The sequence below is a fragment of the Lonepinella koalarum genome, assembly GCF_004565475.1.
In the GTDB taxonomy this organism is placed as follows: domain Bacteria; phylum Pseudomonadota; class Gammaproteobacteria; order Enterobacterales; family Pasteurellaceae; genus Lonepinella; species Lonepinella koalarum.
This window is the reverse complement of sequence record NZ_SRHX01000005.1, coordinates 1-57,671: the sequence shown is the minus strand read 5'-3', so window position 1 is coordinate 57,671 and position 57,671 is coordinate 1. Positions and strand designations below refer to the sequence as shown.

Genomic DNA, 57,671 nt, shown 5'->3' with positions numbered 1-57,671 from the left:
TAGCAACATTCTTGTTCAATAATCTGGTTTGCCTGATCGGCCGCTTTTTCACGTTGATCCATATTGTGCTGAATAATATTCTGCAAGTCGTCCACACTATAATGATAAACGCTATCCATCTCTCCTACACTTTCTTCCACATCTCGCGGAACAGCAATATCTACTACTAACATCGGTGCATTGCGGCGTTGTTTTTGTGCAATTTTAACCATTTGCTGAGTAATTAAAATCTGTTCTGCCGCCGTAGAAGAAATCACAATATCCGCTTGATTTAAGCCATCTTGTAATTGATCCAGCGGAATCACTTGAATCTGATTCCCCTGATCCAAACGACTAAGCAAGGCTTCTGCACGAGATAAAGTGCGGTTAGAAATAATGATTTTTTTCACGCCGTGGCGTAGCAAATGACGACTAACCAATTCAATGGTTTCACCTGCACCGACTAACAACACGGTTAAAGATTTTAGATGTTCAAAAATCTGCCGAGCCAAACTACAAGCTGCATAAGCCACCGATACTGCATGTTCACCAATATTCGTTTCACTTCTTACCCGTTTTGCCACGGAAAATGTTTTTTGGAACAAACGAGAAATTTCGCTGGTTAAAGCATAATCTGCTTGTGATTGATAATATTCTTCCGTTAATTGATAGGCTTGTTTCACTTGTCCTAAAATTTGCGGTTCACCTAAAATCAAGGAGTCCAATCCACAAGCCACCGACATCAAATGTTTCACCGCATTTTTATCTTGATGCAGATACAAACAGGCTTTTAATTCGATTAAATCAATTTGGTGAATTTGAGCAAACCAAGCCACTATCTGATCAAGAAAATCTTGTGTTTCCTTGGTTTCAGTCGGCGAAAGATTTTTATTATGTAGATAAATTTCAGTTCGATTACAAGTAGATAAAATCACCGCACTTTGAGCCAATTCTAAGCACTGAATTTGTTGCAAAGCAAGCTGGCATTTCTCTGGCGAAAACGCTACTTTCTCACGCAATCCCACCGTTGCGGTTTTATGATTAATGCCTAGAACCAAAATTGTCATATAAAAATATTAATTAATACCTAAAAAGTGGTATAACCCTCTAAATTCAACCAGTTATACCTTATAATAGAATGTATTTTAACGGAAAAAAACATAAAATATACAACAATTGTTTTTATTTCAAATAAAAATCTAATTAAATGCTCAACTTCTACGCTTACCATAAATAAGATGGATTAACAATATCCTCCAATTGCTGCCAATACACTTGCAAGGTAATTTCACCTTCGGCAAAAGAACCTATAGCATAAGGGGGATAAACAAAGCTCACGCCCTCAGGGGTAAAATAGAATTCTGTTGAAACATAGAAATCCTGTTTATTCGTGTAAAATGAACTTTCATCCGAAGTTTGATTATGCTCAATATAACTTTCCCATAGTAATTCTTGTAGTTTAGCTTGATGTTGTTTAGCCACTAAATCATCTAAACTAATCATTGATTTTTTGTTGCTATCAATATTAATATAATGCGTCCAGCCATTACCATGCGCACCACCGCTAAAAAAATAAGTGGTTTGATAAAATGTTAATATATTTTGTCGTTGTCCCACATAATTCATACTAATTGACAATTCATTACCAATGCTTTCAAAAGATTGACTGGAAATTAATCCCTCTTGATAATAACTATCAAATAATTTCAATAAACGTTGTTTTGCTGATGAAATGGCATTAATTTCCTGTAATTTTTGTTGATCTTCTAATTCAGGTTGACCAATCATTTCATTGTAAAGCAAATCGTCTAACCAAACATAACCCGTTTCTACGGTACTTAGATGATAATCTATATAGCTATCCGTAATATCGTATTCTTCTTTGACGGTTTTAGGATCGCGTTTAAATTCTTGTTTTTTTTCAAACAGTGTGACTGGTTTAACATTTAATGTCGGAATTTCCGTTTGATATTTATTTGCCCCCTCTTGAATCGCCTTTAATTCCGACTGTGATTTCTCCAAATCAGCATTAAGTTGACTAATCGTTTGTTCAGCAGCCTGCAATTTTGTTTGCATGTCTTTATCTTCACAGGCAGAAAGCATCAATGTTGATACAATAATTAAAGTAATTAATGATTTTTTCATCCCATTTTTCCTTTTAAAAAAGCGAAACCAGAGATTTCGCCTTATATTCATTACATTTTTTCCACCGTTTTTATGCCAAGCAAATCTAAACCTTGCTTTAAAATACGTTCAGTTAATTGAGCTAGTTTTAAACGGCTAAATTTAATCTCTTGTGGTGCATTTAAAATTGGGCAATGTTCGTAGAAACTAGAGAATATGCCGGCTAATTCGTATAAATAAGCACACAGAACATGTGGTGTGCCATCTTTAGTCACAATTTGTACGGCTTCTTCAAATTGTAATAATTTTATCGCCAACGCTCGTTCTTTATCTTCCGTTAAAACAATATGAACATTGGCAAGTGCGGTGGAATCTGTATCCGTTTTATTAAAAATAGAACGAATACGCGTATAAGCATATTGCATATACGGTGCCGTATTTCCTTCAAAACTAAGCATATTATTCCAATCAAAGACATAGTCTGTAGTGCGGTTTTTCGATAAATCAGCATATTTCACCGAACCAATCGCCACCGCTTCAATTACTGCGGCTTTTTCTTGCTCCGAAAGTGCGGTGGATTTTTCGTTAATTAATTTACTCGCACGTTCAACGGCTTCATCTAATAAATCGGCTAATTTTACTGTTCCGCCTGAACGTGTTTTAAATGGCTTGCCATCTTTGCCTAACATCATACCGAAATTTTCATGTTCAAGACTAAAACTATCTGGTACGTAACCTGCTTTGCGAGTAATTAACCAAGCCTGTTGTAAATGTTGACTTTGGCGAGTATCAGTGAATACTAAAGCACGATCTGCTTGCAAGGTTTCATAACGATATTTAGCCGCAGCGATGTCCGTCGTGGTATAAAGAAAACCGCCATCTTTTTTCTGCACGATAACGCCCATTGGTTCGCCATCTTTGTTTTTAAATTCGTCCAAGTAAACGACCAAAGCACCATCATCTTCTACGGCAAGTCCCTTAGCTTTTAAATCCGCCACAATTTCTGGCAACATGGGATTATATAAGCTCTCCCCCATGACATCTTGTTCGCTCAAGGTAACATTTAAGCGATTATAATTTAATTGGTTTTGCGACATCGTCATATCCACCAATTTTTTCCACATGGTTAAGCAATAGTGATCGCCACTTTGCAATTTCACCACATATTGACGTGCTTTTTCTGCAAACACTTCATCACTATCATAATTCTCTTTGGCGGCACGATAAAAAGCCTCTAAATCGCTTAATTCCATTTCACTCGCCTGTTCATTTTCCATTTTTTCTAGGTAAGCAATCAACATACCAAATTGGGTACCCCAATCGCCAACGTGATTAGCCCGAATCACTTTATTACCCATAAATTCTAAGGCGCGAGCCACTGCATCGCCAATAATAGTTGAACGTAAATGTCCAACGTGCATTTCTTTGGCTACATTTGGCGAAGAATAATCCAGCACAACAGTTTGTGGATTGTTTGTTTTTATCCCAAAATTCACCGCACTTAATGCTTTTTCTACGTTGTCGGCTAACCATTCTTTGGCTAAGAAAATATTAATAAATCCCGGACCTGCAATTTCTAATTTTTCTGCAATACCATTTAATTCCACCCGTTCTAATACTTTTTGTGCAAATTCACGGGGATTTAACCCTAATTTTTTTGCCACTCCCATAATACCATTCGCTTGATAATCACCGAACTGTGGTTTACCCGATTGGCGTACGGCTGGCTCTGGATTATTTTCAGCCCCAGCCAGAATCATTGCGTGTTGAATTTTGTCGGATAAAAGAGTTTGAATATTCACGTTTTTATACCTATAAAATAAATTAATATAATTAATCGGTTATGATACCGTTGTTTACAGTTTTAGAAAAGAAGCATTATAAATTAAAAGTCAATTGGTTGTATATTGATCACTAAAAAATGGTTTAAAGCCCTATATTAATTGACTTTAAACCACTCCTGGTATGTCACTTTTATCTACTACGCCCAGCAAATTTAGCTGCTAACGTTCACAAATCTCACTCTCCACAAAGAAATAGGCAATTTCTCTGGCGGCACTTTCTAGACTATCCGAACCATGTACTGAATTGCGCGTTTTACTCTCGGCAAAATCACGACGAATTGTTCCCTCTTCCTGCATCTCGGGATTGGTCGCCCCAATTAAAGTGCGGTAATCTTGAATGGCATTTTGCTTTTCTAAAACAGAAACCACCACTGGCGCTGAAATCATATATTCCACTAATTCCGCAAAAAAAGCTTTGCCTTGATGTTCAGCATAAAACCCCTCCGCCTGTGGCTGAGTTAAGTGTAACATTTTAGTTGCTACTACTTGAAAACCAGCCTCTTCAAAGCGGCTTAAAATCTTACCGATTAAATTACGCTCTACTGCATCTGGTTTAATAATGGATAAAGTACGTTCCAATGCCATTTTATACTCCCTGTTTTGCTCTGGTTAACAATAAATTTGCTAAGGTTTGCACACCGATACCTGTTGCACCTGTTGCCCAAAGTTCATTTGATGATTTACGATAAGTGGCTGAACAATCAAGATGTAACCAATGTTGCTGATAATTTTTAACAAAATAAGATAAAAATGCTGTCGCCGTGCTTGCCCCCGGAGATGTGTCAGGATAACCACTGTTACCAATATCTGCAAAAGCGGATGTCACTAAAGGGCGGTGAAATGATGCAAAAGGTAAACGCCAAAACAATTCCTGCGTTTGTTCCGCTTGCTGTAATAAATCTGCCACTAACTGCTCATCCATAGATAGAACAGAATGATAGTCATTCCCCACAGCTCTTTTCGCTGCACCAGTCAGCGTTGCGGCATCAATAATAAATTGTGGATTTTGTGCATCTGCTTCAATTAAGCCATCAGCTAACACTAAACGCCCTTCCGCATCGGTATTTAGCACTTCCACCGTTACACCATTTTTATAGGTAATAATATCATTGAGTTTAAACGCATGACTGCTAATCATGTTTTCAGCACAGCATAAATATAATTTAACCCGAGCATTTAAGCCTTGAGCAATCGCCAACCCCAATGCCCCCGTTAATAAAGCCGCACCGCCCATATCGGCTTTCATGCTATCCATACTGTTGCTTGGTTTTAAGCTATATCCCCCCGTATCAAAGGTAATGCCTTTGCCTACTAAACAAGCTAAAACTGGTGCATTCTTATCTCCAGTTGGATTAAAGTCTAATTGCAGCATAACAGGTGCGTTGGCAGAGCCTTTTCCTACTGTCCAAATGCCATGATAGCCTTTCGCTTGTAAATCTTGCCCTTTGATAATTTGATAATTTAATTCACCCTCTTGCCAATCTTCAGCTTGTTGTTGAATAAATTGTACCGCACGATTTACCAACACTTCTGGAGTTAATACATCTGATGGTAAATTAATGATTTCACGAACAAAATCACCACTTTCGATCAGTTCAAGCAGTTTCTCATTTTCCGTTTCATCTAACTCAGGAAAATCTACCTCAAAATCTTGTTTAGCGGTATAAAACCCTTGATAAAACGCCCAACAACTGTCTGCATTCCAATGTTCACCGACTAATTCCGCTTGCTTAATACCTTGACCACGTAATTTACGTGCGGCTTTTTGGATTAAAGTGCGGTCAAAATTTTCAGAGAAATGAATAATGGCTTGATTTTGTTGAAAGGTTAAAAAGGTATTTTTGCCCCATACATTATCGGGGGCTTGAGAAGAAAGTAAAATTTGCATCGCTTATTATCCTTGTTATATAAAATAAAAAACTGATATAAACAATATACCAGTTTTTTTGGAAAATGTGATAAATTAGTGAAACAAATTTACAAAATTTCGTTTATATTTACGATGGCTTTGAATATTACGTTCCGCATCTTTACGATCCCAAATCTGCAGTTCCCATGGATAATAAAAATTACTCGAATTTTTGAAATAAATATGAATCCCCACATACTCATCTTTATCTCGTAAATACCAGTTTTTTAATCCATATTTTTCTTTCCATTCATCTAATTTATTCATGACTTGGGTAATATCTTCCGTACTGACAATCATTCTTGCCCCAAAAATATCATTCATAATACTATTGACTGGAAAGCCTTCACTACGTTGTTGAAACCGTTCAATTTTATGTAAAATAGATTCCGATGTTTTGACACGATAAAAATAGGAAATATCCGTTAAATCTGCACGATACAAATAATCATTAATGGCTTCGTGCAAATTTAAACGATAGGCTAATATATGCTCTACAGGCACTTTCTCTAGTGTATGTTTTAAATTCACCTTTTGAATTTTCCCTGTTTCAAAATAGTCTTGTGAAAAAGCTAAATGCACCTTATTAATTTCATCAATTAAACGTTCTATTTTTTCGAGCATATATTTTCCCTACCTAACTACTCGCCCCAAACTTCTTGCACAATATCACGAATAAATGCTAACTTCGCCCATTGTTGCTGTTCAGTCAGAATATTGCCTTCTTCCGTTGATGCAAAACCACATTGCGGACTTAAACATAGTTGATTGATGTCCACATATTGCGTGGCTTCTTTGATGCGAGCAATAATATCATCACGATTTTCAAGTGTACCGTCTTTAGACGTAATTAACCCTAACACCACTTGTTGATCTTTGATAAAACGTAACGGACGGAAATCTCCCGCACGATCGCTATCATACTCAAGGAAGAAACCATCTACACGGCAAGTACCAAACAAGGTTTCTGCGACAGGTTCATAACCACCAGCCGAGAACCAAGTGGAACGGAAATTGCCACGACAAATGTGCATGGTAATTGCAATATCATCAGCAGGTTTCGCATCTACAATTTTATTTAACATATAAACATAATCTTTGGCAATTTGGTCTAAATCAAAACCACGCTGTTTATAGGCGGCTCGTTTATCTTCCGCACAAAATTCGCCCCAGCTAGTGTCATCTAATTGTAAATTGCGGCAACCTAATTGGTAGAAAATCTGCATAGCTTTAATATAAGCGTTAGCAATATCGTCTAGTAAAAGTGGGTTGTTGTTTTCATAACGTGGAATTGCCACATAATCGGTCGCACGTACATTGGTGATTAAATGCAGCATTGACGGTGATGGAATGGTAAATTTCACTTCTTGACCGTTAGCAATTTGATTAACAGAACGGAAATGTTCGACAAAAGGGTGGCTTTCAGAAAAATCGACTTTATCCACAATTTTTAAGGTTTTCGGGCGAACATTATCATGTTTAAATTGTACCGAAAATTTTTCAGCATCAACTTCTTCCACACCGTCTAAACCTGCTAAAAAATCTAAATGCCAGAAAGTACGGCGAAATTCACCGTCTGTTACTGCATGTAATCCCACGCTTTTTTGATGTTCCACTAATTTAGCAATTTCTTTATCTTCAACCTTAGTTAACTCCGCACAAGAAATATCACCACAACTACATTGTTGGCGAGCTTGCTTAATTTCATCAGAACGCAAAAAACTGCCGACAATATCAAAACGATAAGGGGCTTTGCTACGTAAGGTGGCTGTTGGGAATAATTTACTCATCTGTTTTCCTTTCTTTTTATGATTATTTAAATTTAACAAAAAATACACCGCACTTTTGCTGGCTTATTCTTCTAATATCACTTTACCGATAAAACTTAAATTACGATAACGTTGAGCATAGTCAATACCATAACCGATAACAAACTCATTAGGAATGGCAAATCCCACCCATTCTACTGGCACTTCTACTTCACGACGTGATGGTTTATCTAATAAAGTACAAATGGCAAGACTGGCTGGGTCGCGGAGTGCTAGGATTTTACGGACTTTTTCGAGCGTGTAACCTGAATCAATAATATCTTCCACAATTAACACGTGTTCGCCCTTAATATCACCATTTAAATCTTGGGTAATCTTTACATCATGATTGGTACTCATGCCGATACCATAACTTGATGTGGTCATAAATTCGACTTCAAGCGGTAAGTCAATTTTACGTACTAAATCTGCCATAAACATAAATGAGCCACGTAATAAACCGACTACAATCAATTTATCCACTTTCTTTTGTTGATAAAAAGCGGTGATTTCCGCACCGAGCTGATCAATTTTAGCAAGCACATCTTGCTCTGAAATCAGGACTTCAACATGATGTTTTTTCATAAGGGTCTCTCTATATAAAAATCTGGAAATGACTATATCATAATCGGGGAAAATACAAAATAAAAAAGACGGAAAAGAGCCTAGCACTTGCGTACTAGGCTACGCATAGTCACGCCACTCCGTGGCTTTTTTCAGATGCGGAGCATCGTTACCATACTTAACCCTGTACGCCAGTGCAGGGATAAAAAAAGACCGAAGTGACAACACTTCGGTCTTAAACCCTAACGAATTTACTTTCTACTCTACCTGTTTAGCTACCTATGTCTTAACAGATGTGTGTATATTAATAGATAAAATAATCTCTGTCAATAAGAATTATTATCATTTTTAATTAATTTCCAGAAATTTTCATTTCTTCCAATAAAATTGAGCCAGTTTGAATGTTTGAACGGGTTTCAATGTCGTCACCCACCGCCACCAAATGATCAAACATCTGTTTTAAATTGCCCGCAATGGTGATTTCTGAAACGGGATATTGAATTTCACCATTTTCCACCCAAAAGCCCGATGCACCACGAGAATAATCCCCCGTTACCATATTCACACTCTGCCCCATTAAATCAGTCACTAACAAGCCTGTTCCCATTTGGTTTAAAAGTGCGGTTAATTTTCCTTGAGAATTTGGTTTAACCAACCAATTATGAATACCGCCTGCATGTCCCGTGCTTTGCATGCCTAATTTTTTACCGCTGTAACTGGTTAATAAATAAGTTTGCAAAATACCGTCTTGAATAATCTCCAAATCTTGCGTTCTCACGCCCTCGCTATCAAACGGTGTAGAAGCTAAACCGCTTAACAAATGCGGACGTTCGCTAATTTGAAACCAATCAGGCAACACTTTTTGTCCAAGTTTATCTAACAAAAAGCTGTTCTTGCGATATAGACTGCCCCCACTAATAGCCGTCGCTAAATGCCCGATTAACCCTGTTGCGACATAATTAAGAAAAATCACCGGTGCCGTTTGGGTTGCAATTTTTTGTGGATTTAAGCGAGCAATGGCTTTCTTCGCTGCATTTTCGCCCACCCAGTGCGGATCGGCTAATTTGTTGGCTTGACGAGAAATTGTGTATTCGTAATCACTTTCTAATAAATCATCAACACCCCCCAATACTGAACAAGACAACGAATAACGGCTCGATAAATGACTTTGCAACATACCATGGCTATTCCCATACACACGAATCCCTGTATGAGAATTAAATGACGCACCATTACTGTTAACAATCCGCTGATCATATTGCAAAGCAGCGGTTTCCGCTTGTAAAGCTAATTCTACTGCCCGATCGACATCAATGTCAGTGGGGTGATATAAATCTAAATCAGGTGCATTAAATGCCATTAAGGCTTTATCGGCTAAACCCGCACAATCATCGGGAGACGTATATTTGGCAATGGCTAATGCCGCATCAACGGCGGATTTAATTGCTGGCTGGCTTAAATCCGATGTGGATGCGTTGCCTTTTTGTTGCCCTAAATACACCGAAATGCCCAACGCTCCGTCATTATTAAATTCTACGTTTTCGACTTCCTGCAACCGAGTAGAAACCGAAAGCCCACTGACTTTGGTCACCGCCACTTCCGCTGTTGCCCCTGCTTTTTGAGCCAACTCCACCGCATAACTCACCGCCGCACGTAATTCTTGTTCTTGCTGTTTTAAAAGTGCGGTGGAATTTTCCGTATTTTTTTCTAGCATGCTGCTATTTTCCTTATTATTTATAAATTTGTCGCATTTTAGCTTATTTGCTACAATGTAGCAAAATATCAATAAGAAAGGATAAGAAATGAAAAAACGGGGCAAAAAGCCAGAGTTAGATTGGACAGACGAGCAAGAAGAAATTATCTGGGTCAGCAAAAGTGAAATTAAACGTGATGCGGAAGATTTAAAAAAATTAGGCTCCAAATTGGTGGAATTAACCCCCGCGAATTTGGAAAAAATTCCCCTTGATGAGACCTTGCTTGATGCCATTCATTTGGCTCGCCGTTCAGTCAAGGAAGCTAAACGCCGTCAATTACAATTTATCGGCAAATTATTACGCTCAATAGACACCGATCCTATTCAGGAAGCCTTAGATAAAATCGAGAATAAACACAATCAACAGCAAGCCATGCTACATAAAATAGAATATTTACGTGATGATTTGGTAGAAAAAGGTGATGATGAACTGGCACAATTCTTTGACCAACACCCCGATGCCGATCGTCAACATTTACGCAATCTTATCCGTTCCGCTCAAAAAGAAAAAGAACAAAATAAACCGCCCAAAGCGTATCGAGAAATTTATCAATATTTAAAAGAATTGATGTTGGAAAATTAAAAAATACAAGGCACTTAATCCAGTGCCTTTCATCGCTAATTCGGAGCAGAATGCTCTTGAAAATCCTTACGCAACGACACTAATAACTGATCGATTTTAAAGTTTTCCGTATCAATAATTTCAAATTTATATTTGTCATATAATACAGAATCCGTTTTCTTCGGGATTTTCCGCAACATATACATCATAAACCCACCAATTGTTTCATAATTTTCATCTGCGGGAAATGACGCTATATCCAATGCTCGCATCACATCTTCTAACGGCGTAATGCCATCAATTAACCAAGAATGTTCATCTCGCTGTACAATTTGCTCTTCTTCGCTAGAAACTAATTCCCCCATCACAATGCTCATCACATCATTAAGGGTGACAATCCCCACCACTAAGGCATATTCATTCACGATTACAGCAAAATCTTCACCGGTAGATTTAAATAATTCCAGTACTTCATAGAGGGATAAGGTATCTGGCACAAATAAGGACTTGCGTAATAATTTAGGATCCGTTAATGCCACTTTGCTGTCGGTTAAATATAACGTAAGCAAGGTATGAGATTCTACATAACCTAAAATTTTCTCCAAACCACCATCACAAATCAGCAATTTTGAATGGGAATTTTTGCTCAATGTGTCTAACACTTCTTGTTGATTAAAACTGCGGTCTAAAAAAACAATATTTTCACGGGTTGTCATGGTAGAAGTCACGGTGCGAGCTTGCATATCGAAAATATTTTCAATTAAATATTGCTCTTGTGCTTTTAACACCCCTGATTCAGCTCCCGCTTCCACTAAAGCCACTATATCTTCAGAAGTCATGTTATCTTCACGCACAGTAGAAACTCGTAAAAAACGAAATATACCGTTGGCTAAAGAATCAAAAATCATCACCAAGGGTTTAAAAATAAAAATGCAAAACCGCATCACTCCAACGGTTTTCATGGCTATCTGCTCTGGATAAGTCATGGCAAGGCGTTTTGGAATCAAATCTGCTAACAAAATAAACAAAAATGTCACCATCGTAAAGGCAATCCAAGATGACGCACTTTCTACCCAATTTGACTGAGTATATTGGCTCATCAGTTGCACAAAATAAGGATTTAACGCACTTTCCCCAATCATACCACCTAAAATGGCCACCATATTTAAGCCGATTTGCACCACAGTAATAAAACGTCCCGGTTTTTCTTGTAACTGCAAGACTTGTGTGGCTCTTATATCACCATCATTTGCCAATACTTGCAATTTGATCTTTCTTGCCCCAGCCAGTGAAATTTCTGCCGAAGAAATCACCGCACTGATTATAATCAACAATAAAATGATTAAAATTGCTTCAAATAATTCCATAAAATTCTGTTTTATATTTAACGTTAAACGGAATATTCTATTGTGATTGCCCTGATTCAGCAAGATCTTTTACTTTTGCATATTGCAATAATTACGCAAGTATCTATAATGTAGATACTTAAATCCATTATGGAGAAAAAAATGCAACTACAAATTCGTAAATGGGGAAACAGTGCTGCTGTGCGTTTACCACAAGCGATATTAGCCCAATTTCATCTGAATGAGAATGATTATTTTGATGTGGAAATGCAAAATAATCGTCTTGTACTTCACCCTATTAAACCCCAAAAAATACGTTACGATATTCGTACTTTAATGGCAGAAATGGATGGTAATTTGCCAATGGTTGAGGGCTGGGAGGAAATGCCAGCTATAGGTAAAGAATTAGAATGACTATTCCAAAACGTGGCGATATTATTCACTTGCAATTTGACCCCGCCACAGGTCGAGAAATGCAAGGCAACCATTATGCTTTAGTTATCAGCAACCATTATTTCAACCGACAAGGCTTAGCGGTAGTTTGCCCCATTTCACAAGGTAACGCCAATTTCGCCCGTTCTCATGGTACATTGGTGAGCCTAATGGGAGCAGGAACACATACCCAAGGAGCTATCCATTGTCATCAAATCAAATCCCTTGATTGGAAAGCACGACAAGCCAAACCCAAAGAAAGTGTACCTGATTTTATTATGGACGATATACAAGCTAGACTGGATGCGATGTTTGATGATGTGGATTAGGGGAAATTATTACCTTACTCCACCGTACCTTTACTGATATTCCGCTACAAAATCCAAGAACTGTTGTTCGTCCCAAATTTGAACACCTAATTGTTGGGCTTTGGTCAGTTTTGATCCTGCTGAATCGCCTGCAATCACAATATCGGTTTTTGCTGACACACTGCCACTCACTTTCGCTCCGAAAGATTGTAATAACGCTTTGGCATCATTGCGTCCCATTTGAGTTAAGGTTCCCGTTAATACCACGGTTTTACCGTTTAACGGATTTTCTCCAATGTCTTTTTCTTCCACATCGTCCCAATGGACACCTTGTGCGATTAAATCATTCACTACGTCCAAATTATGTTGTTCACGCCAGAACACATAAATCCGATTTGCCACAACGATGCCCACATCTGGTACGGCTTGTAATTGTTCTAAATCTGCTTGTTGAAGTGCGGTGAGATTTTTGAAATATTTGGCTAAATTCAATGCGGTGGCTTCGCCCACGTCCCGAATACCTAGGGCAAAAATAAAGCGTGCTAAGGTGGTTGACTTGGCTTTTTCTAGGCTATCCAACGCATTTTGAGCGGATTTTTGTCCCATACGTTCTAATCGCATTAAGGTGAAAAGATCCAATTTAAATAAATCTGCTGGCGTATGAATAAACTCTCGATCCACTAACTGCTCAATCAGTTTTGCTCCCACGCCGTCAATATCCATGGCTTTGCGAGAAACAAAATGTTTCAAAGATTCCTTACGTTGTGCATCACAAAATAAGCCACCAGTACAACGAGCGACTGCTTCGCCCTCAATTCGCACCACTTGCGAACCACACACGGGGCATTCGGTTGGAAAAATAATTGATTCTGCATTGGCTGGACGGCGATCATGTACCACACCAATAATCTGTGGAATTACATCACCTGCACGGCGGATAATCACGGTATCACCAATGGCAATATCCAGACGTGCAATTTCATCACCATTATGCAAGGTCGCATTACTCACCGTTACGCCAGCCACGAAAACAGGTTGCAATTTTGCCACTGGGGTAATTGCCCCCGTCCGTCCTACCTGAAATTCTACATCTTTTAGGATCGTCATTTCTTCCTGTGCAGGAAATTTATACGCAATCGCCCAACGTGGTGCTTTAGAAATAAAGCCAAGTTCCTGCTGTAACGCAATATCGTTAATTTTTAACACTGTACCATCAATGTCATAGCCTAAAGTTGGACGTTTTTGTTGAATAGTGCGGTAGAAATTCAACACATTTTCTACCCCATCACAAAGCTGAATTTCCGCATTCACTGGAATACCAATAGATTTCAGCCATTGCAAACGTCCATAATGGGTTTCGGGTAAATCCACCCCTTCGACAATCCCAATACTATAAGCATTCAGCATTAATGGACGTTGGCTAGTAATTTTCGGATCGAGTTGACGCAACGAGCCAGCAGCAGCATTACGTGGATTAGCAAAGGTTTTCTCCCCTTTGGCTAAGGCTAATTCATTTAATTTTTCAAAGCCCGCTTGTGGCATAAACACTTCACCACGTACTTCTAAACGAGCAGGCGGATGGTCAGTTAATAATTGTAAGGGAATATTGCGAATGGTACGAATATTGGCAGTAATATCTTCTCCCGTGCTGCCATCGCCCCTTGTTGCCGCTTGCGTAAGGACACCATTGACATACAAAATACTCACTGCCAAGCCGTCTAATTTCGGTTCACAACAAAATTCAAGGGTTTCTGGCAATAACACCAAACGATCTTGAATACGTTTTACAAAAGCATAAAATTCTTCATCGGAAAACGCATTATCTAGGGATAACATGGGAATTTCATGGATAATTTGGCTAAAGCCTGATAATGGTTTTGCCCCAACACGCTGGGTCGGCGAATTGGCAGTGATGAATTCGGGATATTGTTGTTCTAAGGTTTTTAATTGATGAAATAAACGATCATATTCGCTGTCTGGAATTTTCGGTTCATCAAGCACGTGATATTGATATTCGTGATAACGCAATGTTTCACGCAACTGATTCATTTGTTTGGCTATATCCGTCATTTTATTTTTCTTTTCTAAAATTATTAACAAAATAAACCGCACTTTGAACGCTCAACAGTGCGGTTTTCAATCGACAATTTTCGCTACACGCGATCTAAATAATCTTGTTCTTGCTTGTCATCAAAAATAGCTTGTTGATCGGTCAACACAAAACCATTTAATTCTTCGGCTAAATTTTTTGCGGCTTGAATCATCATTTTTAAATTGGCTTTGTCATTTCCAACCTGTGACGGTACTTGCATAAATAAGGCTAGACCGATAGTGGAAAATTCATTCATGGCATAAGGATTAAATGTACCCGGTTGTTCAATATTGGCTACACTAAACATCACAGGACTTGCCACCGTATCAACATGGCGGTGATATAAATTATCTTTGCCCAAAATAAACCCTAAATTATCCAACGATTGTGCAATAGAAAGTCCTAAAAATTGGCGATTTTCTGGTGCCACCACATATAATAAAATAAAATCTGTTGGCTGCTGTTCTTGTGTAACTGGTTCTTGTACAGCTTGTTCAGTGTTGTTTTCAATCGGCTGTTGTAATTTAGGTTCAGAAATTGGTGAACTCACTTCTTGCAACTGCACTCGCAATTCGGGCGATGACATATCAACTTGAGCATCCGTCCCAGCATAATCTAGCGCATCCGCTAAAGTATATTCTGCCATATTCTCTTTCGGCTGCTTTGGTTCTGGTCGATATTCATAATAGACTTGCTCTGATTCTGGTTGAGCCGTTCCAGATTCAGGTAAGGTAATTTTGATTTGCTCCACTGAATTCGCTTGCACGGGTGCTGCAACTGGAGTATCCGTTTGAATCGGCTCAGGTTGTGGAATATTCATTTTAGTGTTTTTCACTGGCTGACTTGCTATCGGTTGGTGTTTCTGCATTGGTGTAACGGGTGCTTGAGCATAATCAGTCAGGGACTGTTCTGGTTTCCGTTGAATATGCTGACCACGATTAAAGTTATTCGCATGATTAAAATATTGCGATTTTTCACGGCGATTAGACCAAATACCATGAGCGACTAAACCGATTAATGCGAGAATACCTAAAATAATTAAAATTGTATTGAGATCCATTGCAATATGTCCTATTTCAAACAACCAGAAATATTTGTTAGCTTACCATATTTATTCACATTATGGATCTTGAAATTTGCATTTTTTGACCGCACTTTGTATTCTATCCATCGTTTTATACTAAAATTATCCAAGTAGGAAAATAATGATTGAAGGAAAAGAAATCAAGTCAGGGTTTCATTACTTTGTTATGGGTTGGCATTTAATTACGCAAAAAGGATTACGCCGTTTTGTCGTGATGCCAATCTTACTCAATGTAGTATTAATGGTGGGGCTAAGTTGGTTATTTATCAGCCAAATCAACCACATGATTGACTGGGTAATGAGTTTTCTGCCCGCATGGTTAGATTGGCTCAGTTCCGTGATGTTTATCATATCATTAGTGATGATAGTTATCGTTTTTTACTTTTCATTTACCATGCTATCAGGCTTTATTGCCGCCCCTTTTAACGGTTTACTGGCAGAAAAAGTTGAAAAAATGCTGACTGGAGAAAGCCTAACAGATATGACTATCATGGATTTTATTAAAGATATTCCACGTATGTTAGCTCGAGAATGGCAAAAACTGGTATATAGCTTACCGATTTATATCATTTTATTTTTACTCGGTTTTATTCCTATGCTAGGGCAATCGGTAATACCCGTGTTAGCCTATGCGTTTACAGCTTGGATGATGGCAATTCAATATTGTGACTATCCATTTGATAACCACAAAATTTCATTCCACACCATGCGAGTAAAACTCAAAGATAACCGTTGGCAAAGTATCACCTTTGGCGGATTAATCAGCTTATGCATGTTAGTTCCTGTGGTGAACTTAGTGGTGATTCCTGTGGCAGTTTGTGGAGCCACCGCTATGTGGGTAGAAACTTATCGTAATTCCTTGTATGGCAATACAAAAAATCAGAGAAATTCCACCGCAGTTTCAGCGAATGTTCGCCAAACGACAAACACCGATATTGATTTACGCAATAATCAGGATATTGTTTCTAGATAAGTTTAGGGTGAAGAATAGTTATCTTAATTTCTTCGCCCTTTCAGGATCTGCTTTTTCTAACGCTATTTTACTTTGTTGATAAACCGCCTGATTATTTTCCGATAAAGCACACAAGGCTTTATTTTCATAACTATCTGCTTGACGATAATAATTCGGGCTTACCACCGCTAAATCAAATTGCTGATAAGCAGCTTGGAACTCCCCTTGCGAACAAAGAAATGTACCATAATTATTATGCACATCGCCTTGTTTATCATCTAGTTTAATGGCTTTCAAATAGGCTTCTCGTGCTTGCGTAATATTGCCTTGTTGTTGGTAAAAATAAGCAAAGGCGGAATGAACTAAATAGTAATCGGGAGCATAACTCAAGGCTTTATCCAGATTTTGTTTAGCAGGTTCCCAATCTTGTTGGGATAAATAGCCCAGTGCGAGTTCTACTCGAGCTTTGGCGGCTGGCTTTTGATCAAAATCTATTTCAGCATTTTGCGAAACGCAAGCGGTTAAAAAAAGAATAAGAATAAAGTGCGTTATAAATTTCATAAATAATCACCTATTTGAATAAATGTAGGGGCGTATTGCATACGCTCTAATTACGCCGCATTAATCACAAGGGCATATGCAATACGCCCCTACATAAACCTAATGTGATCTCACCTCAATGCCTTGACCAAATTGTTTTTTCATGGCATTAACGGCAGTCCGTTTAGTGCGGTCGATCACATCACCTGCCAACTGTCCGCACGCTGCATCAATATCATCGCCACGGGTTTTGCGTACAATCACCGTGAAACCATATTCCATTAAGGTCTTTTGGAAACGGTCAATACGAGTATTCGAACTTTTCGCATAAGGCGCTTCAGGGAACGGATTCCACGGAATTAAATTAATTTTGCAGGGTGTATTTTTCAATACTTCCGCCAACTGATGAGCGTGTTCTATCCCATCATTGATCTGATTTAACAACACATATTCAATCGTTACTTTGCCGTGATTGGCATTGGACACATTTAAATAACGATGTACGCTATCCATTAACATTTTGATATTGTATTTTTTATTAATCGGCACCAGTACATCACGTAGTTCATCATTGGGAGCATGTAGGGAAATCGCCAATGCCACATCAATCATCTCGCTTAATTTATCCAACGCTGGCACAACACCTGACGTAGAAAGAGTAACTCGACGTTTAGATAAACCATAAGCAAAATCATCTAACATAATTTCCATGGCAGGCACCACATTGGCGACATTTAACAAAGGTTCACCCATTCCCATCATCACCACGTTGGTAATCGGTCGCACCCCTGTTACACCAAAATTACCAATAATTTTAGATGCTCGCCATACCTGTCCGATAATTTCCGCCACATTTAAATTGCGATTAAACCCTTGTTGAGCAGTAGAACAGAACGTACAAGCCAAGGCACACCCTACTTGTGAAGACACACACAACGTTGCCCGATCCGCTTCAGGAATATACACGGTTTCCACCTGCTGATCGCCTACTTGCATCGCCCATTTAATCGTACCATCGGATGAACGTTGTTCTACGGCAACTTCAGGTGCTTTAATTTCAGCCACCGATTTTAACTTTTCCCGTAACTGTTTATTAAGATTGGTCATATTGTCGAAATTATCTTCGCCAAAATGATAAATCCATTTGACTAATTGATCGGCTCGGAATGGCTTTTCGCCCAGCTCTTTGAAAAATTCTCGCATTTGCGGACGAGTTAAATTCATTAAATTGATTTTATCTGACATATCTACCTTATTGTCACGTTATTACACTTACGACATTGTTTATCGACATCGTTTTCGGGCAAATACACAGGTTCTCCCCTACAACAATATTTGAACAATATAAAAGGGCGTCATTCTACCGATTTCCGTCCTATTAATCTATGTGATTTTTAAAAATTATGCGAATTTTCACCGCGGTTTTTGGAATCAAGATCACAAAATTTTCATTTCGTCAGGAAAAACAAATACGCTTGTACAAAAAACAATAACAAAATACTGTTGTTGCAAACAAAATGAACATTTGCCTAGTTATAATCAAATACGTGATAAGTCTTCATCAAGATCTTTTCAACCACAAATCCGCTTAGCACTCCTTTCTACCCCCAGCAAAATAGGTTCCGCAATAAAATCAGGGAGATGATTGTGTTGAATCTGGGTTAAATGTGGAATGATTTTACTGATTTCGTGTAAAATGTCTTCCACATTTTCTTTAGCAAAACCAGCCAGTTTAGCCGTATGAAAAATATGGCGAAGTTGGATTTTGTCCCATAAATAATGTTTATTTTCACCGTGCCATGCCATTGCCATTTTAATTTTTTGCCGGCATAATCCTTTCGGATTCATCAAAGGATAAGCGGACATCACATCATAAAAAGGCGTTAAACGATAGCGGTTGCCTTGTTCAATAAAAATACTAAAGTTTTTTGTATGTCCATCAATTGCACACAAAAGCCAAAACAAAATTTGTGCTTTGAAAAAATGTTTACGGTCATTCAGCGGATCGGCGGAACTGTTTAACAAGCTCATAATGGTGAGAATTCCTGCGCCACCATCGGCTTCATATTTCCGAGCGGGTGCAATATTCAATGCTTGGCAGAGATCTTCTTGTGGTAAACGCACAAGCCAATTTTTTGACACCGACCAACGTCGATCAAAACGTTCTACAATTAATACCTTTGTTTCACCAAAATAACGAATTTCCGCCTTAGGAACATTCAGCCCAAATAAACGCAAAATTTCCAAACAAAGCCACTCATTCTCACAACTCATGGAAAGGTCAAGCTGACCTTGTGCCACCAGTCCGATGGGAAGTTTAAAAATATGGCTCGTTGCTGTGGAATATAATGGACGTTTCCATTGGTTTTCATGATAAAGTAACGCCGTTTTTTCTTGTGCTCCCGCCAGTGAAATCCGAAAATCATCAGTTTGATCCATGCCAAGGGGTAAGGATTGGTAATTTTGTAACAACACTTCAATTTCACGATCATTTAATGGGCTAGCATCAACTCGCCGAACAAAATATGGCACATCACGATAAAGTTGAATTGCACCGACACAATCTTGCCCGATTGCTGAAAGTAAATCGAATGGCGTTTTCGTTTGAGTTTGAAAACGTTGCTGAATACGAGAACGAATCTGATCGTTATCCGGTAATAAGTTATCAAAGAAATTAAAAACTGCATCACCTTTGTAAATTTTATGCGATAACGGCAAGGAAAGTGAAATCGCTCGTGAACGTGGAGAATCTAGCCAATTTAGGCTATATTGAAATTCAGTTGCACCATTATCAAGTTTACACCATTGTCCAACACGAATCCCATTCATTGCGATATTAAGTTTGTTTTCCATTACCAAATCTCATCATCAACGTTATATTTCGCGCCATCCTCAGCGATGGATAGTTCTGTCAATATTTCACTTTGTTTATTCGGCATCATTTGCCCTTTTGTTGGACGGGGTTGTACGATAAGTTCCAATTCTAATGCCATTAAAATTTTAAATAAGGTGTCTAATTTTGTGCTTTCAGGGGTGTTTTCAAATACTGAAATCGTAGCTTGTTTTGTTGCTGCTCGTTTTGCTACGTCCATTTGTGAGAGATTCGCTTGATAACGAAACTCACGAATAATTTGCGAAAGTGCTTTTGCACTGGTAATACTTATTGCCATAACTTACTTCTTATACCGTAAAAAGGATAAATCATATTTTATACCCTTTAAGGGATTATTGCAACATTATCCTTTGTAAAGGTTAAATTATCGCATTTTATTTACCTTGCAGTTCTTCCAACGCATCTCTCGCCGAACGAATAGAACGCTCAAGTAAATCCCGTTTTGGATCATTTTCTGGCATTAATTTCAACATCATCGACCAGCTAACTATTGCCATTTTGTAGTCTTGTTGTTCAAAATAACGAAATGCCAATAAACTCAACGCATCTAAATTGCTATGATCTTGGCGGATTACCTGTTTTAATAAGGTTTCACCTTGATTTTTATCAGTAACGTCATCGGAAAACATTAAGATCCGAGCATAAGCCAATTTATAGTCAATATCATCAGGTTTAATCTGATGTGCTTTGGCATAACTGTCTAACGCCAATTTGCCATCGCCTAATGCCATGCCTAACTGCCCCAATAAAAACCAACGTTGATCATCATTAGGCGTTTGTTGTACTTTTAACCGAAGACCGATGGCAAATTGTTGCATTTCCTGTTCGCTGAGCGGTTTACTTTCTTGTTCTTCGATTCGCTCATAGAAATACGGCAATTTGTCCGCTGTTTTATCTAACATAGTTTGTGCTTGCCACGCTCCTAAATGGAAATAGCTCAGCCCAGCGATGATGCCGAGGACTAAAAAGCCACTCACAAAATATAGTTTGTTATTTTTCAACAGAGGATAAAACCCAATCAAAGCGACCAATAAGGTTAATAAGCCAATAATTAGCCACATCATTTTTCACCTGCCTGTTGTTTTTTTTTGGGGGGACGAAAAACGATAAATAATCCGCCTAAAAACAATAATGCGGGGATCAGCCAAAGCATAATAGTAGCAGGGGTTAATGGTGGATCGTAGGTAACAAAATGACCGTAACGTTGCACCATATAATCCACAATTTCCTGTTTCGTTTTACCTGCTTGCAACAGCTCAAATACTTTAGCCCGCATATCCACCGCAATGGTCGCATTACTGTCAGCAATATTGTTATTTTGACATTGCGGACAGCGGAGCTGTTGGGTCAGTTGATGATAATCCGATTCCTGTTGATCAGATTGAAAATTAAAAGCATCAATAGCAGAAAACGTCGAAATACTGAACAATAACAATAAAAGTGCGGTAATTTTTTTCATTATTTTTGCTCCATTAAACGTTGATAAATCGGCTGAATTTTTTGTTGCCACACTTTTTCATTTAAATCACCGGCGTGACGGTAATGAATAATACCGTTGCCATCAATAATAAAAGTTTCAGGTGCGCCATACACACCTAAATCCAAACCAAATGATCCTTTTTCATCAAATAATACCTGTTGATAAGGGTTATTCAATCGTTGTAACCAATTGATGGCTTTATCACGTTGATCTTTATAATTCACACCAATAATGCTTATTCCTTGCTCGGCTAACTGGTTTAAATATTGATGTTCAGCATAACAAGTAGGACACCAAGTCGCCCACACATTAAGCAAAATCGGCTTACCTTGTTGAAAAATTTGCTGATTAACTTGTTGATTAGTAAATAAATCATATAACCTTGCCGATGGCACGGCTTGACCGACTAAAGCACTTTCTAAGGCTTTAGGGTCATCTCCTTGTCCATTACGTTGTAACTGTACGAAAAAGGTGACAATCAATGCTACAAAGAAAATTAACGGTAAAAAAAGTTTCTTATTCATCATATTTTCACCTTTTTATTGGTACGATAACGACGGTCAAACAGGCAAAGCACGCCCCCGAATGCCATACATAATCCTCCAAACCAAATCCAACGCACAAAAGGCTTGTAATATAAACGTAACGCCCAAGAGCCATCGCCTAAACTTTCGCCAAGTGCCACATAAAGATCTCGAGTAAAGCCCCAGTCAATAGCAGCTTCGGTCATGGTCATTTTGCTGACAGTGTAAAAACGTTTTTCGGCGTACAGTGTCGTTGCTAATTTATCCCCCTGATAGATCGCCACTTCCGCTTTGCCACCCGCATAATTTGGTCCATTGGCATCGCTGATGCCGTTAAACTGAAAACGATAATCGGCAATTTGTACGCTATCGCCCACATTCATTCGCACATCTCGCTCAATGCTGAAATTTTGGCTAAAGGCAATGCCCCAAATGGTCATCGCGACCCCTAAGTGAGCGAATAACATTCCCCAATAGGATCGACTAAATTTTCCTAGTCCAGTCCAAAAACCGGTACGATCCGTAGCTCGTTGATAAAGTTCATAAACCGTTAATAATACAATAATAGCGGACATCATTGAACCAAGTACCGCACTCACGGTTAATTTATTTTGCAACCAATACGGCAAAGCAAACCCCAAAATTGCCATAAAAATCAACGCACTAATCACTGGTTTACGAATCGCAGAAAACTGATCTCGTCGCCATTTAACTAAAGGTCCAATACCCAATAATAGCGCAAATGGTGTGGTAATAATCAAAAACATTTGATCAAAGAATGGGGCGCCAATAGAAATTGTACCTAACCCCAGTTGTTTATGCACCAACGGCAATAATGTACCTAATAACACTACCGAAAGTGCGGTCATTAACAAAATATTATTGAGCAATAACAGACCTTCACGGCTATAACGTTGTGCATTATTGTATGAACGAATTTGGTTGCCTTTAATCGCATACAGGACAAGCGAGCCACCAACTACCACCACCAAATACGCTAAAATATACAAGCCACGAGTAGGATCGGATGCGAAAGCGTGAACGGAGACTAAAATCCCTGAGCGCACTAAAAACGTACCGAGCAGACAAAGGGAAAAGGCTAAAATGGCCAGTAATACCGTCCATGCCTTAAATGAACCTCGTTTTTCGGTAACAGCTAAACTGTGCAGTAATGCCGTTCCCACCAGCCAAGGCATTAAAGAAGCATTTTCTACGGGATCCCAGAACCACCAGCCACCCCAGCCAAGTTCGTAATATGCCCACCATGAACCTAGCACAATGCCTAAGGTTAAAAATAACCACGCAGCAAGCGTCCAAGGTCTGGACCATTTCGCCCACGTAGTATCTAATTTACCGCTCATTAATGCTGCAATGGCGAAAGCAAAGACGACCGAAAAGCCCACATAGCCCATATATAACAAGGGCGGATGAAAAATTAAGCCGACATCTTGCAATAGTGGGTTGAGTTCGCGACCGTCCACCGGGAAATTAGGAAAAGTGCGGTTAAATGGATTGGATGTAAACAGCACAAAAATCAAAAAGCCAATGCTCACAATCCCCATAATACCTAACACTCGAGCCACTGCTTGTTGGGGTAAAGATCGGCTGAACGTTGCCACCGCAGCCGCCCAAAAAGTGAGTAACCAAATCCACAGTAACAATGATCCTTCATGGGATCCCCACACCGCTGATAAACGGTATTGCAAAGGCAAATTGCTATTGGAATTGTTAACCACATATTGTACGGTAAAATCGTTAACCGCAAAGACATAGAATAATGCGCCGAAAGCCAAGGTTAAGCTAAAAAATAGGGCATAAGTAAGTGGGCGTGCCAACGCCATCATCATGCCATTGCCTTTTTCTACTCCCCATAAGGGGAAAATGGCTAATAACACTGATACTGCCAAACTCAAAGCTAAAGCATAATTACCAAGTTCAGGAATCATTATTGTCTCTCTGGTTGAGCCAATTGTTGAACTTTTTCTTGACGATCACGTTCACTTTCGCCGTTCAAATCGCTTTCTGATACGCCCATTGGTTGATGTACTTTTTTCAACTGATCACCAAGTTCAGGCGGTACATAGTTTTCATCATGTTTCGCTAACACTTCTGTCGCTTCTAACACTGTGGGGGCAATAAGTTTACCCTGTGCCACAATGCCCTGCCCTTCACGGAATAAATCAGGCAAAATGCCTTCATATTGCACAGTGATCGCCGGTCCAATATCATTTAAATCAAACCGCACTTTCAGGCTTTTTTCATCTCGTTGCACCGATCCTTCCACCACCATACCACCTACCCGAAGACGTTGTCCCACTGCTGGCTTTAATTCAGGATTATCATTTTTACCATAGACAATTTCAGACGGTGTGTAAAACAGATCAATATTGGAACGCAAGGCATAAGTAATTAAACCTGTGGCAATCGCCATCCCCACCAACACAAATACCACAATGATTAAACGAGATTTACGTCTAGGGTTCATTTATATATCCCCCTTTGCCTTTTCTTGCCGGTGAGCCTTTAAGCCTGCTTCTCTTGCTTGTTCACGACGAATATCAGCAAAAATACGGTGTTTTTCACGATAGCTTTGCACCGCTAAAATCCCTATTGCCAAAAACGAAATACCATAGGAAAGCCATACATAAAAACCATAGCCCCCCATGTTAAAAAAATCCCCCCACGATTGGAAAAACATCACGTCCCCCTATAAAAAATTAAAAAAATAAACACACTCAAAATTATTTTATCGCCAACGCTTTCACCCACGTTCGTTTGCTGTCTTCACGCAACAACGCATTACGATAACGCACCAATCCTAACCAAAGACTCAAGGTCATAAAACCAAAAATACTGAAAATTAACGGAATTAACATGGACGTCGCCATTGATGGTTTATCCAATTTAGTGATGGTCGCGCCTTGATGCAAAGTATTCCACCATTCCACCGAAAAATGGATAATCGGAATATTAATCACCCCTACTACACATAAAATTGCCGCCGCTTTCATTCCCGTATGGCGATCCTGAAATGCAGAATACAATGCCATCACACCTAAATATAAAAACAACAAAATCAAGGATGAGGTTAAACGTGCATCCCACACCCACCAAGTTCCCCACATGGGTTTGCCCCAAATTGCCCCTGTTGCCAACGACAAAAAGGTCAATACCGCCCCGATCGGTGCAATCGCAATAATAGAAAGATGAGCCTGTTTAATTTGCCATACCAAACCAATAAAACCGGCTAACGCCATTGAGACATAAATCCCCATCGACCAAATAGCGGTAGGAACATGAACATAAATAATCCGAAATCCGTTACCCTGTTGATAATCGGCAGGCGCGAATGCCAAGCCCCAAACCATGCCCACCGCGAGTAACACAAGGGTTAGCGCCGCCACAAAGGGAATGCATTTCCCACATAAAGCATATTGAGTTTCAGGTTTTGCATAAGGATGTAACCACGTCCACATAGATAATCTTTCCTTTTTAGTTATTACGCTAAACTAATACGTAACGCTGCTGCTATGGCAAAGGGCGATAAAGTTAGCGTAATTGCCAAAATTGCCCCGAGGATGGCAAGTTGTCCAGCATAAGGCATATTTAAACTTGCCGCATCTAGCACGGAGGTTGAAAAAATCAACACCGGAATAAACAACGGTAATACAATTAAACTTAATAACACACCACCTTTGCGTAACCCCACGGTCAATGCCACGCCAATGGCCCCAAGGCAACTTAATACGGGCGTGCCGATTAACAAAGTCAACACCAACGCCCACCAAATCTCAGGCTCAAGGGATAATAACAATGCCACGATAGGCGATAATAAAATCAACGGTAATCCAGTTAAAAACCAGTGTGCAATGACTTTTGCCAATGCTGTCAATGCCAACGGTTGAGCAAGTAATATCAATTGTTCAAGTGAACCGTCCGCAAAATCATCACGAAATAACCGTTCAAAAGAAAGTAAAGCAGATAACAACGCCGCCACCCAGACTACTGCCGGGGCAATTTTCGCTAATAATTTTGGCTCAGCTCCCATGGCTAACGGAAATAACGTCACCACAATTAAAAAGAACCATAACGGGTTTAGAATTTCTGCCGGTTTGCGCCATGCAATTTTGAGTTCTCGTTGCATAATTTGCATGAAGATCATTCATCTTCTCCGTAAAACGGGTACAAATCTAACCGCACTTTTTGCAACATTTGACTCAGCACATCCTGATGACTGGTAATAATCACGATGCCACCTTGTTGACAATGCTGCTCTAAATGCGCAATGAGCATTTCTACACCATTTTTATCAATGGCATTAAAAGGTTCATCTAAAATCCACAATGGTGCTTGTGAAAGCCACAATCTTGCCAAACCAATACGTTTTTGTTGCCCCGCGGAAAGTTGGCTTGCCACTATATCCTCATAACCCAACAACCCCACTTTGTCTAACGCTTGCCACAACACATCATTCCCTTGCAAACAATGGCTTACTTGTTGATAAAAGCTCAAATTTTCCCAAACCGTTAATTCAGGTTTAATGCCTGATAAATGTCCTAAATACAGCAAATCATATTGATAATCTTCTCGATATTGAGAAATCTCATTTAAATTCCACCGCACTTTGCCACGCAACGGCTGAGCCAACCCAGTTAAAATTCGCAATAAACTGGTTTTACCGATCCCATTACGCCCCTCAATTTGCACAAAATCACCCGGTTGAAAACGCAAACTCAATCCTGCAAACAGAAGATTATCACCACGCTGACAAGTAATTTTTTCAACATCTAGGGTATTTCGCATTATTTAATCCATTCATTTTTAACAGATAAATTTTACCATAAGTCATACACAACGTATAACCAATGGCATAACTCTTTTGGGGAATATTCATTGATGGAGATCAAATATTAAAAAGAAATATTAGGCACTAATAAATAAAAAACTGATTTCAATACAAGATCGAAATCAGTTTACAATATAACAAATTAAAATTAACTATTGGAAAGAATCTTTTAAACGTTCATCTGCTCGACGTGCTTCTCCTTTATGTTGTAGTTTATTTAATTGTCTTGCTAATTTTTCTTCAACATCATTAATCGCTTTGTACATATCATCAGATTCTGCACTTGCAAACAAGTTACCATTTGGTGTACTAATCGTCGCTTCGACCCCAAATCCCTGTGGTAGTTTGCTTAATACAAAATGCGGATTAATTAGCTGGGTTTGCCATTTTTCCAATTTTGCGAGTCTATCCTCAATATGAGCCCGAATTGCCGGTGTAATGTCCATTTGTTTACTTGCAATATTAAGTGTCATAGTTGTCACCTCTTTTTCTTGATGAATAAATCCTTTCGTATTAACTACAAGGTATGTTTTTTAACGAAATTTTTCAAGTCTTTTCTGTTGATTTTTATCAGAAATTATTAAAAATGTGATCTTAATCCCAAAATCTTAGATTAATAAAACATCATTCTTCTTGAACAATGATTTAATCGAATATTATTTAACCCGATCCCCTGCTTTCGCTCCATTATCCACATTAAGCAAAAATAAATCCGTTCCATCAGTACCCGCCGATAAAATCATCCCTTGCGATACACCAAATTTCATTTTACGCGGTGCAAGGTTGGCAACCATAATCACTTGGCGACCAATTAATTCGGCTGGATTATTATATGCCGCTTTAATTCCCGACAATACTTGACGTTGTTCAAAACCTAAATCTAATCGAAATTTCAATAATTTATTGCTTTCAGGTACGGCTTCACAATGTAACACGGTTGCCACTCGTAAATCAATTTTGGCAAAATCATCAATACTGATTTCAGCTTCTACAGGTTCAAATTCGCTATTTTCGGTAGCATTGCCAGTAGAAACTGCGGTGTTTTTTTCCACTGTTTTTGCGGTATTTACTGCTGCATTTTCCGCTTTTGATGCTTCGATCATTGCATCAATTTGTTTCATCTCTAAACGGTTAAATAAGGCTTTAAACGGAGAAATTTGATGGGCTAATAATGGTTGTGCCAGATTATGCCAAGTTAATTCTGTTTGTAAAAAGCCCTCTGCTCGCTCGGCTAATTTTGGTAACACAGGTTTTAAATAACCTATTAACACACGGAATAATTGAATCCCCATGGAACAAACTTCATGTAATTCTTGATCTTTGCCCTCTTGTTTAGCAATCACCCACGGGGCTTTGTCATCCACATATTTATTGGCTTTATCCGCCAATGCCATAATGGCACGAATAGCTTTGCCGTATTCACGGTTTTCATAAAGTTCGGCAATATGGACTGATTGTGCCGTAAATTCGTCAAATAGATGTTGATCTTCTAGTTTATCCGCTAAATTTCCATCAAAGCGTTTTTGGATAAAGCCGGCATTGCGAGAGGCTAAATTGACTAATTTATTAACTAAATCTGCATTCACTCGTTGCACAAAATCTTCTAAGTTTAAATCTAAGTCATCGATCCGACCACTTAATTTTGCCGCATAATAATAACGTAAACATTCAGGATCGAGATGTTTCAAATAGGTCGCGGCTTGAATAAATGTCCCACGCGATTTAGACATTTTCTCGCCATTGACCGTTACATAACCGTGTACAAAAATATTGCTTGGTTTGCGTAAATCCGCTCCCTCTAACATGGCTGGCCAGAACAAACTGTGGAAATACATAATATCTTTGCCGATAAAATGATATAGTTCCGCTTGGCTGTCTTTGTGCCAGAACAGATCAAAATCAATCTGTTCACGTACACAAAGATTTTTAAACGATGCCATATAGCCAATTGGCGCATCCAACCAAACATAAAAATATTTATTTTCGGTATGCGGAATTTTAAAGCCAAAATACGGCGCATCACGAGAAATATCCCATTGTTGCAAGCCCATATCAAACCATTCTTGCATTTTATTCGCCACTTCTGATTGTAACGCCCCCGAACGATTCCATTCTTGCAGCATCATCTCAAAACTTGGCAAATCAAAGAAATAATGCTCACTTTCTTTTAATACCGGCGTTGCCCCTGATACGGTTGAACGTGGATTAATTAATTCTGTCGGACTATAAGTGGCAGAACAAACTTCACAGTTATCGCCATATTGATCTGGCGCTTTACATTTAGGACAAGTCCCTTTGACAAAACGATCGGGCAAAAACATGGCTTTTTCAGGATCGAATAATTGCGAAATGGTACGATTTTTAATAAAACCGTTTTGTTTTAATTTGCTGTAAATCATTTCCGATAATTGACGATTTTCCTCACTATGGGTGGAATGATAATTATCGAAACTAATATTAAAGCCATTGAAATCTGCATAATGGGCGGTATGCACATCAGCAATGAGCTGCTCTGGTGTCATCCCCATTTGCGCTGCTTTCAACATAATCGGTGTACCGTGAGCATCATCGGCGCAAACAAAATAAATCTCATTGCCACGCATACGTTGGAAACGCACCCAAATATCTGCTTGGATATGTTCAAGCATATGACCTAAATGGATCGGACCGTTGGCGTAAGGTAACGCACAAGTGACTAGAATTTGACGTTTTTTGGAAGATGATTGGTTTGACATAAAAAGACCTTTAAATGATTAACAAGCTAAAACTGGCTTGCCATGAAATACAAAATTGTCGTGATTTTACCTGATTTAGCGCTTTTTTTCTAGCTAAAACATAATCTATGCTTAACATCATTTTAATATCGTGGTTAAATAGTCGGGTATTTTACTCTACTTGATTTTAGGAAAGATAATGACGATTCAATTTTCCCATCATTTTACCAATGAACAACAAACTCAATTAATTCAATGTTTAAAAAACTTCTCACACCCTACTTTGCAGAAAGATTTGACTGCCTTAAGTGCGGTGAAAAAAATCGAAAAAATGCAAGAGGTATTGCGGGTAGAAATTCAAATGCCTTTTGCGTGGAATACGGCATTTGAGCTGTTAAAAACCACTGTTACCGATGATTTATTGACCATCGCGGCAGCACAACAAATTAAATGGCAATTACATTACCAAATCGCCACTTTAAAACGTGCTAATAATCATCCTGCCGTCAAAGGGGTGAAAAATATTATTGCGATTACCTCGGGAAAAGGCGGTGTAGGAAAATCTACCACTACAGTCAATTTAGCTTTAGCATTACAAGCTCAAGGAGCTAAAGTCGGTATTTTAGATGCAGATATTTATGGCCCATCTATCCCTCACATGCTTGGTGCAGCCAATCAACGCCCAACATCACCAGATAATAAACACATTAATCCGATACGGGTACATGGCTTACAAAGCAACTCTATTGGTTATTTAATGGATTCAGATAATGCCACGATTTGGCGTGGCCCCATGGCAAGCAGTGCGTTAAATCAGCTATTAAATGAAACCCTATGGCATGAAATAGATTATTTAGTCATTGATATGCCACCGGGAACGGGGGATATTCAGCTCACGTTATCACAACAAATCCCGGTTACAGGGGCGGTTGTTGTCACTACACCACAGGACATTGCTTTACTTGATGCGATTAAGGGCATTGCTATGTTTAACAAAGTTTCCGTGCCAGTGTTAGGCATTGTAGAAAATATGTCCATGCACATCTGCTCAAACTGCGGTCATCACGAAGCTATTTTTGGCACGGGTGGAGCAGAAAAAATTGCGGAAAAATATCATGTACAAGTGCTAGGTCAGTTACCCTTACATATTTGTTTAAGAGAAGATTTAGATCAAGGCACACCAACCGTTATTGCTGACTCTCACCCTGGCATTAAACAAGCCTATCTACAATTAGCCGAAAAAGTGGCGAGCGAGTTATATTGGCAAGGTTCGGTCATTCCGGGTGAAATTATGTTTAGGGAAGTAAAATAGTTTATTCAGCCTGTTGAATAATATTAGCAACGGTATTAATTATTTAACAGGCTAATTTTTTATAAAAAATCCATCTATAAATTTTAAATATTTTCAAAATAAACCCTACTTAAAAGAACACTAAATAGTGTTAAACACTAAATTTCAAAACATTTATAGATTTTTATACAAAAATATTTTTATCCTATTCTATTTTTTGATATTTTTTACTAAAAAACCTTTGACAGAATCATCTAAATCAGTAATATAGGATCTAATTTAATGACTTTCAGGATTTTTATGTTTACCTTTCACGCTCTGCTACTCAACTTACGATTATCACATTCTTTGTGCGGCTAAGTTGTGGATGATAGAAAAATAACATAAAAAACGAATTGACAACCCCGCACTTTGATAAAAAGTTCGGGGTTTTTTTATTAAAAAACATTTAAAAAATACCGCACTTTCAAAGTGAAACCCTAACGAAAAACAGAAGGACAACATTATGGCTACAAACAACATTATTATCTTTGATACCACCTTGCGAGATGGCGAACAGGCGTTAAAGGCAAGTTTAACTGTAAAAGAAAAATTACAAATTGCCCTTGCGTTAGAACGATTAGGGGTGGATGTGATGGAAGTAGGTTTTCCGGTGTCCTCTGAGGGTGATTTTCTTTCCGTACGTACCATTGCGGAAAATATTAAAAATAGCCGTGTTTGTGCCTTATCTCGTGCAATGGATAAGGATATTGACGCGGCTTATGAAGCCTTGAAAGTAGCGGATGCTTATCGGATTCATACCTTTATTGCCAGTTCAGCGTTGCACGTGGAAGCCAAACTTAAACGTTCTTTTGATGAAGTAGTGGAAATGGCAATCCAAGCGGTGAAACGCGCTAGAAATTATACCGATGATGTGGAATTTTCTTGCGAAGATGCAGGGCGGACGGGCATTGACAATATTTGTCGTATCGTCGAAGCGGCGATTTCCGCAGGGGCAACCACCGTCAATATTCCTGATACAGTAGGATTTTGCTTGCCAACGGAATACGGTAGCATTATGGCAAATGTGCGAAATCGTGTGCCAAATATTGATAAAGCGATTATTTCCGTGCATTGCCATAATGATTTAGGTATGGCAACGGCGAACTCATTAACCGCAGTATTAAACGGGGCAAGACAAATTGAATGTACCATTAATGGTATCGGCGAACGAGCAGGCAATACCGCACTTGAAGAAGTGGTGATGGCGATTAAAACCCGTCAGGATATGTTTAACGGTTTAGACACCCGCATTAATACCCAAGAAATTCACCGTGTCAGCCAAATGGTAAGCCAACTTTGTAATATGCCAATTCAACCGAATAAAGCCATTGTGGGCGATAATGCCTTTGCACATTCATCGGGTATTCACCAAGATGGGATGTTGAAAAATAAAAATACCTACGAAATTATGTCGCCTGAAAGTATCGGTTTGAAAAAAGAGAAATTGAATTTGACCGCTCGTTCTGGTCGTGCAGCGGTGAAAGGTCACATGGCGGATATGGGTTACACCGAAGCGGATTATGATTTAGATAAATTATATGACGCTTTCTTGAAATTAGCCGATAAAAAAGGACAAGTATTTGATTACGATTTAGAGGCGTTGGCATTTATTGATATGCAACAAGGCGATGAAGATCGCTTGACGTTAGACGTGATCACCTCACAAACCTTAAGCGGGTTGCCTGCATCGGCATTTGTGCAAGTGGCGTTAGACGGTCATCGTATTAATCAAACATCAAATGGTGGTAATGGTCCTGTAGATGCGGTGTATAATGCGATTATGCAAATTGTGGGTATGGATTTGAAAATGTCCCATTATAATTTAACCGCGAAAGGCGAGGGAGCAGAAGCGCTTGGTCAAGTGGATATTGTGGTAGAATATGAAGGTCGTCGTTTCCACGGTGTTGGACTTGCCACGGATATTGTAGAATCATCTGCTCGAGCCTTGATTCATGCAATTAATGCCATCTATCGTTCGCAAAAAGTGGCGAATTTAACCAAGAATTTAAAACATTAATCTATATTAATCTGTAGGGGCGTATTGCATACGCCCAAAAACTCAACATATTGATAAAAATAGGGAAATAAAATGACAACATATAACGTAGCAGTACTTTCAGGTGATGGCATCGGACCTGAAATTATGGCGGAAGCTATTAAAGTATTAGATGTAGTACAACAAAAATATGGCTTTACATTAAACTATAATCATTTCAACGTGGGTGGTATCGCTATTGATAAACAAGGCAGTCCATTGCCTGAAAACACCTTACAAGGTTGTGAGCAAGCCGATGCCATTTTATTTGGTTCAGTAGGTGGCCCAAAATGGGAACATTTGCCACCAAATCAACAGCCTGAACGTGGTGCATTATTACCGTTACGTAAACATTTTAAATTGTTCAGTAATTTACGCCCCGCCACACTGTACAAAGGGTTAGAAAAATTCTGTCCATTGCGTGCGGATATTGCCGAAACAGGGTTTGATATGGTGACTGTGCGTGAATTAACTGGCGGTATTTATTTCGGTCAACCGAAAGGGCGTGAGGGTGAAGGTTCACAAACTAAAGCCTTTGATACCGAAGTGTATTATAAATATGAAATTGAACGTATTGCCAAAGTCGCCTTTGAAACTGCTATGAAGCGTGGCAAACACGTAACTTCGGTGGATAAGTCCAATGTGTTAATCAGCTCAATTTTATGGCGTGAAACGGTGAATGAAATGGCAAAACAATATCCAGAAGTCAAATTAGATCATATTTATATTGACAATGCCACTATGCAGTTGATTAAACAGCCGTCTTTCTTTGATGTGCTACTCTGCTCCAATATTTTCGGCGATATTATTTCCGACGAATGTGCCATGATCACAGGTTCAATGGGGATGTTACCATCTGCCAGCCTAAATGAACAGGGCTTTGGTTTATACGAACCTGCTGGCGGTTCCGCGCCGGATATTGCCGGCAAAGGCATTGCCAACCCAATTGCACAGATTTTATCTGCCGCCATGATGTTGCGTTATAGCTTTAATCAAGATAACGCGGCGGTGGCGATTGAAAGTGCGGTGAAAAAAGTGTTAGCTTCTGGTTATAGAACAGCAGATTTAGCAGACAACAGTAAACCCGTTTCCACCAGTGAAATGGGAACGTTGATTGCGAAAGCGATTGAATAAATCATCACCGTAGGGCGGTATTACATACGCCAAAAAAACAAACGTAGCGGCGTATTGCATACACCCAAAAAAACAAACGTAGGGGGCGTATTGCATACGCTCAAAAAACAAACGTAGGGGCGTATTGCATGCGCTCAAAAAACAAATGTAGGGGCGTATTGCATACGCCCAAAAACAAACGAAAAATCTACCGCGGTTTGTGGTAAATAAAACGATCGAGCATAGGGCGTATGCAATACGCCCCTACGAAAAGACAAAAAAAAAAACGAAAAACAACCCAACGAATTAAAAACCTAACGAGATACAAAAATGGGAAAAACACTCTACCAAAAATTATTCGACAGTCATGTGGTGTATGAAGCAGAGGGCGAAACGCCTATTCTGTATATTAACCGCCACTTGATTCATGAAGTAACCAGTCCACAAGCTTTTGATGGCTTGCGTGTGGCAAATCGTCAAGTTCGCCAAATTGGTAAAACCTTTGGCACCATGGATCACAGCATTTCAACCCAAATCCGTGATGTTAACAAACTTGAAGGTCAAGCTAAAATTCAGGTACTAGAATTGGATAAAAACTGTAAAAATACAGGGATCCAATTATTTGATATGAACACCAAACAGCAAGGTATTGTCCACGTTATGGGACCCGAACAAGGTTTAACTTTACCAGGTATGACCATTGTTTGCGGTGATTCGCATACCGCTACTCACGGTGCATTCGGTGCTTTGGCATTTGGGATCGGGACATCTGAAGTCGAACATGTACTTGCCACCCAAACCCTAAAACAAGCACGTGCCAAAAGTATGAAAATTGAAGTACGTGGCAAAGTCAACCCAGGGATTACGGCGAAAGATATTGTGTTAGCCATCATTGGCAAAACCACCATGGCAGGCGGAACGGGTTATGTAGTTGAATTCTGTGGCGAAGCCATTCGTGATCTTTCCATGGAGGGACGCATGACCGTCTGTAACATGGCAATTGAATTAGGTGCCAAAGCAGGTCTTGTTGCGCCTGATGAAACCACCTTTGCTTATTTAAAAGATCGTCCAAATGCACCAAAAGGCAAAGATTGGGATGATGCGCTTGCCTATTGGAACACCTTAAAAACCGATGACGATGCAGAGTTTGATGCAGTGGTAACATTAGAAGCCAAAGATATTGCCCCGCAAGTCACTTGGGGAACCAATCCGGGACAAGTGATCGGCATTGATCAGCTTGTGCCAAATCCTGCGGAAATAGACGATCCCGTAGCTCGGGCTTCCGCGGAAAAAGCCTTAACTTACATCGGCTTAGAACCGAACACCGATCTCACTAAAATAGAAGTAGATCAAGTATTTATCGGCTCTTGCACCAACTCTCGGATTGAAGATTTGCGAGAAGCCGCCGCCGTAATGAAAGGTCGCAAAAAAGCCGACAACGTCAAGCGTGTATTAATCGTCCCAGGCTCAGGCTTGGTCAAAGAACAAGCAGAAAAAGAGGGATTAGATAAAATCTTTATTGCCGCAGGAGCAGAATGGCGTAATCCGGGTTGTTCCATGTGTTTAGGTATGAATGACGACCGCTTAGGTGAATGGGAGCGTTGTGCTTCTACCTCCAACCGTAACTTTGAAGGTCGTCAAGGTCGTAATGGACGCACCCACTTAGTCAGCCCAGCCATGGCGGCGGCAGCTGCGGTGTTTGGTAAATTCGTTGATATTCGTCATATAGCATTAAATTAAGGAGCAAAAAATGGCAGGATTTAAACAACTTTCAGGCTTAGTGGTTCCTCTTGACGTGGCGAATGTGGATACTGATGCAATTATTCCAAAACAATTTTTACAAGCCATAACACGGGTCGGATTTGGTAAACATTTATTTCACGAATGGCGTTACCTTGATGTTGAGGGAACCAAGCCAAATCCTGAATTCGTATTGAACTATCCACAATATCAAGGAGCAACGATTTTGCTTGCCCGCAAAAACTTAGGTTGCGGTTCATCGCGTGAACACGCCCCATGGGCATTAGCGGATTATGGTATTAAAGCGATGATAGCACCAAGCTTTGCGGATATTTTCTATAACAATAGCTTAAACAACCATATGTTGCCGGTACGTTTAAGCGAAGACGAAGTGGAAGAAATCTTTCAATGGGTATGGGCGAATACAGGCAAGGAAATTCAAATTGATCTGGAAGCCATGACAGTGACCACAGGCGATAAAGTCTATCATTTTGAACTGGACGAATTCCGCCGTCATTGCTTATTAAATGGCTTAGATAATATCGGTTTAACCTTGCAACACGAAGACAAAATTGCGGAATACGAGAGCAAGATACCGGCGTTTTTGCGATAATTGACTGTTTGACCGAAAAGGTAATGATAATGGGAAATCTGCTCAATAGACTATTAATCATGCTAAATGACTGTCAGATAAAATCCACTAATTATCGGATTACCATGACGTTACTGTTAAATTTTCACCAATTAGCTACCTTATCTATTGGTAAGGTAGCTGATTTGTGTAACGTATCCAAATCAACGATTTCTAAGTATATCCGAGTATTAGGATATGAAGATTATGCTGATTTTAAAGCGGACTCTATTTTTAAAGAAAATCGGTTTGGTTTTTCTCTCAACTATAATTCCAATATTGCACAATTTCTAGAAACGCAAGGGATAGAACGGTATATTGCGACTATTCAGAATGATTTATCCCTAATACACTCAACGCTAGATATGAATAAAGTCACCAAATTAGCTCAATATTTAGCGGAATACCGAGAAGTTGCTGCCTTTGGGTTGTTATTTTCTGAAATTGGTGCTTTAGATTTACAGAGTAAGCTCGCTTATAATGGTAAATTCATCACTACGCATTTAAATGACCTAAAGCAAAAACAATTTATTTATCGAGCTAACAAAAAAAATCTTATTATTATTTATTCTAATTCAGGACGTTATTTACAGCTTGAACAATTGTCCGAGTTCCGAGAATCCAAAAATTTTTCAACTGTAAGAGCTAAAATTGTGTTAATTACCGCTAATACAGCAATGGAAAACGATCCTAATATTGATCTTTGTTTAACTTTTAAACATTGTTCGAATATCCAAACCCACGCTAATCTATACCCTCTCATTAACGATCTGATTGTAATGAAATATCGTCAGATTGTTTTACAAAATAATTAGGGCTTATGGACGTTTCATTTTTCCCAGCGTTGTCGCTTAAAAAGCCACAGGCAAGGAAAAAATGCAGAAAATAGTGGTTCTATTTTCAAATTTTTTGACGAGGTCATGGCTTTTTTAAGCACAACCCTACGGGACGGGACTTATTTTAGCCCACTCTGCGTTAAAAGTCATTTGTTTAGAATGGCTAAACGGCATGACTTTCGCCTTGATTGGACTAAAATAAGTCTCCGTCGCTAGGAAAAATGAAACGTCCACAAGCCCTAGTTTCCATTTTGCGAACTTTGCTAGACAAGTAAGTTTGTTTGCTACATTGATGCCATCATCACATACATCAAGTTTGGAGAATTGTTATGATCAGCAAAAAATACGAAAACTTAGCCCAAAGTATTGTGCAAAATGTCGGTGGATTAGAAAACATTGTCAGCCTTACACATTGCGTAACTCGCTTACGATTTTGTCTGAAGGATGATAATTTAACGAATCAAACAGCGTTAGAAGAATTAACGGAAGTTCTAGCTGTTGTTCGTGGCAATGGACAATATCAAGTTGTTATTGGTAATATGGTAGAGGATGTTTTTGATACTATCCTATCTTTGTATCCTATCAAATCTAATAAAACAACGCATAGTGATGAAATGCAAAAAACTGGCAATATTATCACACGAGCATTAAATCAAATGTCCGCTATCTTGCTTCCTATTGTAACCGCCCTAGCTGGAGCAGGAATGATAAAAGCATTCTTGGTTATTTTAACTGTTACATTTGATATACTTGATACAAGTGGTAGTACATACAAAATCTTAAATGCTGCGGGTAACAGTGTATTTTATTTTTTACCCTTATTTCTCGCTGTATCTTCTGCCAAAGCATTCAAATGTAATCCTTATATTTCTTTAGCGATTGTAGCCGCACTACTGGAACCCAATTTTACTAGCTTAATACAGAATGTCGGTGATGTGGTAGATTTCATCGGTATTCCTGTGGTGATGATGAAATACACAGGAACCCTTATCCCAGCTATTTTAGCTATTTTAGTTTATGCCAAGTTAGAACGTTGGTTAAAAACTTTTATTCCTAAAAGTATTGAGATTTTTGCCTTATCCTTTATTGCTCTCATTATTATGCTTCCACTTACTGCTATGGTCATTGGACCTGTTGGCGTATTACTTGCCAATGGAATGGGAGATTTTGTTAATTTCGTGTCAACTCAAAGTGGTTTATTAACAGGGATGATCATCGGCGGTGGTTGGACATTATTGGTTATGTTTGGTATCCATTGGGGCGTTGCACCTATTATGGTGAATAATATTAGCACCTATGGATTTGATTATATACGCCCAATGGTTGCTGCTGCAACTTTTGCCAGCTCGGGAGCGGCATTTGGCGTATTTTTACGCAGTCGTAATAAAAAGACAAAAGCCTTTGCTCTTTCTACTATGGTTCCTGCATTATTAGGCGGAATTACTGAACCGATTATTTACGGTATATCTCTACGTTATAAAAGACCCTTTATTGCTCAAATAATCGGTGGAGCTGTTGCTGGTGGTTTCATTGGCGCAATGCATACTAAGGCGATTGTTTATGTATTTCCTGCTTTAACAACATTACCTGCATTTGCTGGAGATACTTTTATTTACTACTGTATAGGTATTCTCATTTCCTTTACAGTAACCGCATTACTCACTTATCTATTAGGTTTTGAAGAACAAATTGATGAACCAAAAGAAAATGCCAATATCCCATCAATAGAGCAAAAACTTTATGCTTGTGCGAAGGGGGAATTAAAATCATTAGAACATGTGAATGATCCTGTTTTTTCCAGTAAAGCAATGGGAGAAGGCGTCGCTATTTTACCCAGTGTGGGGGAACTTTATGCTCCGATTGATTCCATTGTAGATTTTGTTTTTCCAACAGGACATGCCATAGGATTGAATGCTAATGGAACCGAAATTTTATTGCATGTCGGTATTAACACGGTTGAAATGAATGGAAAAGGATTTAAAGTGTTAGTTAAAGAAGGTCAAAAAGTGAAGTGCGGTGAAAAATTACTGGAATTTGATATTAATATGATAAAAGAAGCAGGCTATGATTACAGTATCATGCAGTTAATCAGCAATATGGATCAAGTAAAATTACTTCAAATAAGTGAAAAATTAAATGTTACTGAGCAAGACTCAATCATCACTTTTAAAGGTCGTTAAATAATTGGAGGTCAAAAATGAAAAAATTTCCTAAAAACTTTTTATGGGGCGGTGCGACTGCTGCAAATCAATGTGAAGGTGCATGGAATGTAGATGGAAAAGGACTATCTGTCGCAGATTGCACAAGATATAGAAAAAATCTTGATATTGCTGATTACAAAGCTCAACACAACATTAGTAGCCAAGAAATTTTGGAAGCAATGGAAAGTCAAGATAGTAATAAATACGCAAAACGTCACGGTATTGATTTTTATCATCGCTATATTGAAGATCTCGATCTTTTTCAAGAAATGGGATTTAAAACCTTGCGTGTTTCTATTCAATGGACAAGAATTTATCCAACTGGATTAGAAGAACAACCAAATGAATCAGGTCTGATTTTTTATGAAAATTTATTTAAAGCCATGAATGAACGAGGTATTGAACCATTAGTCACGTTACACCATTATGAAATGCCATTATATCTTACCAATCATTTTGATGGTTGGTATCAACGTGAAGTAATCGATCTGTTTTTAAAATTCTGTAAAACAGTATTTGAACGTTATCAAGGCATGGTTAAATATTGGTTAACATTCAATGAAATAGATAGTGTATTCCGTCATCCATTCACAACAATTGGGCTAGTAGAAGATCGCTACCCTAGCGAAAAATTAGAAGAAATAATTTATCAATCGGTACACAATCAATTTGTAGCAAGCAGTCTTGCTACAAAAATGCTTAAAGAATATATGCCAACAGCCCAAATGGGTTGTATGATAACACGAACACTGACTTATCCAGAAGATTGTAATCCACAAAATATTCTATTAGCCTTAAATGACAATCGTAAGAATTACTTCTACTCTGATGTACAAATTCGTGGTGAATACCCTAAACATATTAAAAATGAATGGAAGAGAAAAGGGATACATATTGATTTTGGCGATAATGATGAGCAAATTCTGAAAGATTATCCCGCAGACTTTGTGTCCTTTAGTTATTATATGAGCCGAGTGGTGAGTGTTGATATATCAAATAAAGAACAAGTTTCCGGTAATATTAGTAGTGGCATAAAAAATCCTTATTTAGCAACTTCTGAATGGGATTGGCAAATTGATCCTACAGGATTAACAATTTCTTTGATTGAATTATATGATCGCTATGAAAAGCCACTCTTTATTGTAGAAAATGGATTAGGTTGCCGTGATAAATTCGAATCAGATGGCAGTATTCAAGATGATTATCGTATTGATTATTTCCGTTCACATATTCAATCAATAGCAAATGCTCTAGAACAGGGAGTAGAAGTAATGGGATATACGCCTTGGGGTTGTATTGATATGGTAAGCATGTCCACTTGCCAAATGACCAAGCGATACGGGTTTATTCATGTTGATCTAGATGATGATGGAAATGGAAGCTATAAACGTACTCGTAAAAAATCTTTTTACTGGTATAAAAAAGTTATTGCAAGTAATGGGGAAGATCTTGATTAATTATTTGATGATTGCAACTCCAATAAAATTGCAAGAGTATGAAACTAAAATACCAACGTTTTTGCGGTAAAAAACCTTTGCAATAAAAACAAGAAAAATTTACACCGCAGTTTTTAGGATTAAAAAACTGCGGTGTTTTTTCAGCGAATTTTTTGATTAATACTAGCCTTTTCGAGCATAAAGTTTTATACTGCGTGTCTAGTATCAACTCGGACTAGACAGCAATGTTATTAATGAAAAATCCGCGAATTTTTTATAACATTCCCACTTTGTTTATCAATGTAACATCATTGATGACTAACGTATTTTCTATTAATAAACATTTCTCTTTAACAGGAATGTTAACCGTTTGCTCCCCCTATCCGCACTATTCAATGCTATCATTCATTATGGAATATTTATGAAAAATCACGTTCGTAGCTTTAAAACCTATATCAGAGATGAAATTATCAAAAAAGGCGGTTGGGTAAACGCCCATGCACATGCTGACCGAGCATTCACCATGACGCCGGAAAAAATCAGTATTTATCACAACTGTAATTTACAACAAAAATGGGATCTGGTGGATGAAGTCAAACGCACATCAACGGTCGAACATTATTATGCTCGTTTTAGCCAAGCCATTGAACTCATGATTTCACAAGGGGTGACGGCGTTTGGCACCTTTGTAGATATTGATCCGGTGTGTGAAGATCGTGCGATTATTGCCGCCCATAAAGCACGTGAAGTATATAAAAGTGACATTGTATTGAAATTTGCTAACCAAACGCTAAAAGGGGTGATTGAGCCTACGGCAAGAAAATGGTTTGATATTGGTTCAGATATGGTGGATATGATCGGAGGCTTGCCCTATCGTGATGAATTAGATTATGGTCGTGGTTTAGAAGCCATGGATATTTTGCTGGATAAAGCCAAATCCCGCGGGATTATGTGCCATGTTCACGTGGATCAGTTTAATACCCCGAAAGAAAAAGAAACTGAGCAACTGTGTGATAAAACCATTGAACATGGGATGCAAGGGCGTGTCGTTGCCATTCATGGGATTTCTATTGGTGCACATTCCAAAACTTACCGCTACAATTTATATCAAAAAATGCGGGAAGCACAAATGATGATGATCGCCTGTCCGATGGCATGGATTGACAGCAACCGTAAAGAAGAATTAATGCCATTTCATAATGCGTTAACACCAGCGGATGAAATGATCCCCGAGGGCATCACGGTCGCCATTGGCACCGATAATATTTGTGACTACATGGTGCCATTGTGTGAGGGAGATATGTGGCAAGAGCTCAGTTTACTCGCTGCCGGCTGTCGCTTTCCTAACTTAGATGAAATGGTGAATATTGCCAGTATCAATGGGCGTAAAGTATTAGGTTTAGATCCCATTAAATAAAAAAATACACCGCACTTTGACTTTGATATTCACTATCGAATAAACTATAAAGTGCGGTGTATTTGTTCGAGTTTTTTATAAAAAGCCCCACTCTCGTTGATATTCCAACTGAATTTGGAATTCATTATCGGAAAATCCCTGTTGGCGGAGTTCTTTTTTCGCTTGTTCTGCTTCAATATGATGACTACAAGCCACCCATTGATCAGCTTGATGGCAAATAGCATAATGGCGACACTGTAAAAATTGTAGCAACGCTTGATTTCTCAAATGTGCCGTTGGTAGGCTACTTCTAATACTGGTTTTAAAATTAACCATATTATTTTATTACCCTCATTTAAATCCTACAAATTTTCCCAGAAAGAGACGAAAACATGATTAGATAACCAATAGCCTAAAGGTAAATTAATAGCGACACCAAAACTAAAGGCTAACACAGGTTTTATCCCAACGGCGGCTAGATCACGAAAACGCGTGGTTAAACCAATACTCAAGAATGTCAAAGTAAAGAACCAACCCCGTAAATTTTTTAGGGTAGATAATACTTCTTTACTATAACCCGTAGATTGTACATCAGGTAAAATCGTAATAAATATCGTGGTTAATATGGACGCTACAAAAAACCCTATGATAAATTTTGGGAAACGACGCCAAATTTCTGCGCGATCAACACGCTCACTTTCAGATGATGATTTACGTTCCCACACAGTGACCGATAAAATCGCTACTAAAAACGCCCATACTCCCACAAACATATCACGTCCAATCACTTTCATTAGCGTAAAAGCTTGTGTGGCAGATTCATGCCCGATTGCTTCAGCAGCAGCAAAACCCGCGGCATCAGCAAATTCCGATGTACCAATCCATGCGCCGGCAACACCGGGTGGCAAACCAAGGACATTACATAGCACGGGTAAAATAAAGATCATCGCCACCGCCCAAACAATCACTAGAGAAATTGATACGGAAACATGTTCTTGTTTAGCGCGACAAGCGCCACCAATGGCGATTGCCCCTGAAACCCCACAAATTGAACCACCAGCCCCTAAACAAGCGGCAAAACGTCGATCTAATCCTAATCTTAGCGCCGCCCAATAAATACTACTGAACGTAATAAAAGAAACGATTAAGGCTTGACCAATCGCCGCACCACCCGCTTTTAAAATAATAGTAAACGGCAGGGTTGCGCCCATTAAAATAATCCCTATTTTTACATAATATTCAGTACGTAAGGCTTCCTGCAAGCGGGGTGGCAAGGTTAAAAAATTACCAATAAGTAAGCCAATAAATAATGCCACCAAAGGACTTTCCAATTGCCAAGATTTTAATATTTTATTGGCACTCATAATTAAAATAATCACTGCCAACACATATAATAAACTAAACCCTTTGAAAAAGATTCTCTGATTATAGCCTAATTTTTTTGCACCGAATGTTAAAATACTGGCAAGTAACACATATAATAAAATAAACGCGGGAATTTTGGCGGGCAATTTCTCGCTTAACTGAGCAAAATCCCCCCAAGACGGCACAGAAACCGAAAAATAAGATAATACATTATTTAATCCAACTAAATACAAAATACTTGCTGTTAATAACAAGCCTAAACTAATAATAATCGCCCAACCATCCTCTTTTTTAAACCAACGTAAGGCACTTTGGTTATTCCCCATTATTTTACTCCTATCATTCTTATTTAAGGTTAATTATTGACATTCCCCGCCCTAACAAGGACGGGGAATGGTCAATTAGTACACATCGCGCTGATAACGCTTGTCTTGGCGTAGTTCATCTAAATATTCATCCGCCTCTTCCAGTGTGAATTTGCCTTGTTCGGCAATCACATCAAGTAAGGCTTTTTCTACATCTTTCGCCATTTTATTTGCATCACCGCACACATAAATATGTGCGCCGTCTTTGAGCCAAGCCCAAATATCGGTGGCATTTTCACGGATTTTATCTTGTACATAAATTTTCTCATCTTGATCTCTTGACCACGCAAAGCTGTATTTATGTAAATAGCCGTCTTTGGCAAAGGTTTGCCATTCGGTTTGATATAAGAAATCTTCACTAAAATGCGGATTACCAAAAATAAGCCAATTTTTACCCGTGGCTTCATCTGCTGCACGTTGTTGCACAAAGGCACGGAATGGGGCAATACCGGTGCCTGCGCCAATCATAATAATCGGCGTGTCATGATTTTCAGGCAAACGGAAATTATTATTATGCTCCACAAAAATTCGTACCTCGCCGTCTTCTTCAGCACGTTCTGCCAAATAATGGGAGGCACAACCTTGCCGTTCAGTATCGCCATCTTGATAACGCACCACACCTACCGTTAAATGCACTTCTTCACCGACTTCTGCTTGGCTAGATGCAATGGAATATAAGCGTGGAGTGAGTGGTCGCAACAGCTCTACAAATTGCAAAGCGGTGAGTGTGGCTGGGTAATGCTTCACAATATGCACAATCGGGTGAGAACTTGCAAAAACTTGCGGATTTTGCACCGCAGTTTCAGGCAGCTCGGCAAATTCGCTATAACCTTTAACAAACTGCGGTGTGTTTTGAGTAATTTCTAAATCGTTGATTAGGGCTTCACGCAAGGTTGCACCATTACTCACAATTTTTTCGTCTTTATCTAACTTCAACGCATCTAAAATTTCGTCTACTAAGGCTTCATCATTGCTTGCCCAAACACCCAAGGCATCGCCTGCTTGATAGTGCAAACCTGAACCGCTGATGTCAAATTCCACATGACGCACGTCTTTATCCGAACCACGCCCTGTGATTTTTTGGCGAGTGAGTAAAGTGGCTGGGAATGGGTTTTCTTTGGTATAGATAGACGAGCTAGACGCTGTAACCGCTGATGTTGTTGCGGTTGTCGTAACTGTGCCAGTGGCTTGATTTTGAGCAACTAAAACAGGGACGATTTTTTCAATCCACGCATCGGCACTTGCCTGATAGTCCAAATCGCAGTCGGTGCGTTCAAGTAAACGAGTACCGCCAAGTTCTGCTAATTTGCTGTCAAATGCCACGGCAGCACCGCAGAAATATTCATAGCTGGAATCACCTAAACCGAGTACCGCAAATTGCAATTTGTCCAGTTTCGGTGCTTTTTTGCCGTATAAGAATTTATGCAAACTCACCGCTTCTTCGGGCGGTTCGCCTTCGCCTTGGGTTGAAGTGAGCAAAATCACAATCTCTTCATCGGCAAGCTGTTTGGTTTTATAGTCGCCAATGTTGATGTGTTTGACTGGCAATCCTGCCACTTGTAAGCGTTCTACCAGCGTGTTTGCCACTTTGCGTGTATTGCCTGTTTGTGAGCCTGATAAAACGGTGATGTTTTTCGGGGTAGCTTGTACAATTTGGGCGACTTGCGCATCGGTTGAAGCAACGGAAGTTGCACTTGCCACTGCATTCGGCGCAATGCCTGCTTGTTCGCTTTTTGCCCAGCAGTAGCCTGACAGCCACGCTTGTTGAATAGGGTTTAGGGTTTGGATTTGTTGTAATAATTCGTTCGCAATAGGGTTCATCTGTTTATACCTTGATTAAATTTATGCTGCGATTGTTTGATATGCGGTGATTTTTTCGGACGTATTTGCAAATTCTGCCGTGCTGGCTTCTTGTAATTTCAACGCTGTCGCATCGCCGACAAACTGCTGAGCATCTTGCCCGAACCAGGCTAATTTGCTCTGTAGTGCCACGGTTTCACCGACTACAATTAAAGCAGGGGAAGCCGCATTTTCAGCCAGTTTTGGCAAGTCTTTTAATTCACCTGAATAGATTTTTTGCGTAGGCAATGAACCGTGGCTAATTACCGCCACTGGCGTATTTGGCTTTCTACCGTGGGCCTGTAACTGTTCAGCCAATTCAGCCGCTTTAATCGTCCCCATATACACCGCAAGGGTTTGATTGCCTTGTGCTAGGGTGTTCCAAGTCAGATTTTTGCCGTCTGGTTTAGTATGCCCTGTAATAAACATTGCAGTTTGCGCGTGATCACGGTGCGTAAGTGGAATGCCAGCGTAAGCAGTTGCACCAAGCGCCGCAGTAATGCCAGGTACAACTTCAAAAGCAATGCCTGCATCTTTGAGCACTTCTAACTCTTCGCCACCACGCCCAAAGACAAAGGGATCGCCGCCTTTTAAACGCACCACTCGTTTGCCTTGTTTGGCGTATTTCACCAGTAAACGATTCGTCTCTTCTTGTTGCACGCTGTGATTGCCAGCACGTTTACCCACCGAAATTCTATCCGCATCACGGCGAACGAGATCTAATACTTGCTCGGAAACTAAAGCATCGTAAAGCACCACATCGGCTTGTTGAATACGTTGTAAACCTTTCAATGTGAGCAATCCAGCATCGCCCGGCCCTGCACCGACTAAAGACACTTCGCCCACTCGTGGCAAATCATCTTGGTTTAAGGTTTCGTTCACAAAATCTTCCGCTTGTTGAATACGTTCATTATCAGTTAAACGTTGAAAATCCGCTGATTGAAACAGCTTTTCCCAAAAACGGCGACGTTGCGTGATATGCAGAAAACGGCTTTTCACTGCCCCACGAAAACGTTGCGCAATGGCTGCCATTACGCCGATATTTTTCGGCAACAAGGCTTCCAGTTTTTCACGCAACAAGCGAATTAACACAGGCGCTGCACCGCCACTGGAAATAGCGATTTGCACAGGGTTGCGGTCAATAATCGATGGAAAAATAAAATTGCAATGCTCTTGTTCATCAACCACATTGACTAAACGGCATTTGCTTTCCGCTGCTTGGAAAATGCGTTTGTTTAACGCCGTATCATCGGTTGCGGCAATCACTAAATAAACATTATCTAACTGATTTTCTTGAAACTCCTGAGCAATCAGCGTGATTTTTGCAGAATCTTGCAAAATTTTGACCGCACTATGTAACTCTTTGGCGACCACTAACACTTTCGCATTCGCACGCAACAACAACTCAATTTTACGCAATGCCACATCGCCACCGCCGACTACCAGCACAGGGCGATTTTTCAACTCGGCAAAAAATGGAAAATAATTCATATTTAAACTAATCCCCTACTCTCACGCCGCTTTGATTTCAATTTTGGAAGCATCCCAAAAATCCACTGCCGCATTGACCACAGGTTTCACAATGCCTGTGCGAATAGCAAAATCGCCAAAGCCTTCGTCTGCGTTACGTCCTGCCACCCAGTCGCCGAGCCAGCCGTCAATAATGCTTAAAATTTCATCTTCGGTAATATTTTCTTTAAACATACGCGGAATGCGTGTGCCTTGGCGATTACCGCCCACATGCAAGTTATAACGTCCAGGTGCTTTACCCACTAGCGACACTTCGCCTAACATCGCACGTCCACAACCGTTCGGACAACCTGTAATACGCAAAACAATATGTTCATCGCTTAAACCGTGCTTCACAAATAAGGCATCGATTTTATCGGTAAAAGACGGTAAGAAACGCTCGGCTTCCGCCATTGCCAGCGGACAGGTCGGCAAAGACACGCACGCCATACTGTTTTCACGTTGTTTGGTTACGCTATCATCAATCAATTTATGCTCACGGGCGATTTTCTCGATTTTCGCCTTATCACGGCTGGATACATTTGCCACAATTAAATTCTGATTAGCGGTTAAGCGAAAATCGCCTTTATGCACTTTGGCAATCTCACGCATTCCTGTTTTGAGCGGACGATCAGGGTAGTCAAGCAAACGCCCATTTTCGATAAATAAGGTCAAATGCCATTTTTTATTTTCGCCTTGCACCCAGCCGATACGATCGCCACGAGACGTAAACTCATACGGGCGAATCTCGCCAAATTTTGCGTCCATACGGCTTTCTACTTCGGCAATAAATTTGTCTAAGCCGTGATTGACAATGGTATAGCGAGTTTTGGCATTTTTACGGTCGGCACGGTTGCCCCAGTCCCGTTGCACCGAGACCACCGCCGCCGCACAATCCAGCACTTTATCTAAGCCGATAAACCCAAAAGGCAGAGCGGTATTTGGGAAGGTTTTAGTATTGCCGTGTTCCATTGACAGACCACCACCGACTAACACGTTAAAGCCGATTAATTTGCCGTTTTCGCCGATAGCGATAAAGTTCAAATCGTTGGCGTGTAAATCTACATCGTTATGCGGCGGAATCACCACCGTGGTTTTAAATTTGCGTGGAAGATAGTTTTTACCCAGCACTGGCTCGGTTTTATCGCCACTTTTTACGCTGTCTTTTAATGGTGCTTTTGGCGTGGTTTCGGTACTCGCCACTTTCTCGCCGTCTAACCAAATATCCGCATAAGCGGTGGTTTTTGGCAATAAATGCTCACTGATTTTCTTCGCCCATTCATAGGCTTCGGCGTGTAGCGCACTTTCTACAGGATTAGACGTGCAGAGCACATTACGGTTTACATCGCCTGCGGTGGCAATCGAGTCTAGCCCAAGATTATGCAACCACTGGTGCATCGGCTTGATATTGCTTTTTAACACACCGTGAAATTGGAATGTTTGACGATTGGTTAAGCGAATCGAGCCGTAATTGGTGTGTTCGGTGGCGAATTGATCGATCCCCAGCCATTGCTTAGGCTGAATAATTCCGCCCGGCAAGCGACAACGCAACATCACATTTTTATTTGGCTCAAGTTTTTGCTCTAAACGCTCAGCACGAATATCACGGTCATCTTGCTCATACATACCGTGAAAGCGGATTAACTGGAAGTTATCGCCCTTAAAACCGCCGGTAATCTGCTCGCCAAGGTCGTCTTTAATCGTGCCGTGTAAATAGTCGCTATTGCCTTTTAGGCGTTCATTGTCGGAAAGTTTTGGTTTTTGTTCGTTGCTCATAGATAGCCCCCACTAGATCAAATTAGCTTAATAAAAATAAATTCGACTAATCATATAAGAAAAGTGATAGACAAAAGAAATAACCTTTTGCTGTTAATTATATAAAAAAGTTATAAAAACCACATTAATGCTAATGAGAAACAATTCAACCACCAATTTTGTGATCATCATTCCAAAATTTGCAAGCGATTGTAGGCAAAATGATACGGTTCTTTTATCGTAAAAATCCTATTGCACTCACAGGAAAGATCACTGATAATTATGCGACTATTTAAAACCAAATCCTTTGCTGCTTTTGCGGATAAAAACAGAATTGATGATAGTGTATTGATTGATGCGGTTATGCGGGCAGAAAAAGGCTTGATTGATGCCAATCTGGGTAGCAATGTGATTAAACAGCGCATTGCAAAACAAGGACAAGGACGATCTTCAGGCTATCGCTCGTTGATATTCTACAAAATTCGCGGAAATTGCTTTTTTGTGTCTATTTTTGAGAAAAATGACCTTGAGAATATCTCCCAAAAAACTTTAGACAACTTAAAAAAAATGGCTAAAATGTACAAGGAAGATCATGAGATTGTAGAACAACATATCAAACAGAAAACTTTGATTGAGATTTTTACCAATAAAGGAAAGAACGATGAAATACAATAACATAATAGATCAACAAATCCACCAACATATCGTGGATCTCTATGAACATGGCTTGGTTGATGAAAAAATGATGAAAGAATTTGATGAACGTTGTCTTGTACCAGAACAACCTCAAACACTCACGAGCAATGAGATCACGAAGATCCGAGAAAAAGAAGGCATTTCTCAAACCGCATTCGCTCATCGTTTAAATGTCAGCAAAAATATTGTTGCGGCTTGGGAACGGGGAACCAGAACGCCGAAAGGGGCTGCTTTAAAACTATTAACCTTGGTTCAACAAAAAGGCATTGACGCCATTGCTTAATATTACCAAATTGAAACACCATAAAAACAAACTTTCTGCCATACTTCGGAAAGTTTATTTTTTTACACCCTATAAAGGAAGATAATTTCATGAAATCACTGCATAAATTGGCTCTGATTAGCACGACTTTATTTTTAACTGCTTGTAATGCAGTACAATATCAACCCCTTGCCACCATTGATCGAGTGGATACATCAAAGGGTTATCGCTTGCAAAAGACCATGCAAGATAAATTTAATGACTCGACCATCATCGCCATTATGTTTTCCGGCGGTGGGACAAGGGCGGCGGCTTTTGGTTATGGCGTATTAGAAGAATTAAATCGTCATCCGATTAATTTAGATGGCAAATCCACCAATTTAATTGACAATGTTGACATGGTATATGGCGTTTCGGGCGGATCCGTGTTGGCGATTTATTATTCTTTATATGGCAAAGAGACCATTCCGACTTTTGAGAAAAGGTTCTTAAAACAAAATTTCCAAAAATTAATGATCAACCAAACCCTTTCTTTTGCCAATATGCCGAGATTGTTTTCTCCACAATTTGGGCGAGGTGATTTGTTGCAAGAACAATTTGAAAACACGCTATTTGGTAACAAAACCTTTGGCGATTTAGCCACCCAACGTAAAGGACCTTTTGCGGTGATCAGCGCCACCGATATGTCCATTGGTCGCCGACTTGATTTTACTCAAGAACAATTTGATACCATGTGTCTTGATCTCGCCAAATTACCCCTTGCACGTGCTGTCGCCTCCTCCAGTGCGGTGCCGTTAGTGTTTTCGCCACTTACCTTAAATAACAACGGGGGGAATTGTAATTATCAACTGGCTAAAGAATTACAAGCGACGTTAGATGCCGATCAAGGTAATCTTCAAGATGAATCTCGCCAGCAATATATTCGTCAACTCCAGCAATATTCCAATAGTAAAGAACGTCCTTATATCCATTTATTAGATGGCGGGCTCACTGATAATCTCGGGATAAAAAGCTTGCTAGAAACCCAAGAAGTGTCGCCAGAAAATGCGATTCGCGAGCGGTTAAAAAGTAGCAATATCAAACGAATTATTATCATTAGTGTCAATGCGCAAAATCAAATTAGCACCGAAATTGATAAAACTGCCGACGTGCCAAGTTTTTCCGATCAAGCTACTGCGGTTATTGATGTGCCGATTGATCAAACATCGCAAACCAGTTTAAACCGTTTCCGTGCCGTGGTGGATGCGCGTAATGAAGAATTAGGCAAAATAAAAGGTAATAAAGCGGGGATCTATTTTATTAGCTTGAATTTACGTGATTTGCCTGATAGCCAAGCGGAATTTCGTCAACGTATGCTGAACTTGCCAACCACTTTTTACTTGCCAAGTAATGATATTAATGATTTGAAAAAAGCTGCTAAAATTTTGTTAAATCAGTCTAAGGAATATCAGAGGTTATTAAAAGAAGCCAAATAATCAACATGTTATTATAAATACTCAGCCACCATATACTCGCACTCGCACGAGTTTTTTATTGTGGATAGTCACGATTGATAAAACGAATATAATCGTTTGCATATTGAATGAGTTAATATTATAATAGATCAATAGATCAATAGATCAATAGATCAATAGATCAATAGATCAATAGATCAATAGATCAATAGATCAATAGATCAATAGATCAATAGATCAATAGATCAATAGATCAAAAAATGAGATCTAAATATCACTCGTCTTCTAAATGCTTTTAGGGAAACATTTAGCTATTACATTTTAATATCATGGATTTTATTAATAAATAGGTAATATTTATTAGAAGATCAAGATATATTTAGAACATATCAACAAAAATGGTAAGAATATCATGCTATTGTTAGCTTGTCGTAAGAAGATAGTCTAACCACTAATCAAGTGTAAATTTTATGAACAAAATCTATAAAGTCATTTGGAGCAAAGTGACCCATTCTTTTGTGGTTGTCTCTGAGCTTGCTTCCAGCCAAGGCAAAGCAAAATCTTCCGTTGTCAATCAGCAACATAATTTATCTTCAGTGTGGCATTCAAGTTTTAAATTAAGTGCGGTGGCAATTTCATTACTTTCCACCATTCAAACCGCATCAGCGGTGGTTGCGATTGGTTCAACTTCTGGAAGCGCTATCAATTCTTCAGGTGCTACGGCGAGTGGAACAGATAGTATTGCCGTTGGAACGACAGTCAATGCTAATGGCAATAACAGTATTGTTATAGGGAAGAATTCTAATTCAGCTAATCAGGATTCAATTATTATAGGTACCAATGTAGCTACTACCAACGGAACGGGTGTAATTGGCATGGGCTGGAATGCTAAAGTGAACGGTACGGATGCTATTGCTATGGGCTCTTCATCAAATTCAACGGGTATAAATGCTATTGCTATAGGAAATGCGTCTGTAGCGAATCAAAATAATGCCGTTGCTATGGGAAATTCGTCTAATGCTAGCGGTGACAGTGCTATTGCCATTGGGGCAAATGCGAAAGCTGTGTCTGCTGGTAATGGTTCTCCTTCACAGGGTGCTATTGCTATTGGTTCCAGTGCTAAATCAAATGGCAACCAATCAGTTGCCTTAGGTGCACAAACTAACGCTAGTGGAACACAATCTACGGCTATTGGTAATGATGCGACGGCAACAGGTTTTGGTTCGGTTGCGATTGGCGGTGATGATACGGGTTCTAGTGAAAATAAAAACAATGATCCCTATAACTACGACACACTCAAATTAGCAATTGGTTATGTGCCCTATAATGCTACTACTAATACCTATTCAAACTACCGTCCCTCACTCTCATCGGGAATAGGTTCTGTTGTTGTCGGTGTACATGGACAAGCATTAAGTAATGGTTCTACTGCCATTGGGGTATATGCTACTGCGGGTGATAATGGTGAAACAATAAGCAGCACAACCCAAAACACCACTGCCATTGAAGCCACCGCCATTGGTGCCTTTGCTCAAGCGAGTAAAGCCCATTCTACTGCGATTGGTTATATAGCACGTTCTTTAGGGGCTAATTCTACGGCAATCGGTTCAAAGGTAACCGCCAATAGCGAGCGCTCTTTTGCGGCGGGTTATAATGCCACTGCAAATCAAACGGATTCGGTAGCGATTGGTTCTTCCGCGCAAACAAACGGTACCAATGCTGTAGCGATTGGTTCTGGCGCAAAAGCATTAGCCAACAACACCATTTCTATTGGTACGGGTAATAACGTTACAGGTAAAAATTCCGGAGCAATTGGGGATCCTTCTACGGTTTCTGGTACGGAGTCTTATAGTATCGGGAATAATAATACCGTGCCGGGCAATAATACTTTTGTGATGGGGAATAATATCAGTGCGTCAGGTAATAACTCTATAGTGTTAGGTGTAAATGCCTCTGCCTTTAATCATAATAATACGGCGATTGGTTATAATGCATCTATTGGTGGTGCATACAATGTTGGCACAGATAATATTGCCTTTGGTACCAATGCGAATGTAACAGGTAGTAACAATAATAATAGTATAGCAATCGGTACATCAGCAAGATCTGCCGCAACACAAGGATCTTCTATTGCCATTGGGGACAATGCGTCTGTGGGATCCACTTCAACAGTCGCTAAAAATGGATTTGCTATTGGTACCAATGCCTCCGTCGGTTCAAGTGCTGGAGGTATTGCATTTGGCCATAATGCCACCATAACCAGCTCAGCCAATGTAATTGGTTCATCCGTTGCTATTGGTGAAAATTCCACCGCATCCAGTGGAGCTTCTATCGCACTGGGTTACAATGCCAAGGCTAACGGTCAGATGTCTGAAATCGTGATCGGTACTAATTCAACATCAACTGGTCAAAATTCTATTGTACTAGGTCGAGATGCTAATGCTACTGGCTCACAAGCCAATCAAATTGTCGTAGGGACTAATGCAACTTCTACTGCTCTAAATAGTGTCGCTATTGGTACCAACTCATCAGCGAATGCGGCGAATTCCATTGTGCTTGGTAGCGGTGCCAATGCTAATAACTGGGCAACCAGCCAAATTGTTATCGGTGACAATGCAACCTCGAATAGTCAGTATAGTATCGCGATGGGTAATAATACTAACGTTAGTAGCCCATATAGTGTTGCAATTGGTAATAATGCATTAATTACTAACAGTGGTGCTGTGGCATTGGGAAATAATGCTAATGTAACTGCTTCGGGCGGGGTTGCCCTTGGTGAAAATAGTGTGGCAAATAGAGTGTTTGATCAGTACCCTAACGCTACATCCCCATATATTCCAACATCAGCCAATCAAACTCAAAGTGATGCTGTTATAGCTACAAAACCTACAGCAGGTGCAGTGAGTGTCGGTTCAGATACAGTTAAACGCCAAATTATTAATGTAGCCGCCGGCTCAGACGATACAGACGCCGTCAATGTAGCACAATTAAAAGCTGCCGTGTCTGAAACCTCCGCGAACACTTATTGGAATATTCAAGAAAATGGTACACAAAAAGACCAAGTAAACAATAACGACAATGTGAGTTTTGCCAATGGCACGGGTACTACGGCGACCGTTTCTGTTGATGGCACAACGTCAACCGTTAAATATTCTGTTAATCAAACAACTTTAAATGTTAATAGTGGTACAGTAAGCGCGGGTCAAACTGGTGATTATTTTGCAACGGCAGAACAAGTCGCCAAAGCAATTAATGACTCTGAAAAAACTACCAGCGTAAATAGCACAACTGACGCTATTACGGTAACTTCTACGACTTCTGGTCAAAATACCAATTATGCTTTAGATCTTTCTCAAGCGACCAAGGATTCATTAGCGAACGCCAGTTCAGCTTTACAATCTTGGACCGCACAAACCAATGGGGTGGATGCCAAAACAATTAATAAAACAAATTCAACCTTAAATTTTGTTAATGGTACGAATATTGATATTTCTAATGACAATGGCAATATCAAAATCGCCACTGTGGCTAATCCAACCTTTACATCTGTCACTGCTGAAACATTCACAACAGGTACCGTGACAATTACGGATAATGGTATTGATGCTGGCAATCAGAAAATTACCAATGTCGCCAATGGTACAACCGATAATGATGCTGTTAATTTAAGTCAGTTAAACGCAACAACTATTATAGCGAATACTGCCAATACTACGGCAAATACCGCTAATACCACGGCGAATACCGCCAATACCACGGCAAATACCGCCAATACTACAGCGAACACAGCTAACACTACGGCAAATACCGCTAATACTACAGCGAATACTGCCAATACTACGGCGAATACCGCTAATACTACAGCGAATACTGCCAATACTACGGCGAATACCGCTAATACTACAGCGAATACTGCCAATACTACGGCGAATACCGCTAATACTACAGCGAATACTGCCAACAACACAGCTAATACCGCCAATGCCACCGTAAACAAAGGTTGGAACATCACGACTTCCGCCTCAGCTGGGGGTAATGTTTCTGGTAATAGCGAAACAAATGTTCAGATGGGAGAGACTGTTACTATTGATGCGGGTCAAAATATTAATATTACCCAAGATGGTAAAAAGATTTCGATTGCGACATCAATGTCTCCAACATTTGATAATGTTACAACGACTAACTTCACTACTCAAAATCTGACCGTCAACACAGGTGGCACCATCAATATGGGTGGCAACAATATTACCAACGTAGCAAGCCCAACTGCCGGCACGGATGCGGCAAATAAAGATTATGTGGATAATGTAACCTTAAATTATTTAGGTGATAATAATTCTAACGGCTCCAATAAATTAACCGAAAATGTCACTTTTGCCGGTACTGCCGATCAGATCGTTACCAGCGCAGAAGATGGTAAAGTTACTTTTAAATTAGATGATAAAGTAACCGAATCATTAACAAAAGCAAATACTTCTTTACAAAGCTTTACCGTTGGTGCAGATAATGCAGGAACCAATGTTACGGTTAATCAATCGCAAGCCCACTTTGATATTACGGGTACAGAGAATTTTGTTAATACCACGGTAAATGGTCAAAATATCACAGTAGATATTGCACAATCCTTTAAAGATACCGTATCAAATAATACGCAAAATATTGCCAATAATGCGAATAACATTAGTAATAATACGCAAAATATTGCCAATAATACGGTTAATATTGCTAACAATACCGCCAACATTAGTAAAAATGCTGCTGATATAGCCAAAGGTTTTGGCTTGCAAGCCCAAGATGGTCAAAATATTACCAAAGGCTTAGGTGAAAAAATTGAAGTGGTGGGTGGCAACAGTAATCTAAATACCACTGTAACGGATGGCAAAATCCAAATTAATTTAAATAACACCTTAGATTTAAGCAGTGGCGGTAGTGTCACCATTGGTGATACCTTGTTAAATACTACAGGGTTAACAATTAATGGCGGTCCAAGTATTACTAAATCCGGTATTGATGCGGGTAATCAGAAAATTACCAACGTTACCAATGGTACCGTAAGTGTAGATTCTAAAGATGCGGTTAATGGTTCACAGTTATTTGCGACTAACCAAAATGTCACTAACAATACCAATAACATCAATAATTTGAATGCTACAGTTCAAGCGGGTTGGGTACTTCAAGCAAACGGCGAAAAAGTCAAAGATGTTACCCCAACGAGCAATATAGCGAACTTTATTGCGGGTGATAATATCGTTATTGCGGCTAACGCTGCTAACAATGGAATTGATATTTCGACCAGTAAAGATGTAACTTTTACAAACGTCACCACGACTAATGTTACTACTCAAAATCTGACCGTTACCAATGGCGGTACCATCAATATGGGTGGCAACAATATTACCAACGTGGCAACGGGTTCAGCCGATACAGATGCTGTTAACGTGGCGCAATTAAAAGATGCTGTTTCTACCGCATCTGATAATACCTATTGGAATATTCAAGAAAATGGTACTCAAAAAGACCAAGTAAAAAATAACGACAATGTGAGTTTTGCTAATGGAACAGGTACCACTGCAACAGTTGATTTGACTGGTACGACATCAACTGTCAAATATTCTGTGAATAAATCAGATTTAACTGTTAATTCGACGACTGGCAAGGTTGATGTTCCAACAGTTGGTGATTATTTTGCCACTGCTGAACAAGTCGCCAAAGCAATTAATGACTCTGAAAAAACTACCAGCGTAAATAGCACAACTGACGCTATTACGGTAACTTCTACGACTTCTGGTCAAAATACCAATTATGCTTTAGATCTTTCTCAAGCGACCAAGGATTCGTTGAAAAATGCCGATTCAGCTTTACAAAGCTTTACCGTTGGTGCAGATAATACAGGAACCAATGTTACCGTTAATCAAACACAAGCCCACTTTGATATTATCGGTGGTAACAGT

At 39.4% G+C, this 57,671-nt stretch carries 48 protein-coding genes and 1 pseudogene (1 of these 49 running past the window's edge); 17 read left to right on the top strand and 32 right to left on the bottom strand.

Features of this window, described 5'->3' with window-relative positions; genetic code table 11:
• The 9 genes from hemA to pmbA form a co-directional block, all read right to left on the bottom strand.
• A protein-coding gene (hemA, locus tag E0709_RS07535; protein WP_132302257.1) for a glutamyl-tRNA reductase crosses the window boundary here: on the bottom strand, positions 1 to 1,046 show its 5' portion. It extends 274 nt beyond the left edge of the window; 1,046 of the gene's 1,320 nt are visible here — the first part of the coding sequence; the start codon lies at positions 1,044 to 1,046; its stop codon lies off the left edge, out of view.
• A 157-nt stretch (positions 1,047 to 1,203) separates the two neighbouring features.
• Positions 1,204 to 2,124, bottom strand: a complete 921-nt coding sequence (locus E0709_RS07530; protein ID WP_165867228.1) for an RsiV family protein — start codon at positions 2,122 to 2,124, stop codon at positions 1,204 to 1,206.
• A gap of 50 nt (positions 2,125 to 2,174) precedes the next feature.
• A complete protein-coding gene (gene argS, locus E0709_RS07525) occupies positions 2,175 to 3,905 on the bottom strand; it encodes an arginine--tRNA ligase (RefSeq protein WP_132302255.1) in 1,731 nt (576 codons plus the stop codon).
• A gap of 201 nt (positions 3,906 to 4,106) precedes the next feature.
• Positions 4,107 to 4,532, bottom strand: coding sequence for a nucleoside-diphosphate kinase (gene ndk / locus E0709_RS07520; protein ID WP_132302254.1), 426 nt, complete (start codon positions 4,530 to 4,532; stop codon positions 4,107 to 4,109).
• Between the two features lies 1 nt (position 4,533).
• Entirely contained in the window at positions 4,534 to 5,835 is a 1,302-nt protein-coding gene (pepB, locus tag E0709_RS07515; RefSeq protein ID WP_132302253.1) for an aminopeptidase PepB, read from the bottom strand.
• Between the two features lie 75 nt (positions 5,836 to 5,910).
• Complete coding sequence (locus E0709_RS07510; protein ID WP_132302252.1) at positions 5,911 to 6,480, bottom strand: nucleotidyltransferase family protein; 570 nt, start codon at positions 6,478 to 6,480, stop codon at positions 5,911 to 5,913.
• Between the two features lie 17 nt (positions 6,481 to 6,497).
• Positions 6,498 to 7,646 carry a 5-methyltetrahydropteroyltriglutamate--homocysteine S-methyltransferase gene (locus E0709_RS07505; RefSeq protein WP_132302251.1) on the bottom strand — a complete coding sequence of 383 codons (1,149 nt, stop codon included), beginning with the start codon at positions 7,644 to 7,646 and terminating at the stop codon, positions 6,498 to 6,500.
• Between the two features lie 63 nt (positions 7,647 to 7,709).
• Positions 7,710 to 8,249 carry a hypoxanthine phosphoribosyltransferase gene (hpt, locus tag E0709_RS07500; RefSeq protein ID WP_132302250.1) on the bottom strand — a complete coding sequence of 180 codons (540 nt, stop codon included), beginning with the start codon at positions 8,247 to 8,249 and terminating at the stop codon, positions 7,710 to 7,712.
• A 331-nt stretch (positions 8,250 to 8,580) separates the two neighbouring features.
• The gene (gene pmbA, locus E0709_RS07495) at positions 8,581 to 9,942 is read right to left on the bottom strand and encodes a metalloprotease PmbA (RefSeq protein ID WP_132302249.1); all 1,362 of its coding nucleotides are present in this window, start codon (positions 9,940 to 9,942) and stop codon (positions 8,581 to 8,583) included.
• A gap of 88 nt (positions 9,943 to 10,030) precedes the next feature.
• On the opposite strand from pmbA, the gene yjgA reads away from it, so the two are divergent.
• Positions 10,031 to 10,564: a ribosome biogenesis factor YjgA gene (yjgA, locus tag E0709_RS07490; protein WP_132302248.1), complete on the top strand. Its 534-nt coding sequence runs from the start codon at positions 10,031 to 10,033 to the stop codon at positions 10,562 to 10,564.
• 35 nt (positions 10,565 to 10,599) lie between these two features.
• Here the strand turns inward: yjgA and paeA are convergent, their stop codons facing one another.
• Positions 10,600 to 11,910 carry a polyamine export protein PaeA gene (gene paeA / locus E0709_RS07485; protein ID WP_132302247.1) on the bottom strand — a complete coding sequence of 437 codons (1,311 nt, stop codon included), beginning with the start codon at positions 11,908 to 11,910 and terminating at the stop codon, positions 10,600 to 10,602.
• 141 nt (positions 11,911 to 12,051) lie between these two features.
• On the opposite strand from paeA, the gene E0709_RS07480 reads away from it, so the two are divergent.
• Both E0709_RS07480 and E0709_RS07475 read left to right on the top strand, forming a co-directional pair.
• Positions 12,052 to 12,303: an AbrB/MazE/SpoVT family DNA-binding domain-containing protein gene (locus E0709_RS07480; RefSeq protein WP_132302246.1), complete on the top strand. Its 252-nt coding sequence runs from the start codon at positions 12,052 to 12,054 to the stop codon at positions 12,301 to 12,303.
• Positions 12,300 to 12,650, top strand: coding sequence for a type II toxin-antitoxin system PemK/MazF family toxin (locus E0709_RS07475; protein WP_132302245.1), 351 nt, complete (start codon positions 12,300 to 12,302; stop codon positions 12,648 to 12,650). The genes E0709_RS07480 and E0709_RS07475 overlap by 4 nt, the downstream gene beginning before the upstream one ends.
• Positions 12,651 to 12,680: 30 nt before the next feature.
• Here E0709_RS07475 and ligA read toward each other — a convergent pair whose 3' ends face one another.
• Together ligA and zipA are read right to left on the bottom strand one after the other, a co-directional pair.
• Positions 12,681 to 14,699, bottom strand: a complete 2,019-nt coding sequence (gene ligA, locus E0709_RS07470) for an NAD-dependent DNA ligase LigA (RefSeq protein ID WP_132302244.1) — start codon at positions 14,697 to 14,699, stop codon at positions 12,681 to 12,683.
• An 83-nt stretch (positions 14,700 to 14,782) separates the two neighbouring features.
• Positions 14,783 to 15,781 (bottom strand): cell division protein ZipA, encoded by a 999-nt coding sequence (zipA, locus tag E0709_RS07465; RefSeq protein WP_132302243.1) that lies wholly within the window; start codon positions 15,779 to 15,781, stop codon positions 14,783 to 14,785.
• A gap of 145 nt (positions 15,782 to 15,926) precedes the next feature.
• Between zipA and cysZ the strand changes: the two genes are divergently transcribed.
• Positions 15,927 to 16,778 carry a sulfate transporter CysZ gene (cysZ, locus tag E0709_RS07460; protein WP_132302242.1) on the top strand — a complete coding sequence of 284 codons (852 nt, stop codon included), beginning with the start codon at positions 15,927 to 15,929 and terminating at the stop codon, positions 16,776 to 16,778.
• A gap of 18 nt (positions 16,779 to 16,796) precedes the next feature.
• On the opposite strand, the gene pilW is transcribed toward cysZ, so the two are convergent.
• The 15 genes and pseudogenes from pilW to metG form a co-directional block, all read right to left on the bottom strand.
• Positions 16,797 to 17,318 (bottom strand): type IV pilus biogenesis/stability protein PilW, encoded by a 522-nt coding sequence (gene pilW / locus E0709_RS07455; protein ID WP_132302241.1) that lies wholly within the window; start codon positions 17,316 to 17,318, stop codon positions 16,797 to 16,799.
• A gap of 99 nt (positions 17,319 to 17,417) precedes the next feature.
• Entirely contained in the window at positions 17,418 to 18,542 is a 1,125-nt protein-coding gene (gene rlmN / locus E0709_RS07450; RefSeq protein WP_132302240.1) for a dual-specificity RNA methyltransferase RlmN, read from the bottom strand.
• A gap of 327 nt (positions 18,543 to 18,869) precedes the next feature.
• Positions 18,870 to 20,150 (bottom strand): type II toxin-antitoxin system HipA family toxin, encoded by a 1,281-nt coding sequence (locus tag E0709_RS07445; protein ID WP_132302239.1) that lies wholly within the window; start codon positions 20,148 to 20,150, stop codon positions 18,870 to 18,872.
• Positions 20,150 to 20,467, bottom strand: coding sequence for a helix-turn-helix domain-containing protein (locus E0709_RS07440; RefSeq protein ID WP_228777452.1), 318 nt, complete (start codon positions 20,465 to 20,467; stop codon positions 20,150 to 20,152). The genes E0709_RS07445 and E0709_RS07440 overlap by 1 nt, the downstream gene beginning before the upstream one ends.
• Before the next feature lie 97 nt (positions 20,468 to 20,564).
• Positions 20,565 to 21,179 (bottom strand): annotated as a pseudogene (locus E0709_RS07435) (tetratricopeptide repeat protein); the annotation flags it as partial.
• A 71-nt stretch (positions 21,180 to 21,250) separates the two neighbouring features.
• Entirely contained in the window at positions 21,251 to 21,649 is a 399-nt protein-coding gene (locus E0709_RS07430; protein WP_132302237.1) for a cytochrome c-type biogenesis protein, read from the bottom strand.
• Entirely contained in the window at positions 21,649 to 22,194 is a 546-nt protein-coding gene (locus E0709_RS07425; RefSeq protein WP_132302367.1) for a DsbE family thiol:disulfide interchange protein, read from the bottom strand. Before E0709_RS07425 ends, E0709_RS07430 begins: the two co-directional genes overlap by 1 nt.
• Positions 22,194 to 24,140 carry a heme lyase CcmF/NrfE family subunit gene (locus tag E0709_RS07420; protein ID WP_132302236.1) on the bottom strand — a complete coding sequence of 649 codons (1,947 nt, stop codon included), beginning with the start codon at positions 24,138 to 24,140 and terminating at the stop codon, positions 22,194 to 22,196. The genes E0709_RS07425 and E0709_RS07420 overlap by 1 nt, the downstream gene beginning before the upstream one ends.
• The gene (ccmE, locus tag E0709_RS07415) at positions 24,140 to 24,679 is read right to left on the bottom strand and encodes a cytochrome c maturation protein CcmE (protein WP_132302235.1); all 540 of its coding nucleotides are present in this window, start codon (positions 24,677 to 24,679) and stop codon (positions 24,140 to 24,142) included. The genes E0709_RS07420 and ccmE overlap by 1 nt, the downstream gene beginning before the upstream one ends.
• Positions 24,680 to 24,892 (bottom strand): heme exporter protein CcmD, encoded by a 213-nt coding sequence (gene ccmD, locus E0709_RS07410; RefSeq protein WP_132302234.1) that lies wholly within the window; start codon positions 24,890 to 24,892, stop codon positions 24,680 to 24,682.
• 43 nt (positions 24,893 to 24,935) lie between these two features.
• Positions 24,936 to 25,670: a heme ABC transporter permease gene (locus E0709_RS07405; protein WP_132302233.1), complete on the bottom strand. Its 735-nt coding sequence runs from the start codon at positions 25,668 to 25,670 to the stop codon at positions 24,936 to 24,938.
• Between the two features lie 23 nt (positions 25,671 to 25,693).
• Complete coding sequence (gene ccmB, locus E0709_RS07400; RefSeq protein WP_132302232.1) at positions 25,694 to 26,356, bottom strand: heme exporter protein CcmB; 663 nt, start codon at positions 26,354 to 26,356, stop codon at positions 25,694 to 25,696.
• Positions 26,353 to 27,000, bottom strand: coding sequence for a cytochrome c biogenesis heme-transporting ATPase CcmA (gene ccmA / locus E0709_RS07395; RefSeq protein WP_165867232.1), 648 nt, complete (start codon positions 26,998 to 27,000; stop codon positions 26,353 to 26,355). The genes ccmB and ccmA overlap by 4 nt, the downstream gene beginning before the upstream one ends.
• Before the next feature lie 192 nt (positions 27,001 to 27,192).
• On the bottom strand, positions 27,193 to 27,513 hold the full coding sequence (raiA, locus tag E0709_RS07390) for a ribosome-associated translation inhibitor RaiA (RefSeq protein ID WP_132302230.1): 321 nt from the start codon (positions 27,511 to 27,513) through the stop codon (positions 27,193 to 27,195).
• Between the two features lie 183 nt (positions 27,514 to 27,696).
• Positions 27,697 to 29,775, bottom strand: coding sequence for a methionine--tRNA ligase (gene metG, locus E0709_RS07385; RefSeq protein WP_132302229.1), 2,079 nt, complete (start codon positions 29,773 to 29,775; stop codon positions 27,697 to 27,699).
• 178 nt (positions 29,776 to 29,953) lie between these two features.
• Between metG and apbC the strand changes: the two genes are divergently transcribed.
• The 9 genes from apbC (at position 29,954) to E0709_RS07340 (ending at position 42,496) form a co-directional block, all read left to right on the top strand.
• Positions 29,954 to 31,066 (top strand): iron-sulfur cluster carrier protein ApbC, encoded by a 1,113-nt coding sequence (gene apbC, locus E0709_RS07380; RefSeq protein WP_132302228.1) that lies wholly within the window; start codon positions 29,954 to 29,956, stop codon positions 31,064 to 31,066.
• A 484-nt stretch (positions 31,067 to 31,550) separates the two neighbouring features.
• On the top strand, positions 31,551 to 33,104 hold the full coding sequence (gene leuA / locus E0709_RS07375; protein WP_132302227.1) for a 2-isopropylmalate synthase: 1,554 nt from the start codon (positions 31,551 to 31,553) through the stop codon (positions 33,102 to 33,104).
• Positions 33,105 to 33,176: 72 nt separating this feature from the next.
• The gene (leuB, locus tag E0709_RS07370) at positions 33,177 to 34,256 is read left to right on the top strand and encodes a 3-isopropylmalate dehydrogenase (RefSeq protein WP_132302226.1); all 1,080 of its coding nucleotides are present in this window, start codon (positions 33,177 to 33,179) and stop codon (positions 34,254 to 34,256) included.
• 309 nt (positions 34,257 to 34,565) lie between these two features.
• On the top strand, positions 34,566 to 35,975 hold the full coding sequence (gene leuC, locus E0709_RS07365; RefSeq protein WP_132302225.1) for a 3-isopropylmalate dehydratase large subunit: 1,410 nt from the start codon (positions 34,566 to 34,568) through the stop codon (positions 35,973 to 35,975).
• Between the two features lie 10 nt (positions 35,976 to 35,985).
• Positions 35,986 to 36,588 carry a 3-isopropylmalate dehydratase small subunit gene (leuD, locus tag E0709_RS07360; protein WP_132302224.1) on the top strand — a complete coding sequence of 201 codons (603 nt, stop codon included), beginning with the start codon at positions 35,986 to 35,988 and terminating at the stop codon, positions 36,586 to 36,588.
• Positions 36,589 to 36,611: 23 nt separating this feature from the next.
• Complete coding sequence (locus E0709_RS07355; RefSeq protein WP_342447626.1) at positions 36,612 to 37,421, top strand: MurR/RpiR family transcriptional regulator; 810 nt, start codon at positions 36,612 to 36,614, stop codon at positions 37,419 to 37,421.
• 350 nt (positions 37,422 to 37,771) lie between these two features.
• Entirely contained in the window at positions 37,772 to 39,622 is a 1,851-nt protein-coding gene (locus E0709_RS07350) for a beta-glucoside-specific PTS transporter subunit IIABC (protein ID WP_132302222.1), read from the top strand.
• Between the two features lie 17 nt (positions 39,623 to 39,639).
• Complete coding sequence (locus E0709_RS07345; RefSeq protein WP_132302221.1) at positions 39,640 to 41,100, top strand: glycoside hydrolase family 1 protein; 1,461 nt, start codon at positions 39,640 to 39,642, stop codon at positions 41,098 to 41,100.
• A 400-nt stretch (positions 41,101 to 41,500) separates the two neighbouring features.
• Complete coding sequence (locus E0709_RS07340) at positions 41,501 to 42,496, top strand: amidohydrolase family protein (RefSeq protein ID WP_132302220.1); 996 nt, start codon at positions 41,501 to 41,503, stop codon at positions 42,494 to 42,496.
• 75 nt (positions 42,497 to 42,571) lie between these two features.
• Here the strand turns inward: E0709_RS07340 and E0709_RS07335 are convergent, their stop codons facing one another.
• The 5 genes from E0709_RS07335 to cysI all read right to left on the bottom strand — a co-directional run bounded on the left by E0709_RS07335 (position 42,572) and on the right by cysI (position 49,329).
• Entirely contained in the window at positions 42,572 to 42,811 is a 240-nt protein-coding gene (locus tag E0709_RS07335; protein WP_132302219.1) for a hypothetical protein, read from the bottom strand.
• Between the two features lie 26 nt (positions 42,812 to 42,837).
• Positions 42,838 to 44,166, bottom strand: a complete 1,329-nt coding sequence (locus E0709_RS07330) for a YeiH family protein (RefSeq protein ID WP_132302218.1) — start codon at positions 44,164 to 44,166, stop codon at positions 42,838 to 42,840.
• Between the two features lie 75 nt (positions 44,167 to 44,241).
• Positions 44,242 to 46,026 (bottom strand): assimilatory sulfite reductase (NADPH) flavoprotein subunit, encoded by a 1,785-nt coding sequence (locus E0709_RS07325; RefSeq protein WP_132302217.1) that lies wholly within the window; start codon positions 46,024 to 46,026, stop codon positions 44,242 to 44,244.
• A gap of 21 nt (positions 46,027 to 46,047) precedes the next feature.
• Positions 46,048 to 47,535, bottom strand: a complete 1,488-nt coding sequence (gene cysG / locus E0709_RS07320; protein ID WP_132302216.1) for a siroheme synthase CysG — start codon at positions 47,533 to 47,535, stop codon at positions 46,048 to 46,050.
• Positions 47,536 to 47,556: 21 nt separating this feature from the next.
• Entirely contained in the window at positions 47,557 to 49,329 is a 1,773-nt protein-coding gene (cysI, locus tag E0709_RS07315) for an assimilatory sulfite reductase (NADPH) hemoprotein subunit (protein ID WP_132302215.1), read from the bottom strand.
• Positions 49,330 to 49,590: 261 nt separating this feature from the next.
• Here cysI and E0709_RS07310 point away from each other — a divergent pair, with 261 nt between their 5' ends.
• The 4 genes from E0709_RS07310 to E0709_RS07295 all read left to right on the top strand — a co-directional run.
• A complete protein-coding gene (locus E0709_RS07310; RefSeq protein ID WP_132302214.1) occupies positions 49,591 to 49,983 on the top strand; it encodes a type II toxin-antitoxin system RelE/ParE family toxin in 393 nt (130 codons plus the stop codon).
• Complete coding sequence (locus E0709_RS07305) at positions 49,970 to 50,287, top strand: helix-turn-helix domain-containing protein (protein WP_132302213.1); 318 nt, start codon at positions 49,970 to 49,972, stop codon at positions 50,285 to 50,287. Before E0709_RS07310 ends, E0709_RS07305 begins: the two co-directional genes overlap by 14 nt.
• 89 nt (positions 50,288 to 50,376) lie before the next feature.
• A complete protein-coding gene (locus E0709_RS07300; RefSeq protein ID WP_132302212.1) occupies positions 50,377 to 51,741 on the top strand; it encodes a patatin-like phospholipase family protein in 1,365 nt (454 codons plus the stop codon).
• A 449-nt stretch (positions 51,742 to 52,190) separates the two neighbouring features.
• A partial coding sequence (locus E0709_RS07295) for an ESPR-type extended signal peptide-containing protein (RefSeq protein WP_135107931.1) occupies positions 52,191 to 57,671 on the top strand: 5,481 nt, incomplete at its 3' end.

Excerpts from the sequence above, each read along its gene's own strand:
- E0709_RS07530 (WP_165867228.1), bottom strand. The coding sequence starts at position 2,124 with ATGAAAAAATCATTAATTACTTTAATTATTGTATCAACATTGATGCTT.
- ndk (WP_132302254.1), bottom strand. The coding sequence starts at position 4,532 with ATGGCATTGGAACGTACTTTATCCATTATTAAACCAGATGCAGTAGAG.
- pepB (WP_132302253.1), bottom strand. The coding sequence starts at position 5,835 with ATGCAAATTTTACTTTCTTCTCAAGCCCCCGATAATGTATGGGGCAAA.
- E0709_RS07510 (WP_132302252.1), bottom strand. The coding sequence starts at position 6,480 with ATGCTCGAAAAAATAGAACGTTTAATTGATGAAATTAATAAGGTGCAT.
- E0709_RS07505 (WP_132302251.1), bottom strand. The coding sequence starts at position 7,646 with ATGAGTAAATTATTCCCAACAGCCACCTTACGTAGCAAAGCCCCTTAT.
- hpt (WP_132302250.1), bottom strand. The coding sequence starts at position 8,249 with ATGAAAAAACATCATGTTGAAGTCCTGATTTCAGAGCAAGATGTGCTT.
- pmbA (WP_132302249.1), bottom strand. The coding sequence starts at position 9,942 with ATGCTAGAAAAAAATACGGAAAATTCCACCGCACTTTTAAAACAGCAA.
- yjgA (WP_132302248.1), top strand. The coding sequence starts at position 10,031 with ATGAAAAAACGGGGCAAAAAGCCAGAGTTAGATTGGACAGACGAGCAA.
- paeA (WP_132302247.1), bottom strand. The coding sequence starts at position 11,910 with ATGGAATTATTTGAAGCAATTTTAATCATTTTATTGTTGATTATAATC.
- E0709_RS07480 (WP_132302246.1), top strand. The coding sequence starts at position 12,052 with ATGCAACTACAAATTCGTAAATGGGGAAACAGTGCTGCTGTGCGTTTA.
- E0709_RS07475 (WP_132302245.1), top strand. The coding sequence starts at position 12,300 with ATGACTATTCCAAAACGTGGCGATATTATTCACTTGCAATTTGACCCC.
- ligA (WP_132302244.1), bottom strand. The coding sequence starts at position 14,699 with ATGACGGATATAGCCAAACAAATGAATCAGTTGCGTGAAACATTGCGT.
- zipA (WP_132302243.1), bottom strand. The coding sequence starts at position 15,781 with ATGGATCTCAATACAATTTTAATTATTTTAGGTATTCTCGCATTAATC.
- cysZ (WP_132302242.1), top strand. The coding sequence starts at position 15,927 with ATGATTGAAGGAAAAGAAATCAAGTCAGGGTTTCATTACTTTGTTATG.
- pilW (WP_132302241.1), bottom strand. The coding sequence starts at position 17,318 with ATGAAATTTATAACGCACTTTATTCTTATTCTTTTTTTAACCGCTTGC.
- rlmN (WP_132302240.1), bottom strand. The coding sequence starts at position 18,542 with ATGTCAGATAAAATCAATTTAATGAATTTAACTCGTCCGCAAATGCGA.
- E0709_RS07445 (WP_132302239.1), bottom strand. The coding sequence starts at position 20,150 with ATGGAAAACAAACTTAATATCGCAATGAATGGGATTCGTGTTGGACAA.
- E0709_RS07440 (WP_228777452.1), bottom strand. The coding sequence starts at position 20,467 with ATGGCAATAAGTATTACCAGTGCAAAAGCACTTTCGCAAATTATTCGT.
- E0709_RS07430 (WP_132302237.1), bottom strand. The coding sequence starts at position 21,649 with ATGAAAAAAATTACCGCACTTTTATTGTTATTGTTCAGTATTTCGACG.
- E0709_RS07425 (WP_132302367.1), bottom strand. The coding sequence starts at position 22,194 with ATGAATAAGAAACTTTTTTTACCGTTAATTTTCTTTGTAGCATTGATT.
- E0709_RS07420 (WP_132302236.1), bottom strand. The coding sequence starts at position 24,140 with ATGATTCCTGAACTTGGTAATTATGCTTTAGCTTTGAGTTTGGCAGTA.
- ccmE (WP_132302235.1), bottom strand. The coding sequence starts at position 24,679 with ATGAACCCTAGACGTAAATCTCGTTTAATCATTGTGGTATTTGTGTTG.
- ccmD (WP_132302234.1), bottom strand. The coding sequence starts at position 24,892 with ATGTTTTTCCAATCGTGGGGGGATTTTTTTAACATGGGGGGCTATGGT.
- E0709_RS07405 (WP_132302233.1), bottom strand. The coding sequence starts at position 25,670 with ATGTGGACGTGGTTACATCCTTATGCAAAACCTGAAACTCAATATGCT.
- ccmB (WP_132302232.1), bottom strand. The coding sequence starts at position 26,356 with ATGATCTTCATGCAAATTATGCAACGAGAACTCAAAATTGCATGGCGC.
- raiA (WP_132302230.1), bottom strand. The coding sequence starts at position 27,513 with ATGACACTTAATATTGCAAGTAAACAAATGGACATTACACCGGCAATT.
- metG (WP_132302229.1), bottom strand. The coding sequence starts at position 29,775 with ATGTCAAACCAATCATCTTCCAAAAAACGTCAAATTCTAGTCACTTGT.
- apbC (WP_132302228.1), top strand. The coding sequence starts at position 29,954 with ATGACGATTCAATTTTCCCATCATTTTACCAATGAACAACAAACTCAA.
- leuA (WP_132302227.1), top strand. The coding sequence starts at position 31,551 with ATGGCTACAAACAACATTATTATCTTTGATACCACCTTGCGAGATGGC.
- leuB (WP_132302226.1), top strand. The coding sequence starts at position 33,177 with ATGACAACATATAACGTAGCAGTACTTTCAGGTGATGGCATCGGACCT.
- leuC (WP_132302225.1), top strand. The coding sequence starts at position 34,566 with ATGGGAAAAACACTCTACCAAAAATTATTCGACAGTCATGTGGTGTAT.
- leuD (WP_132302224.1), top strand. The coding sequence starts at position 35,986 with ATGGCAGGATTTAAACAACTTTCAGGCTTAGTGGTTCCTCTTGACGTG.
- E0709_RS07355 (WP_342447626.1), top strand. The coding sequence starts at position 36,612 with ATGATAATGGGAAATCTGCTCAATAGACTATTAATCATGCTAAATGAC.
- E0709_RS07350 (WP_132302222.1), top strand. The coding sequence starts at position 37,772 with ATGATCAGCAAAAAATACGAAAACTTAGCCCAAAGTATTGTGCAAAAT.
- E0709_RS07345 (WP_132302221.1), top strand. The coding sequence starts at position 39,640 with ATGAAAAAATTTCCTAAAAACTTTTTATGGGGCGGTGCGACTGCTGCA.
- E0709_RS07340 (WP_132302220.1), top strand. The coding sequence starts at position 41,501 with ATGAAAAATCACGTTCGTAGCTTTAAAACCTATATCAGAGATGAAATT.
- E0709_RS07335 (WP_132302219.1), bottom strand. The coding sequence starts at position 42,811 with ATGGTTAATTTTAAAACCAGTATTAGAAGTAGCCTACCAACGGCACAT.
- E0709_RS07330 (WP_132302218.1), bottom strand. The coding sequence starts at position 44,166 with ATGGGGAATAACCAAAGTGCCTTACGTTGGTTTAAAAAAGAGGATGGT.
- E0709_RS07325 (WP_132302217.1), bottom strand. The coding sequence starts at position 46,026 with ATGAACCCTATTGCGAACGAATTATTACAACAAATCCAAACCCTAAAC.
- cysG (WP_132302216.1), bottom strand. The coding sequence starts at position 47,535 with ATGAATTATTTTCCATTTTTTGCCGAGTTGAAAAATCGCCCTGTGCTG.
- cysI (WP_132302215.1), bottom strand. The coding sequence starts at position 49,329 with ATGAGCAACGAACAAAAACCAAAACTTTCCGACAATGAACGCCTAAAA.
- E0709_RS07310 (WP_132302214.1), top strand. The coding sequence starts at position 49,591 with ATGCGACTATTTAAAACCAAATCCTTTGCTGCTTTTGCGGATAAAAAC.
- E0709_RS07305 (WP_132302213.1), top strand. The coding sequence starts at position 49,970 with ATGAAATACAATAACATAATAGATCAACAAATCCACCAACATATCGTG.
- E0709_RS07300 (WP_132302212.1), top strand. The coding sequence starts at position 50,377 with ATGAAATCACTGCATAAATTGGCTCTGATTAGCACGACTTTATTTTTA.